Genomic DNA, 57,671 nt, shown 5'->3' with positions numbered 1-57,671 from the left:
TGGTCGAGGCGATCGAGTCGGCCCTCCTCATCGCCTACCACCGCACCGAGGGAAGCCGCCGCCACGCGCGCGTCAAGCTCGACCGGGAGACCGGCCATGTGACCGTGTGGGCGAAGGAGGACCCCGAGGACCTGGAGGAGGGGCAGGAGGCACGCGAGTTCGACGACACCCCGTCGGGGTTCGGCCGGATTGCCGCGACCACCGCCAAGCAGGTCATCCTGCAGCGCCTGCGGGACGCCGAGGACGACGCGACGCTCGGTGAGTACGCCGGGCGTGAGGGCGACATCGTCACGGGTGTCGTGCAGCAGGGGCGCGACCCCAAGAACGTGCTCGTCGACATCGGCAAGCTGGAGGCCATCCTGCCGGTGCAGGAGCAGGTCCCAGGAGAGACGTATCAGCACGGGCTGCGACTGCGCTCGTACGTCGTTCGGGTGGCGAAGGGCGTACGCGGTCCGTCCGTCACCCTGTCGCGCACGCACCCCAATCTGGTGAAGAAGCTCTTCGCGCTGGAGGTTCCGGAGATCGCCGACGGGTCCGTCGAGATCTCCGCGATCGCACGCGAGGCCGGTCACCGTACGAAGATCGCAGTCCGGTCCACCCGTTCGGGTCTGAACGCCAAGGGCGCCTGCATCGGCCCCATGGGCGGCCGGGTGCGCAACGTGATGGCCGAGCTGAACGGCGAGAAGATCGACATCGTCGACTGGTCGGACGACCCGGCCGAGATGGTGGCGAACGCGCTTTCCCCCGCCCGCGTCTCCAAGGTCGAGGTCGTGGACCTCGCGGCCCGCTCAGCGCGCGTGACCGTCCCGGACTACCAGCTGTCGCTGGCGATCGGCAAGGAGGGCCAGAACGCCCGCCTCGCGGCCCGCCTCACCGGCTGGCGCATCGACATCCGTCCGGACACCGAGCAGCCGTCCGACGAGACCGTTCGGCGCGGCGCGGACCAGCACCGGGAATAGTTCTGAGCCGTAGGTGGCTTAGATCACGACAACAACCGTTCGATTCTTGCCCCAAAGGGGTGAGGTCGGTGCGGGGAGGTAGACTTAAGAGTGTCTGGCCGGACGCGAGCCCGCGCATGCCCTGAACGCACCTGTGTGGGGTGCCGGGAGCGAGCGGCCAAGACTGATCTGCTGCGGATCGTGGCGATCGAGGGTGAATGCGTCCCCGATCATCGCGGTACGCTGCCCGGCCGGGGCGCTTATGTGCACCCCGCCCTGGTCTGTTTCGACCTGGCGGTACGCCGCCGGGCGTTCCCAAGGGCGCTGCGTGCCCCTGGATCGCTCGACACAGCGGCGTTGCGCCTCTACGTCGAGCAGGCAACACCGTAAGGAGCGTCGTACGGAACCCCCGTGCGGCCCTGGTACCCCGCGAGTTGGAAGTAGGTCGAGATTGCGATGAGCACTCGATGAGCACGCGATGAGTACGCCCATGAAGTAGCGACGGTCCGGACGCAACCCGGACCTAAAAGGAGCGAAGTGGCTAAGGTCCGGGTATACGAACTCGCCAAGGAGTTCGGGGTTGAGAGCAAGGTCGTCATGGCCAAGCTCCAAGAGCTCGGTGAATTCGTCCGTTCGGCGTCCTCGACGATCGAGGCGCCCGTTGTACGCAAACTGACTGACGCCCTGCAGCAGGGCAGCGGTGGCGGCAAGCCCGCCTCCGCACGTAAGGCTGCCCCGGCGAAGCCGGGTGCCCCCTCTCCGGCGCAGGCTGCCCGTCCGGCCGCCCCGCGCCCGCCGGCCCCGAAGCCGGCCGTGGCCGAGCGCCCCGCCGCTGCGCCGGTCACTCCGGCTGCGCCGGTCACCCCGGCTGCTGCGGGTCCGCGCCCGACCCCGGGTCCCAAGCCCGCCCCGAAGCCCGCTCCGGCGGCTCCGGCTCCGGTCGCGGCCGAGTTCACCGCGCCCCCGTCGGCTCCCGCGGCTCCCGCCGCAGGTCCCCGTCCGGGCGCTCCGCGTCCCAGTGGCCAGGCTCCGCGTCCCGGCGGTGCCCGTCCGGCCGGTGGTCCCGGCCAGGGTGGTCAGGGTCGCGGCGACCGTCCCGAGCGCGGCGACCGTCAGGGCGCCCCGCGTCCCGGCGGCCAGGCCCCGCGTCCTGGCGCTCGTCCGGCCGGCCCGCGTCCGGGCAACAACCCGTTCACCTCTGGTGGCTCCACCGGCATGGCGCGCCCGCAGGCGCCCCGTCCGGGCGGTGCCCCGCGTCCCGGTGGCGACCGTCCCGGCGGCGCTCCGCGTCCGCAGGGCGCGGGTCAGGACCGTGGTCCCCGTCCCCAGGGCGGTCCCGGCGGCGCTCCGCGTCCGCAGGGCGGTCCGGGCGGTGCCCGTCCGACTCCGGGCGGTATGCCTCGTCCGCAGGGCGGCGCTCCGCGTCCCGGCGGTGGCCCCGCCGGTAACCGTCCCAACCCCGGCATGATGCCGCAGCGTCCCGCTGCGGGCAGTCCGCGTCCCGGTGGTGGCCCCGGTGGCCGCGGTCCCGGTGGCGGCGGCGGTCGTCCCGGCGGTCCCGGTGGCGGCGGCGGTCGTCCCGGTGGCGGCGGCTTCGCCGGTCGTCCCGGTGGCGGCGGTGGCGGTTTCGCCGGTCGTCCGGCCGGTCCCGGCGGTGGCGGCGGCGGTTTCGCCGGTCGTCCCGGTGGTCCCGGCGGTGGCGGCGGTGGCCGTCCCGGCTTCGGCGGTCGTCCGGGTGGTCCCGGTGGCCGTGGTGGCACGCAGGGTGCGTTCGGCCGTCCCGGCGGTCCGGCGCGTCGTGGTCGCAAGTCGAAGCGGCAGAGGCGCCAGGAGTACGAGGCCATGCAGGCCCCGTCGGTCGGCGGCGTGATGCTGCCTCGCGGCAACGGACAGTCCGTCCGCCTGTCGCGCGGTGCGTCCCTCACCGACTTCGCGGAGAAGATCGGCGCCAACCCGGCGTCGCTCGTCGGCGTGATGATGAACCTCGGCGAGATGGTCACTGCCACGCAGTCCGTCTCCGACGAGACGCTGAAGCTCCTCGCGGACGAGATGAACTTCGTCCTCGAGATCGTCAGCCCCGAGGAGGAGGACCGCGAGCTGCTCGAGTCCTTCGACATCGAGTTCGGCGAGGACGAGGGTGGCGAGGAGTTCCTCGTCGCGCGTCCGCCGGTCGTGACCGTCATGGGTCACGTCGACCACGGTAAGACCCGCCTTCTCGACACCATCCGCAAGACGAACGTCGTCGCGGGCGAGGCCGGCGGTATCACCCAGCACATCGGTGCGTACCAGGTGACGACCGAGGTCAACGAAGAAGAGCGCAGGATCACCTTCATCGACACCCCGGGTCACGAGGCGTTCACCGCCATGCGTGCCCGTGGTGCGAAGTCGACCGACATCGCGATCCTCGTGGTGGCGGCCAACGACGGTGTGATGCCCCAGACGATCGAGGCGCTGAACCACGCCAAGGCGGCCGACGTGCCGATCGTGGTCGCGGTCAACAAGATCGACGTCGAGGGCGCGGACCCGGTCAAGGTGCGCGGTCAGCTCACCGAGTTCGGTCTGGTGGCCGAGGAGTACGGCGGCGACACGATGTTCGTCGACATCTCCGCCAAGCAGGGTCTGAACATCGACCAGCTGCTGGAGGCCGTGGTCCTGACCGCGGACGCCTCGCTCGACCTGCGGGCCAACCCGGAGCAGGACGCGCAGGGCATCGCGATCGAGTCCCACCTCGACCGCGGCCGTGGTGCCGTCTCGACGGTCCTGGTCCAGCGCGGCACGCTGCGCATCGGCGACACGATGGTGGTCGGCGACGCGTACGGCCGTGTCCGGGCGATGCTCGACGACAACGGCAACAACGTCGAGGAAGCGGGTCCGTCGACCCCCGTCCTGGTCCTGGGTCTCACCAACGTCCCGGGCGCCGGCGACAACTTCCTGGTTGTCGACGAGGACCGCACGGCGCGTCAGATCGCCGAGAAGCGCGCGGCGCGTGAGCGCAACGCCAACTTCGCCCGCCGGGGTGTCCGGTTCTCCCTGGAGAACCTGGACGAGGCCCTCAAGGCCGGTCTGGTGCAGGAACTCAACCTCATCATCAAGGGCGACGCGTCCGGTTCGGTGGAGGCTCTCGAGTCCTCGCTGCTCCAGCTCGACGTCGGCGACGAGGTCGACATCCGTGTCCTGCACCGCGGTGTGGGTGCGGTCACCGAGTCGGACATCAACCTGGCGACCGGCTCCGACGCGATCGTCATCGGCTTCAACGTCCGCGCTGCGGGCCGCGCGGCGCAGATGGCGGAGCGCGAGGGCGTCGACGTCCGGTACTACTCGGTGATCTACCAGGCCATCGAGGAGATCGAGGCGGCCCTCAAGGGCATGCTCAAGCCGGAGTACGAGGAGGTCGAGCTCGGCACGGCGGAGATCCGCGAGGTCTTCAAGTCGTCCAAGCTGGGCAACATCGCCGGTGTCCTGGTCCGCTCGGGCGAGGTCAAGCGCAACACCAAGGCGCGCCTCGTCCGCGACGGCAAGGTCATCGCGGAGAACCTCAACATCTCCGGGCTGCGTCGCTTCAAGGACGACGTCACCGAGATCCGCGAAGGCTTCGAGGGTGGTATCAACCTCGGAAACTTCAACGACATCAAGGTCGACGACGTCATCGCGACGTACGAGATGCGCGAGAAGCCGCGGGCGTAACGCGGTTGATTGAGCTGGCCGGCGGTGAGAAATCACCGTCGGCCAGCTTGCCGTTTAAGAGATTGCGCAGTTCCCCGCGCCCCCTTTTGGGGGCGCGGGGAACTGCGCGACAAGCCCCCACCCGGTCCGCAGCCAAAAAGACAACCCGCGGGGTCTGGGGCGGAGCCCCAGAGGGATGGGACGGGTAGGGGCGGCGGGGGCGAAAAACTCCGTCGAGCACCCCACCCGTTCGTTGTACGGTTCTGATGTCCCTGCCAAGCGCATTGGCAGGCCATCTATCCCGTACCGGCGGGACATCCGGTTACACATGTATGTGGGGACGCTGTCCTTCGATCTGCTCCTCGGCGATGTGCACTCGCTCAAGGAGAAACGCTCTCTCGTCCGGCCGATCGTCGCTGAACTCCAGCGGAAGTACGCGGTGAGCGTGGCGGAGACGGGCAACCAGGACCTTCATCGCAGGGCCGAGATCGGCCTGGCGATGGTCTCCGGAGACACCGAGCACCTCACCGACGTACTGGACCGGTGCGAGCGGCTCGTCGCGGCGCGACCGGAGGTGGAGCTGCTGTCGGTACGGCGCAGACTTCATACAGACGAAGACTGACGGAACAAGCAAGGCGAAGAAGGAGACGGACCAGTGGCCGACAACGCGCGTGCCAAGAGGCTGGCGGACCTCATCCGAGAGGTGGTGGCCCAGAAGCTGCAGCGTGGGATCAAGGACCCGCGGCTCGGCACCCAAGTCACCATCACGGACACCCGGGTCACCGGGGACCTCCGGGAGGCGACCGTCTTCTACACGGTCTACGGGGACGACGAGGAGCGCGCGGCCGCGGCCGCGGGCCTGGAGAGCGCCAAGGGCGTGCTCCGCTCGGCGGTCGGCGCGGCGGCGGGCGTGAAGTTCACACCGACGCTGACCTTCGTCGCGGACGCCCTGCCGGACACCGCCAAGACGATCGAGGACCTGCTCGACAAGGCGCGGGCCTCGGACGCGAAGGTGCGCGAGGTCTCGGCCGGCGCCACCTTCGCCGGTGACGCGGACCCGTACAAGAAGCCGGGCGAGGACGACGAGACGGACGGCGACGCCGCGGAATGACGCAGAAGACCAAGACGCCCGACGGGCTTGTCATCGTCGACAAGCCGTCGGGCTTCACTTCGCACGACGTGGTCGCCAAGATGCGCGGGATCGCCAGGACCCGCCGCGTCGGACACGCCGGCACCCTCGACCCCATGGCGACGGGCGTGCTCGTCCTCGGCGTCGAGAAGGCGACCAAGCTCCTCGGACACCTCGCGCTCACCGAGAAGGAGTACCTGGGCACCATCCGGCTCGGCCAGGACACGCTGACGGACGATGCCGAGGGCGACATCACCTCGTCCACCGACGCCTCTCGGGTGACCCGGGAGGCCATCGACGCCGGGGTCGCCAAGCTCACCGGCCGGATCATGCAGGTGCCGTCCAAGGTCAGCGCCATCAAGATCGACGGCGTGCGCTCGTACAAGCGGGCGCGCGAGGGCGAGGACTTCGAGATCCCGGCCCGCCCGGTGACGGTCTCCTCGTTCGCGGTGTACGACATCCGCGACGCCGTGGCCGAGGACGGCACGCCGGTGCTCGACCTGGTCGTCTCCGTGGTCTGCTCGTCCGGGACGTACATCCGGGCGCTCGCCCGGGACCTGGGCGCGGACCTGGGCGTCGGCGGTCACCTCACCGCCCTGCGCCGCACCCGCGTCGGCCCGTACAAGCTCGACTCCGCGCGCACCCTCGACCAGCTACAGGAGGAGCTGACCGTGATGCCGATCGCCGAGGCCGCCGCGGCCGCGTTCCCGCGCTGGGACGTGGACGCCAAGCGGGCCCGGCTGCTGCTCAACGGCGTACGCCTGGAGATCCCCGAGGAGTACGCGGGGGTCGGCGCGGTGGCCGTGTTCGACGCCGAGGGCCGGTTCCTCGCGCTGGTGGAGGAAGAGAAGGGCAAGGCGAAGAGCCTCGCCGTGTTCGGCTGAGGCCGAGGTTGAGGGTGAGGGTGAGGCCGAAGCCCGTTCATGCTCGGGCACCTGTCCGTGGAGCGGCGGTCACGGGGTTTCGTGCCCGCCGCTCCACGGTCCCCCCTCGGTTCCCCCACCCAACTGTGTATCCATCCGCCCTGCCCTATTCACCCCTTCGGGCAGGCGCTCGGAGTGAACCGAGGGAGCGGAAGGGGGCGCGTTTCGTACGTGATCTGTTCCGCTGATCATTTGGCGCCTACCGTCGGGAGAAGGAGCACGGCGCGGGGAGGTTCGATCATGGCGGAACGGGGCCCGCGGACCGGGAACGAGCAGACATCGGACGACGCCCGCCGCGCGCGGGTCGAGACCCTGGTGCGCGTATGCGACCTGGCCGGACGTCCGCGCGGCACGGGTTTCGTCGCCGACCACCACGGCACGGTGATCACCAGCCACGAGGCCGTCGACGGTCTGGCCCGCCTCGTGCTGCACGCGCCCGGCGACCGCAGCTGTGTGGTGACCGCCGACGCCGTGACCCCGCTCCCCGAAACCGATCTGGCGCTCGTACGCACCGAGGGCCTCGGCCTCGACCCGCTCCCCGTCACCGTGCGCGAGCGGGTCGAGACCGGCACATACGTCCGGATCCCCGCGGGCGGCTGGCGCGAGGCCCGGGTGCTGGGCAGCACCACCGTGACGTACACGGCGACCGATCGCTTCCATCTCCTCGACGAGGCACTGGAGTTGGCGATCGGCACGGCCGGCGCGGACGCGCTCCGGCTGGGCGGCGGAGCGGCCGGGGGACCGGTCCTCGACGCCTCGACCGGAGCGGTGATCGGGGTGCTCGGCACCGCGCTGCAGACCGAGCGCCGGGCCGCGGGTTTCGCGGTCCTCCTGCGCACTCCCGGCGTCACGGGTCCCCTCGCCGAACTCCTCGACCGCAACGCCACCACCGTCCCCGCGTACGGGGCCGATCTCAACCCGGCAGGCGTACTCGAACTCACGGCGACCTCGATGCGCTCGGAAGGCCCCGGAGCCGCTACCTCCCCCGGCATCGACGGCGCGGCGCCCGCCGCCGTCGAACGGGCCGCCGTCGTAAGGGAGTTCGCGGCCTTCGAGGGCGGTGCGGCCGCCGTCCTCGGACTCGTCGGCCCACCCGGCAGCGGCCGTACGACGGAGCTCGCGGCGCTCGCCGCGCGCCGCACCCGCAGCGCTGAGCCGGCCCCCACGCTCTGGCTGCGCGGCGCCGACCTCCTCGCCACGGACACCTCCGTGGCCGACGCGGCCACCCGGGCGCTGGAGCGGGCGGGGCGGATCGTGGCGGCCCCGGAGGAGGGGGCGCACCAGGAGCCGGGGGTGCTGCCGCCCGGCGGGTACGACGGAGAGCTCGGCGACATCGGTCCCGACCGGCTGGCCCGGCTGGCACGGGCCGCCGGACGGAAACTGCTGCTCCTGCTCGACGGACTGGAGGAGATGCCGCCCGACCTCGCCCACCGGCTGCCCGAGTGGACCGCGGGCACGGCCGAGTGGCTGCGGGCGAGCGGGGCGCGGCTCGTCGTCGCCTGCCGCGCCGAGTACTGGGAGCAGGCGGGGACCCGGTTCCCGGCGGACACGCTGCACCGGGCCGACGCCGCCCCGGAGCCGTCGCTTCCGCCCTGCGTCCGGCTGGGCGAGCTGACCGAGGAGGAGGCGCGGCGGGTCCGGTCGCGGGCCGGGATCCCTGAGGACGCGCTGGTGGCCGCCCACGCGCGGCATCCGCTGACGCTGCGGCTGCTGGCGGAGGTGCGCGCCGCGCTGCCGGACCCGCCGCCCCGGCCACTCGACCGGGACCAGGTCTTCGCCGCCCATCTGGACCTGATGTGCCTGCGCGTCGCCATCCGTCTCGCGGCGGCGAACGGGCTGCGCGGCACGGCCGTACGAAGGCTCGCAGCCCAGGTCTCCGGCCAGGTGCACGAGGCCGCGCGGCGCTGTCTGGGGCCCGGCGGGGGCCGGCTGGACCGCGTGTCCTTCGAGGCCGTCTTCCCCTGGGGCCCCGCATCGGGAGGCTGCCCGGGGCGGGTCTCCGGCTGGGCCTCCGCCGTCCTCGCCGAGGGACTCCTGGTCCCCGCCGGGAGCGGCTACCGATTCGCCCACGAGGAGCTCGCCGACTGGATCCAGGGCACCCACCTGGACCTGGACCCGGCCCTGCACGCCCTGGTCCACCGGCGCCGCGAAGCCTGGCCCACCGAGCGGGTACCGGCCCAGCGGACGCCCGTAGGCCCTTCCGCCCAGAGCCGATCCGCGCCCGTCCCGCGACACCGTATCGGCCCTGTCGTACAGGCCCTCCTCCTGCTGGCCCGGCACCAGGGCGCCGGTGCGCTGGCCCGCCGCCTCGAAGACCTCGTCGAGGCCGTCGACGAGCTGCCGGCGGAGGAGTCCGCCCCGACCGGGGACGGTGGCCCGGCCGGGGAGGGTGCCCCGACCGGAGACGGCACCTGGTGGGCCACTCACCTCCTCGCCGACGTCCTGGTGCGCGTCCCCGACGCGACCCCGTACACCCCGGTGCTGAGGCTGCTCGCCGAGCGGATCGTGGCGTGGCGGACCGAAGGCCGGGGTGTGCCGGCGGAGTTCGGGCCCTCCTTCTGGGAGGCGCTGCCGTTGCCGGAGGCCGAGCGGTTCGATCTGCTCAGGCGCCTGGTCGTTGTGGACGGGGCGCCGCGACAGGCGAGCCCGGCCGAGGGGTCCCGCACCGCCTCCGGCGCCCACCGCCGCCGTTCCCCGGAGGCCCCGCGCTACCTGGACGCCGTCGCCCGACTCCTCGCCGCCGACCCCACGGCCGTACAACCCCACCTCATCCCCTGGTTCGACGACGACCGGCCGCTGCCCGCGACGCCCCACGCGACCGTGGCGACCGCCGCGCAGGCCCTGCTGTACGCGCACCGGCGGCGCGCCCTGGACGACCTCGCGGAGGCCCTGGTCGACCACGCCCACCGGCGCGGGGACGAGCTGCTGGCCGTGCTCGCCGAGGAGGAGCCGTCGGCCGTGTGCCGGGCGGTGGACCGGTGGGCGCACGACGAGCGCCCGGCCCGGCGGGTGGCGGCGATGGCCTACGGGCTGCGCGCCGCACCGCATGTCCGCGCCGAGGCCGACCGCGAGCTGCTGCGCTTCGCGGCGCTGACCCTGCTCGCCCGCCCCGCCGACCGCACGCTGCACGGCGCCGCGCTCGGCCTGCTCGTACGGGACCCGTGGACGCGGGCCCGGTATCTGCCGCAGGCGCTGGAGCGCTTCGCCACCGGCGATCCGCAGCTGCCCGCCAGCGCGCTGGTCACGGCCCTGAACACGCATCCCGACCCGGTGCTCGAAGCCTTTCGGGTCCGGCTGCGACAGCCAGGTCCAGAAGGCGTCGACACCTCGGAGGCGCTGCGCACGCTTGCGGACGTCACCACGCCCGCGCTCGCCCGCCGCGTCGGCGTGCTGGTCAGGGAAGTGGTCGAGCTGTGCCCCGGGGCCGCCGCGCATGTGGCCGCGTATGTCGACCGGCGCCTCGAACACGGTTCCGCGGCACGATCCGTCCTCTTCCCGCTGGTCACCGGTCTGCTGGTCGGTTGCCCGGCTCCGGTGCGGGCGGCCCTCGCGGCCGTCCTGGCGGCGCCGGACAGCCGGGACTGCGGCCCGTTGCGGCGCGAGCTGCTGGACCTGCTGCTCGCGCACGAGCAGGACCCGGCCGTTCTCGACACCCTGCTGCGGGCCGCCGCGCACGGCGCGGCCCGCCGGGGCGAGGAACCCACCCGGGAGCTGGTGTACCGCGCGGGCCTGCTCCTCGTCCGCACCCCGGCCGGAGCCACCGGCTTCGACCGCGGTCTGGTCGAGCTGGCCCGTCAGGTTCCCGGCTTCGCGACCCTGGTGGCGCGCTGGCTGACCGACTCCCCCGACGAGTGGGCCGGGGTGGTCGGCCCGAGCACCCGCCGCATGATCGAGAGCCTCGCCGGGCCACGGGTTCCGGCCTGAACCGTGCGCGATGCGTCACACCCCGATGCCGATGCGAACCGAGCGCACTCGGCATGGCACCCTTAGAGCTGCGAATGAGGCAATCACGGACACGGGTTCGACAAGGAGCGGTCACAGTGCAGCGCTGGCGTGGCTTGGAGGACATCCCCGAGGACTGGGGGCGCAGCGTCGTCACCATCGGTTCCTACGACGGGGTGCACCGCGGACACCAGCTGATCATCAAGCATGCCGTGGACCGCGCCCGTGAGCTGGGCGTTCCCTCCGTCGTGGTGACCTTCGACCCGCACCCGAGCGAGGTCGTGCGCCCCGGCAGCCACCCCCCGCTGCTCGCCCCGCACCACCGGCGCGCCGAGCTGTGCGCCGATCTGGGTGTGGACGCGCTGCTCATCCTCCCCTTCACCACCGAGTTCTCGAAGCTGTCGCCCGCCGACTTCGTGGCCAAGGTCCTCGTCGACAAGCTGCACGCCAAGGCCGTCGTCGAGGGCCCGAACTTCCGTTTCGGCCACAAGGCCGCCGGCAATGTCGACTTCCTGCGCGAGCAGGGCAAGACGTACGACTTCGACGTCGAGGTGGTGGAGCTGTACGTGAGCGGTTCCGCAGGGGGCGGCCAGCCGTTCTCCTCGACCCTTACCCGGCGGCTGGTCGCCGAGGGCGATGTCGAGGGCGCGCGCGAGATCCTGGGCCGCCCGCACCGCGTCGAGGGGATCGTCGTCCGCGGCGCCCAGCGCGGCCGTGAGCTCGGCTTCCCCACCGCCAACGTCGAGACCCTTCCGCACACCGCGATCCCCGCCGACGGCGTCTACGCCGGCTGGCTGCACGTCGCGGGCGAGGCGATGCCCGCCGCGATCTCCGTCGGCACGAACCCGCAGTTCGACGGCACCGAGCGCACGGTGGAGGCGTACGCCATCGACCGCGTCGGCCTCGACCTGTACGGCCTGCACGTCGCCGTCGACTTCCTCGCCTACGTCCGCGGCATGGCCAAGTTCGACTCCATCGAGGCGCTGCTCGAAGCCATCGCCGACGATGTGAAGCGCTCGCGCGAGCTGATCGAGGCGTACGACGGGGAGTGACCCGTCGTACGGGGCAGGGGCGCCGGCGCTCTCCAAGGCACCGGGCGCCCCTTTTCACGTACTGAGCGTCCAGCGGCACGCCGCCCGCTTCACGTACCGAGCCGTGCCCAGTGGCACGCCACCTGTGCCTCGCCGCTGCCGTTCAGTACCTCCAGGTCCTCGCCCCGGCACGCGTCCGCGACGCCCGCCCGTTCGGCCTCCCCGCTCGCCAGGATCTGGCAGCGCGCGTGGAAGCGGCAGCCGGCGGGGATGCGGGAGGGGTCCGGGGGTTCGCCGGTGAGGACCACCGGGGCGCCCGGGGCCTCCGGGAGGACGGACAACAGGGCCTGGGTGTACGGATGCCGGGGCGCGGTCAGGACCTTCTCCACCTCGCCGGTCTCCACGATCCGGCCCAGGTACATCACCGCGACCCGGTCGGCGATGTTCCACGCCAGCCCCAGGTCGTGGGTCACCACCAGGGCGGACAGACCGAGTTCGGTGCGCAGCCGCAGGAGCAGGGCGAGGATCTCGCCGCGTACCGACGCGTCGAGGGAGGCCACCGGCTCGTCGGCGACGATGAGTTCGGGCTCCAGGACCAGCGCGCCCGCGATGACGACGCGCTGACGCTGGCCGCCGGACAGCTCGTGCGGGTAGCGCAGGAAGAAGCGCTCCGGCGGGCGCAGACCGGCCCGGGAGAGGGCTTCGGCGACCGCCGCCCGTTCGTCGCCGCCGTACCTGTGGATGCGCAGCCCCTCGGCCACCGCGTCGTACACCGTGTGCCGGGGGTTGAGCGAGCCGCTGGGATCCTGCAGGACCAGCTGGACGCGCTTGCGGTAGGCCTTGAGGGCGCGTGCGGAGTAGTCGAGCGGCGCCCCGTCGAAGGTGACGCGGCCGTCGGTCGGCGGGACCAGACCGAGCAGGGAGCGGGCCAGCGTCGTCTTGCCGCAGCCCGACTCGCCGACCAGGGCGACGATCTCGCCGGGACGGATGTCGAGGTCGACCCCGTCGACGGCACGCGCGCGGGCGGCGCCGTGACGTCCGGGGAAGGCGATGTGCAGGCCCTCGGCCCGGAGCAGGGGAGCCGTGGTCACGGGGGGCGAGGTCGCAGGGGTGGTGGTCATGGGGCGCTGCTCCTGGCTTCTTCCGCCGGGGTGCCCGGCTCGTGGACGGTCGCGCCGGTGTGCACACAGGCGGCCCACCGCCCCGCACCCGCCTCCCGCAGTGCCTGATCCTCGGTGGCACAGCTGTCCAGCGCCACCGCACAGCGGGGATGGAACGTACAGCCGGACGGCAGCGCCGACGGGTCCGGTGGATCGCCCGGCAGTCCGCGCGGCGCGAACCGCGAGGCGGCGTCGCCGATGCGCGGGAACGCCGCCGACAGCGCCTTGCCGTACGGGTGCCGGGCCGCCTCGTACACCTCCCGGGCCGGGCCCTCCTCGACGACACGGCCCGCGTACATCACCGCGAGCCGGTCGCAGGTGTCGGCGAGCACGGCGAGGTCGTGGCTGATCATGATCAGGCCCAACTCCTGCTCGGCGACGAGCTGTTCGATCAGGCGCAAGATCTGGGCCTGGATCATCACGTCGAGGGCCGTGGTCGGTTCGTCGGCGATGACGAGCCGGGGGTCGCAGGCCAGGGCCATGGCGATCATGACGCGTTGGCGCTGCCCGCCGGACAGCTCGTGCGGGTAGGCGTTCGCGCGGGCGGCGGGCAGACCCACGTGCTCCAGCAGCTCGCCGGTCTTCATCTTCGCGCCCGCCGGGGTCGCCTTCTTGTGGAGCAGGATCGGCTCGGCGATCTGGTCGCCGATGCGGTGCACGGCGTTGAGGGAGTGCATCGCGCCCTGGAAGACGATCGAGGCGCCCGCCCAGCGCACCGCCCGCACCCGCCCCCACTTCATCGTCAGCACATCCTCGCCGTCGAGCAGGATCTCCCCGCTCGTACGGGTACCCGTGGGCAGCAGCCGCAGCAGCGCGAGCGCCAGCGTGGACTTGCCACAGCCGGACTCGCCCGCGATACCGAGCTTCTGGCCCGCGTCGAGGGAGAGGCCCACGCCGCGCACGGCGGCCGCTCCGCCCGCGTACGTCACCTCGAGGTTCCTGACCTCCAGCAGACGCCGCTTCGCCGGAGTGCTCATCGGGTCACCCCCAGCTTGGGGTTGAGGACGGACTCGACCGCGCGTCCGCACAGCGTGAACGCCAGCGCCACCACCGCGATCGCGACACCCGGCGGCACCAGGTACCACCACTTGCCCGCGCTGACCGCGCCCGCCTCCCGCGCGTCCTGGAGCAGCCCGCCCCAGGACACGACCGTCGGATCGCCGAGGCCGAGGAAGGCGAGGGTCGCCTCGGCGAGGATCGCGGAGGAGATGATCAGGGTGGTCTGCGCCAGCACCAGCGGCATCACATTGGGCAGCACGTGCCGGGACATGATGTGCCAGTGCCCGCCCCCGAGCGCCTTCGCCCGCTCGATGTAGGGCCGTGACTCCACGGCGAGGGTCTGTGCCCGCACCAGCCGTGCCGTCGTCGGCCACGTGGTGACGCCGATCGCCAGGATGATCGTGCCGATCGATCGCGACATCACGGTCATCAGCGCGATCGCGAGCACCAGCGTCGGCATCACCAGGAACCAGTCCGTGATCCGCATGATCACGGTCGCGTACCAGCCGCGGAAGTGGCCCGCGGTGATCCCGATGAGCGCGCCGATCGCGACGGAGAGGACGGCCGCGAGCAGCCCGACCAGCAGTGAGACCCGGGCACCCCACACCACGAGCCCGAGCAGATTGCGCCCGAACTGGTCGGTGCCGAGCGGGAATCGGGCGCTGGGGCTCTCCATCGGGCCGCCCGGCGCGTCGGTCACGCTCTGCACGTCGGAGCCGACGGTCAGCGGCGCGGTGAGGGCGATCAGCGCGAAGAGGGAGAGGGCGGCCAGTCCGAAGACGCCCGCCCGGTGGGTGCGGTACTGCCGCCAGAAGCGGACGATGGAGTGGCGGCGGCGCTGCCAGGCGAGGGCGCGCGTGCCGACTGTGCCCACCTGCGGGGTCGCTTCGGTTGTCATCGGCCCGTCCGACTCGGTCGTGGTCATCGGCCCACCCGTGGGTCCAGCAGTGGATAGATCAGATCGGCCAGGGTGTTCATCACGATCACCGCCGAGGCGAAGACGAAGAACAGCCCCTGGACCAGTGGCAGATCGGGCACGCTCAGCGCCTGGTAGAAGAGCCCGCCCAGCCCCGGCCAGGAGAAGACGGTCTCGACGAGGATCACTCCCGCGACCGTCCGGCCGAGGTTGATGAAGATGAGGGTGACGGTCGGCAGCAGCGCGTTCGGCACGGCATGCCGACGGCGGACGAGATCGTCCCGAAGGCCCTTCGCGCGCGCCGTCGTCAGATAGTCGCTGCCCATCTCGTCGAGCAGCGCCGAGCGCGTGACCAGCAGGGTCTGCCCGTACTCGACGGCGACCAGCGTCACCACCGGCAGGATCAGATGGTGGGCGACATCGAGGACGTACGCGAAGCCCTCCTTGCCACCCGACTCCATGCCGCCGGTCGGGAACAGGCCCGGGATCGGCCCCATGCCCACCGAGAAGACGATGATGAGCAGCAGACCGAGCCAGAAGGACGGGATCGAGTACAGCGTCAGGGCCAGACCGGTGTTGAGGCGGTCGCTCGTGCCGCCGCTGCGCCAGGCGGAGCGGGTGCCGAGGAAGATGCCGAGCGCGGTGTACAGGACGAACGCCGTGCCGGTGAGCAGGAGGGTGTTCGGCAGCGCTTCGGAGATCTTGTCGATGACAGGGGCCCGGAACTGGTACGAGGTGCCCAGATCGCCGGTGAGGGCCTTGCCGCAGTAGTCGGTGAACTGCTGCCACAGCGGCAGGTCGAGCCCGAACTCCTCGCGGTAGTGCGCGAGTTGCCCGGCGGAGACCTGACGGCCGCCCGTCATGTACTTCACCGGATCGCCGGGGATGAGCCGGAAGAGGAAGAAGCTGGTGACGAGGACGGCCAGCAGCGAGACGGCGGCGCCGCCCAACTTGCCCGCCACATACCACAGATACGCGGTGGTGGTGCGCGCCCGTGGCCCGCGGACCGACGGCCCGGCCTGGGCCGGACCGTCGGTCGCCTCGACCAGCGAGGGTGTTGCCTCAGCGGTCATGAACTACTCATTCGCTCGTACGTTCATGGGGTGCCCGTGGGTGTCGGACGACGGGGACGGCGGACGGGGAACAGGGAGGTCTACTCGCGGTCCTCGGCCGTGGCGCGGCGCCGCATCGCGAAGAACGCCCCGACGCCCATGAGAACGACGACGCCCGCGACGATGCCGATGATGACGCCCGTCGAGCTCGAACCGTCGGAGGACGCACCGGAGGCGTCGGCCGGAACCGCCGACCACCAGCTCCAGTAACCGTCCTGGCCGTAGATGTTGCCCGCGGCCTTGGGCATCGTCTCGATCGACTTGATCTGGTCGGTGCGGTAGGCCTCGACCGCGTTCGGGTACGCCATGACGTTCATGTACCCGGTGTCGTAGAGCCGCGACTCCATCTGCTTGACGAGGTCCGCCCGCTTGGCGGTGTCGTACTCGGCGAGCTGCTGGTCGTACAGCTCGTCGTACTTCTTGTCGCAGATGAAGTTGTCCGTCGCGCCCGTGTCCTTGGGAGTGGCGGGCAGCGCCCCGCAGGTGTGGATGGACAGCACGAAGTCCGGGTCCGGGTTGACGGACCAGCCGTCGAAGGCCAGGTCGTACTTGCCGGCCAGCCAGGGGTCGGTCACGTTGTCGAGGCAGTTGAGAGTGACACCGATGCCGAGCTTGCCGAACCACTCCTTCACGTACTGCCCGACCGCCTTGTCGTTCGGGTCGGTGGCGTGGCAGAGGATCCGGTAGTCGATCGGCTTGCCGTTCTTCTCGAGGCGCTTGCCGTCGGCGTTCTTCTTGTAGCCCGTCGCGTCGAGGAGCTGGGCCGCCTTGGCCGGGTCGTACGCGAGCTCCTGGTTCGCCGACGGCTTCCAGTGATACGTGGAGAAGCGCGGCGGGACGTATCCCTCGCCCTCGACGGCGTGGCCCTGGAAGACCTTGTCGATGAGGGTCTTCCGGTCGATGGCCATGAAGAGCGCCTGGCGCACCTTCTGGTTCAGCAGCGACTCGGCGCCGTCACCGAAGTGCTTGCCGTCCTTGGACTGGGCGCCGGGGTTGGTGGCGAGGGCGTAGAAGCGACGGCCCGGAGCGTCGTTGACCTTGATGTTCGACTCGCCCTTGAGGGACGCGGCCTGGGCGGGGGTCAGCGCGGGGGAGCCCGCGACGAAGGAGACCTCGCCCTTGCGCAGGGCGGCCACCGCGGCGTCCTGGTCCTTGAAGTACTTGAAGACCAGCTCGTCGAACTTGGGGGCGCCGCGCCAGAAGGTCTTGTTCGGCTTCAGCCGCACATAGCTGTCTGCCTTGTAGTCGGTCAGGACGAACGGCCCGTTGCCGACGATCGGGAAGCTCTGGTCGTTGTTGAACTTCGAGAAGTCCGTGACCTTCTCCCAGATGTGCTGGGGGACGATCGGCACATCGAGCGCGCCCATCGTGGCCTGCGGCTTCTTCAGCTCGATGACGAGCTGGGTGGGGCTCGGGGCGGTGACCTTCCGGAAGTTGGTGACGAAGCTGCCGTTGGCGGTGGCCGCGCCCTGGTCCGTCATCATCTTGTTGAACGTCCACGCCGCGTCCTGGGCGGTCGCCTGCTGTCCGTCCGACCACTTGGAGTTCGAGCGGATCGTGTAGGTCCAGGTGAGCTTGTCGGCGGACGGCTCCCACTTGGTGGCAAGGCCCGGGACGGTGTGGTTGTCCGCGGGGTCGTAGTTGGTCAGGTACTCGTACATGAGCCGGTGGATGCTCGTACTGAGCAGGCGCGAGGCCAGGAAGGGGCTCAGCGAGTCGACGCTCTGCGCGACCGCGACGGTGAGGACCTTCTTGCTCTCCTGCTTGCTCTCCTTGGCCTGCTGGCTCCCCTTGGCCTGAGCCTGTTGCGGGGCCGGGTTGAGCGGGGTCGCGAGACCGGCGGTGAGGGTGAGCGCGGCGGCGGCTGCGGCGGCGAGGAGCCGGGGGCGCAGGCGTCCTCTGGTGGGATGATCGTGTGTGTTCATGGGTCGGTGACCTCGCGTCATCGCTCGCACAGGGATGGCTGGTTGACCTACTGGATCAGGGTGATCGGGGGACGCCGGCGGGATTGATGTGTGTGTCTATCAGCGGCGGTCTCGGCGCGTCAACGGCGCGTGAACCCCGTGTGGCCTGCGGAAATAACGAGTTGGCGCGGATTTTTCGCTCATTGGTTCAGACCGGTGAAGCCCTCCTGGCCAGGGGGTGACGCCCTGTTTCGTGCCCGGACACGCGAAGGCCCGCACCCTGGGGGAAGGGCGCGGGCCTCGGCGAGAAACGGTGCCCGTGAAGGGCCCGATCGGGTTACTGGTGTCCGGTTGTCGACGTCCAGCTTAGATGTCCGGTTACTGCTGTGGGGGTGCGGGCGGGGGAGGGGTCTGAGGGGGCTGGCCCTGGTACGGGGGATAGGGCTGACCCATCTGACCCGGCTGGCCGGGGTGGAACTGTTGGCCCGGCTGCGGAGGCTGGGGAGACCCCGGATAGGGCTGGCCGGGCTGCGGGGGTCCCGCGTACGGCTGGCCCGGCTGCTGGGGATGGGGCTGCTGCCCCGGCATCGGTGCTCCTGGCACGCCCGGCGCGCCCTGGCCCTGCGGGTAGGGGTACTGACCGGGCATCGGCGGGGCGGCCACCGGCGGCGGGTTGCCGTCGTTCGTCCACAGCCCGTGCGACTGCTGGTGCCGCACGATGTCCTCGGCGACCATCGCGGACAGGTTGAAGTACGCCTCCCGCACCTTGGGCCGCATCATGTCGAGGTCGACCTCGGCGCCCGCGGCCAGGTGCTCGTCGAACGGCACGACCACGACACCGCGGCAGCGCGTCTCGAAGTGGCTGACGATGTCCTCCACCTTGATCGTCTTGCCGGTCTCACGCACCCCGGAGATGACGGTGAGGGACCGCGAGACCAGATCCGCGTACCCGTGCGCCGACAGCCAGTCCAGCGTCGTACTGGCACTGCTGGCACCGTCGACGGACGGCGTGGAGATGATGATGAGCTGGTCGGCGAGGTCGAGCACCCCGCGCATGGCGCTGTACAGCAGACCGGTGCCCGAGTCGGTCAGGATGATCGGGTACTGCTTGCCCAGCACGTCGATCGCGCGACGGTAGTCCTCGTCGTTGAAGGTCGTGGAGACGGCCGGGTCGACGTCGTTGGCGATGATCTCCAGACCGGAGGCGGCCTGCGAGGTGAACCGCCGGATGTCCATGTAGGAGTTCAGGTACGGGATCGCCTGCACGAGGTCGCGGATGGTGGCCCCGGTCTCGCGGCGCACCCGGCGCCCGAGCGTGCCCGCGTCCGGGTTGGCGTCGATCGCCAGGATCTTGTCCTGTCGCTCGGTGGCCAGCGTGGAGCCGAGCGCGGTGGTGGTCGTCGTCTTGCCGACGCCGCCCTTGAGGCTGATGACGGCGATCCGGTAGCACGACAGCACCGGCGTCCGGATCAGCTCCAACTTCCGCTGCCGCTCGGCCTCTTCCTTCTTCCCACCGAGCTTGAAGCGCGAGGAGCCGCCGGTGGGGCGACCGCTCTTGGCCTTCTGCTTCTTGTTGTTGAGCAGCCGGTCGGAGGACAACTCCACCGCGGCCGTGTACCCGAGCGGGGCGGCGGCCGGGTTGGTGGGCTGACGCTGGTCGTGCTGGATGGGCTGCGGCCAGGCGGCTCCGGTACGGGGGTCCACCGGCGGCTGGGGCTGCGCCTGCTGCGCTGCCGGCTGCGGTCCCGGGTGGGGCTGCTGCGGGAAGCCGTAGCCGCCCTCCTGGGGCGCGTTCGGAGCCGGGGGCTGGGGGAAGCCGTAGCCCGGCTGCGGGCCGGGGGCCTGCGGTGCGGGGGGCTGGGGCTGGTTGGCCTGGGGTGCGCCGGTCTGTGGCGCGTTGGCCTGCGGTGGGGTCGGCTGGGGAGCGGGCGCGCCCGTCTGCGGGAATCCGTAGCCGCTCTGCTGCGGTCCCGGCTGGAGCGGGACGGCGGCGCTCGGCTGCGGGAACCCGTAACCGGTCGGCGGGGCCGGGGGGTTGGGCGCGGCGGGAGCCGGAATCCCGGGGTGCGGGAAGCCGTAACCGTCCTGCGGCGCGGGTGGCACGGGCGGCGCGGGTACGGGAGCGTCGGCGACCGGAGGGGCCACGGGGCCCGGCGCGGGCGGCGTGCCCTGCGGATGCCAGGCGGCGGGCGCGGGCTGCGGAGCCTGCGGCTGGAACGGCGGTTGCGGCTGGGCGAGCGGCTGTTGTGGCGGGACCGTCGGCTGGGCGGGCGGCTGGGCGGGCGGCGGCCCCGGGTAGGGCTGCTGCTGGGGCTGCTGATGGGGGAAGCCGTAGCCACCCTGCTGGGGCGGCAGCGGCGGCTGTCCCTGTGCGGCGGTCGGCTGCGGCGGGACGGGTGCCTGGCCCTGCGCGGCCGTCGGTTGCGGCTGCTGAGGGGGCCCGGGCTGAGGTGGCACGACCGGCTGGGGGGAGGGCCACTGGGCCGCCGGGGCCGGGGCGGCGGGCTGGTAGGCGGGCGGCAGCGGCGGCAGTCCGCTCTGCGGCATCGGCGGGGGAGCCCAGGCGGGAGCGGCTGTCTGCGCGTCCTGCGGTACGTCGGTACCGGCGTCCGGGGAGGTGTCCGGCGCGATGTCCTGGGGCCAGTCGTCGAAGTCATCGGCTTCGTGCGCCGACGCGTCCTGGGACGCCGGGGCCTCGGGAGCGGAGTCCTGAGCCGCGGTCTCCGCCGTCGCGGCGGCAACGGGGCTCTCGCCCCCCGCGTCGGCGGCACCCTCGGCGCCCTCGACGTCGCCGTCAGAGGCACCCGCGGGCTCCTTGAAGCCACCATCGGCTGCGGCTGCGGCTGCGGCTGCGGCGTCCTCGTCGCCCGCGTGGGCCGCGTGGGCCGGAACCTGCGCTGCCTCGACCTCACCGTGCGGGCCGTCTTCACCGCCGGTCGGGTCCGTCACGTCGGCCCCGACGTCCGCGGGCTCCTGCCCGTGTCCCGCGGCGGAGTAGGTGGCGTCGGAGCCGTCGCCCGCGGGGCTGTTGTCGGATCCGTCGCCCGCAGCGGCGGCGCCGGTGCCGTCGCACTCGCTCGTGCCCGCGTTCGCGCCTTCCGCCGACGAGGGCGCTTCCCCGCCGGCCACGACCTCACCGGAGGCCTCGGCGGACTGCTGCTCCCCGGCGGGCGCGGCGGGCGCGCTCAACTCGAAGTCACCGCCGGTCGTGTCCTCGCCGTCCGAACCCTCACCGACCGGCGCGCCCTCGGCGACAGCGGCGTCCCCGGTGGGGCCTGCGGACGCTTCCTCGGCGGCTCGGGCCGAGGCCTCCCGCTCCGCGAACTCACGCTTGAGCGCGGCGGCGGAGAACCGCATGGTCGAGCCGCTCTCGATGTCACCGTTCCCGAGACCCGCCTCGTCGGCCGGTGCGACCAGCGGCGTCCAGGCGGGCTGAGGTCCGGACGCGGGCACGGCCGGAGGCATGGGCGCTGCCGACGGAACGGGCGCGGCCGGAGGAACCGGTGTGGCCGGGTCGAACGACACCGGCGGAGCGGACGGCGCGGGAGGAGCCGGCGGAGGTGGGGTCGGCGAGGCCTGGGCCGAATGGCCCGACGCGTTCTGCGTGTACCAGGCGGGCGGCGCGTAGTCGATGGTGAACTCGCCCGTCGCCTCGACGGCGGACTCCGCGTCGGACTGGTCATCGCCGGGTGTGGCCCAGCCCCCGCGGATCCCGTCCCGATCGCTGTTCACAATTCCTCCTGGTGTGGTCAAGCACCCTCAATGCCGTGCTGACGCGACCGTTCGCTTCGCGTTTGTCTTCGCGTCTCTTCATGCGAAGCGCGGGCGGGTCCGTCGACGGGTGGGTCGAGGGAAACGGGTCGCGCCCGGTCCCAGCCTAATCACCACGAGCGCCATGACGGCAGGCCCGTCCGCCCCTCCGCGCGGGTCCGCTCCGTCACACCTTGCCCAGAAGCGGCGTACGCACGCATCAAGGGAGTTAACAAACCGGGCAATCGTGGTGAACAAGCCGGTCACGACAAGGGGTAAATCGTTCTCAAGGGTCCAATTAAGGACCGCTGTTGAGTCGGCGGTGCTCGGGGACGCCGGGTCAGTCCATCCTGCGCGGCGTACCGAACAATCCGGTCTCGGCGTCCGTGGGCTGAGTCATCACGTACTGCCGGTCGCGGTCGGCGCACCAGAGCGTGACCCCGTCGGCGAGCGTGGGCAGTGAGTCCACATCGCCTCGGGGCAGCGCCAACGCCCGCCCTATTTCGGCGGCTTCGTCCGGTGAGACCCGCTGCACGCCGACGAGCCGCGCCTGCCGCAGCAACCGGGGGGCCACCGGGCTGAGATACGGCAACAGCGTCAGCACCGACTGCCAGGGGCCGGAGACCACACGCCCGCGCGGCGGCCGCATCCCGCAGTCGCGCACCACCAGCACCGGGTTGCCGGCCGAGGAGCCCTGCGGCGGAACCCGCCCCACGTCGTGCACGCTCATGCCGTTCTGCCCGCCGCCCATGGCGTGCACCATCTGCATCCAGGCCGGCGCGCGCCCCGTCTCCACGGCCACACGCGCCCCCGTGGCCGCCGCTCTCAGCGCGAGCACCTGCGCGGTCCAGAGGCCGCCGATCAGGACGACGTCGTACGGCGTCGGCCTGTTGAGCCCCAGCACGGCGGGCTGCCCCTCGGCGTCCACCCCGATGACGACCCCGTCGTCCCCGATGGGCAGCGCGAGCGAGTCGACCTGCTCCACGGACAGCGAGTGCCGCCCGTGCCGAGGCCCGAGCAGCCCGAACCCGCTGCGCAGACGCCCACGCCCCGGCTCCGGCACCGAGCCGGGGGAGCCGGCCGATCCATCCCCCGAAGCTCGACGAGCTCCCGGATCCCCCGAAGCCCCGTACGGTCCCGGAGCCACGAAGCCGCCCGAATTCCCGTTCCCGTACGCACCCGAGGCGGTGGCTCCACCCATGGTCATGGCCATCAGCGAACACCCCCGAGAGGCAGCGTGGCGAGCACACCGGGCAGCTGCTCGCGATCGAGCCGGGCCAGCCCCGTGCCGGCCTGGCGGGCGGCGTGCTCCAACGAGCGGCGCGCCGCGACCAGTTCGTCGTCGCTGCGACCGGTCACCCGCATGTGCCCGCACAGCGACACCTCTTGGCGCTCTCCGCGCCGCAGCGTGAGGCTGAAGGTGGTGGCCAGCGCGGGCACGGCCGTGAGCAGCGCGACGAGTTGCGGCAGGGAAGGCCCGCCGCCACCGCCCAGTTGGGGCCAGCGCCGCACCCAGTACGTCGTGTGTCTGCGGTTGTCGCAGCGCCAGCTGCGGCCGGACTCCTCGGTCCGCCGCGCCGGCAGGTCGGTGCGTCCCGCCTCGGCCGTCACCAGAGGGTTGGCGCACGCCGAGGTCGCCACCGCGGCGGTCAACTCCTCCTCATTGAGCACCGTGGTACGAAAACCCGCCCCCATGAGGCGACTCGCGAGGTGGTCAGCGGCGCGCACGACGCACTTCTGCGCACCGACGAGCCCACCCCCGCGCGCGGCCACCGCCTCCGGGCACAGCTCCGGATCGAGCTTCAACGCGATCCAGGTGATACGCACGGCGGGTGCCCCGGTCTGCTCCTGGAGCGGCGCGTAGTTGCTGACGGCCACGGACTGCTGTGGCAGGTGCAGCGCGGGCGCGGGCTGCGTGTGCAGCACGATCTGCGCCGACTCCAGATGGATGTCGTCCACGTCCAGCGTGTCCCGCACCAGCCCCAGGGGGAGCGGCTGGCGGCTCCGCTCGGCGCGCAGCGCGGTCGCGTCGGCCTCCACCTGAAGGACGGCGGTCACGAACGTACCGTCCCCGATCACGCCGACGGGCCGTCGGTCCCGCGCGCTGTACGCGGAGGTCCGCAGGCCCGGATCGCACTCCACGGCCGGGGCGAGACCGGGCTCCGTCCCGGGGGGTATCGGCGTACTCGCCGCGCGCCGCTGCCGCGCCCGCAACGCCCGTGCCGTGGCGAGCCATTCGGGCAACGAGCGGCCCCGGCGCCGTACGAAGGCGAGGAGGACGAGTGCGACCGCGACGACCGCGGCCGGCATCAGCGCGAACGGACCGACGATCCACCCGACGAGCAGCGCGGCGGCGGCGATTTCCAACAGAACGATCCGTTGCAACCGGAACGACCCCGACTGCCCGGGACGCACCTTGAGATGCAGCGCCCCCGTCTGTCCCTGCGCCCGCGCGGGCGGCGTGGACCGCTGTGACCGGGGTGCCGAGGAGCCCTGCTCCCGCGACCGGTCACGCGACCGGAACCGCGTTCCGGAAGCCATCACTGCATCCCCCCGTTTTCCTCACAACTCATTGGAACAACGCCACCACACAGGGCCCTTGAAGGCCCCGATACCCTACCCGCTCCACAAGGCCGATCCCTTACCAGGCATAGTAGGGGGCCGGTCTGACAACGGAGGGCGGGGGACGGTGTACCCCCCAGCGCCGCCAGGCGATACACGGGGAGAAACAGGCACACATGGCATCTCGGCGGGACCAGCTCAACGCCTACACCTTCGCGAAGCGACGCATGCTCGCGTCCTTCGTCCAGTCGTCTCCCGACGGTTCGGAGGAAGGGGCGCCGCGCCCGTTGCGTGCGGTGCTGCCGGGGACCCTCGTCGGCGTGATCATCATGGCCGCGTTCGGGGCGTGGGGGATGTTCAAACCGACCGCGCCGCAGGGCTGGAACGCCGTCGGCGAGAAGGTGATCATCGCCAGCAAGTCCACCACCCGTTACGTGGTCCTGAAGACCGACGGCAAGGTCCAACTGCACCCGGTCCTCAACATGGCGTCCGCGAAGCTCCTGCTCAAGACGGGCAAGGGTGACGTCGTCACCGTCGACGAGTCCATCCTCGACAGGGGCACCATCCCGCGCGGGGTCACCATCGGCATCCCCTACGCCCCCGACCGGCTTCCCGCCGCGTCCGAGGCGGGCTCCGCGAAGCGCTGGGCCGTCTGCGAACGCCCGAGCGCGGGCGGCAGGTCCATCCAGAAGGCCGCGTTCGTCCTGGCCTCACGCGACATGGGCAAGACCGAGGGAAGCAAGCAGAAGCTGGGGGGCGGCGAACTGCTGTACGTCGTAGGCCCGGACAAGACCCGCTACATCGTCGACGCGAGCGGAACGTCGTACGAGGTCGACGAGAACAATGAGTTGCTGCTGCGCACGCTCGTCGGCTCCGGCCGCGAACCACAGCGGGTGTCCAAGGAGTGGCTGGAGACCCTGCACCCGGGCGACCCCATCACCTTCCCGAAGGTCGAGGGCCAGATCGGCACCGCCGCCGGTGTCCAGGGCAGCCTGTCGGCCGAGGCGAACAAGGTCGGCATGGTACTCAAGGCGCCCAACGGCGCGACCGAGCAGTACTACCTCGTCGAGCAGGGGAAGGTGGCTCCTGTCTCGGACTTCACCGCCAAGCTGCTACTGAACAGCAGTGACCTGGTCGGCCTCGGCCAGGCCGGCACGGCTCTCGACGTCAGCGCCGGAGCCTTCGTGCCCAGTACGGCAGGGTTCGCCGCGGACCACACCTGGCCGAGCCGCATGCCCGTTCCCGTCAACGAGGCGGACGCGTCGGACGGGCACCGCAACACCGTCTGCAACGTCCTGCGCGACGTCGACAAGGACAAGGGCGGGACGACGCTCAGCACTTGGGCGGGCACGGATTTCCCGGCCCCCCTCCCGACCGGGTCCTCCAGCGCGTACGTCACGCCCGGCTCCGGGCAGCTCTACCGCCAGTTCCAGGGCGAGGAGACCACGGCGGGCGGTGTCTTCCTGGTCACCGACACCGGACTGCGCTACGCGATGCAGTCCAACGACGACAGCGCCACGAACGACGCGGGCATCGGCACCACGGCCAAGGAGCGCAAGCAACTCGAGCAGGAGGCCCGCCTGGCCCAGATCAGCCTGGGCTACTCCGACGTGGACCCGGCGCCCATCCCTGCCGCCTGGTCCCAGTTCCTGCCCACCGGCCCTCGTCTGTCGACTTCGGCGGCACGCCAGCCGCAGGGCTCGTAAGGGGGGCCATGTCGTACGCACCGGCCGCAAGGCCTCTTCGTACCGTGGCCGTCATGGCCGCGACGCTGCTCGCTTCCACCGCCACCGTCGCCCTCGCACCGCTAGCGGCCGCGGACACGTCCACGGACCAGTGCACCTTCCCGAACAAGAAGTACGCGGGCCGCCCTTGGGCGCTGCAGCGCGTCCTGCTGGACGAACTGTGGAGCCAGTCAAAGGGCAAGGGCGTACGGGTGGCTGTGATCGACACGGGCGTGGACGTGAAGAACCCCCAGCTCACCCACGCCGTGGACACGGCGGCCGGTCTCAACCTCCTTCCGAAGAAACTGAAGGACGACAACGGAGACCCGATCGAACGCGGCAAGGAGAACGGCACGACGGACACCGTCGGCCATGGCACCCGCGTGGCGGGCATCATCGCGGCCCGGCCCCTCTCCGGCACCGGATTCGTGGGCCTGGCTCCCGAGTCGACGATCATCCCCATCCAGCAGAACGACGCCGAGGGCCACGGCACGGCGGAAACACTCGCCAGGGCCATCCGCGAGGCGATCCGGGCCAAGGCCGACGTCATCAACATCTCCCAGGACACCTCGAACGCGGTGAAGCCGGCCGCGGACCTGGAACGGGCGGTGGACGAGGCGCTCGCCGCCGGCATCGTGGTGGTGGCCTCGGCGGGCAATGACGGCCTGGGTGGCAACGACAAGGACACCTATCCGGCCTCGTACCCCGGCGTCCTGGCGGTCGCCGCCTCGGACCGCAACAACGAACGCGCCTCCTTCTCGCAGTCGGGCGACTTCGTGGACGTGGCGGCCCCCGGAGTGGACATGATCTCCACCGTCCCCAAGGGCGGCCACTGCTCCGACAACGGCACCAGCTTCTCGGCCCCGTACGTCGCCGGAGTCGCCGCTCTGATCAAGGCGAAGCACCACGACTGGACCCAACAGCAGATCGTGGCCCAGATCGAACAGACCGCGGAACGCTCGGTGGCGGGCCATGACCGCCTGGTCGGCTGGGGAGTGGTCGACCCGGTCCGCGCCCTGACGGAGGACGACCATCCCATCGAGTCCCCCGACCCTCACGAGGGCCTCTCGAAGGCCGAGGCGCCGACCCCGGCGAAACTGCAACTGGGCGAAACCCCGGACGAACGGAACGCACGGCTGGCTACGTATGTGGCCGTGGGCGCAGCGGTCTTGCTGGCGGGGCTCAGCGGGGTGGCGGTGGCGGTGCGGGACGCGCGGCGGAGGAAGCGGCGGGTGGCGGGGGCGGAGTGACGGCCTGGGTACATGGCTGTTCTCCACATCTCCGCTGCCTGGTCACTGACTTGTCAGACATTCATCGCGGTCATCGAAAGGACCTCTCCGCGTGAGCTTCGGCCCACCTCCTTCCATGTACACACAGTCCGCTGTGACAGCGGACGGCATACAAAAGAAGCGCCGCCGGAAACTGTTCGGTGGCGTGGCAGCCCTCCTGATCGGGACGCTGTGCGTGGGCAGTTGGCTCCTCTGGCACGGCGACGACGAGGCAGGGGCAGCCGCCAAACAGACAGCCCTCTCGGAGCAAGGCCCCCTGGACATCAGGGAGACGGTCGAGAAGCAACCCGCGAACGTATCCGGGCGCATGGCCTTCAGGTTCTCCGCCGACGACATGCAGGCCGGCGAGTCGCACGCGATGCCGGGCATGTGGGCGACGGACAAGATCCTTGCCAAAGGCATCAACAGAACCCTCGTGGGTTTCAAGATCGGCACGGATGCCCGCGCGGGCGACGAAGTCTGGAGCATCAGGTTCGCCGGACCGATCTGCGGCACGACGCGTCATGTGACTGCGGGGGACCGCACGGCAGTCCTCTTCCGGTCCGGTACCGGCAACCGCGCGGTGTGCGACCGTGTGGCCTTCGTCGACCTCGACACGGGCAAGAAGCTCTGGGAGGCCCAGTTCTCCACGCAGAAGGCCGCCTACGCGGATGCCACACCGAGTGTGACCATGGCGCGGGCGACGGTGGCCGTGGCGTGGGGCGGAGGCACGCGGGCGTACGACATGGACCAGGGGAAGAGCCTCTGGACGAACACCCCCGCTGATGGGTGCAGGGACAGGGGACTGGCCGGCGGGCGCGCCCTGCTCGTCCGGACCGACTGCTTCGACGCGAAGACCATCGCCACGACCTATCGGATCCGGAAGGTCGACTCCCGCACGGGCAAGGTGAATTGGACGTACCAGGTCGCCAAGGGCGTCAAGGGCGTCAACCTGGTGTCCGCCGCACCCGCCGTCCTCGCCGTGGCGGCAGGCGACGTCGAGATCACCGACCTGATCTCCCTCGACGAACATGGCAAGTACCGCGCCACGATTCGCGTCGAAGGTGGCCACTACGTCGCCAAGTGTGTCGATGAGGTGGACTACGGGGCGGTGGACGACTGCCCGTCGATGGTGGTCGGAGACGGCCAGGTCTTCCTGATGAGCAGGGAGGACCCCGACGGAACCATTGTGAACAACTCCAACTGGGTCATCGGATTCGATCTGGCGACGGGGAAGACGGTCAAGAAGTTCGAGTCGGGCAAGGACCAACTGCTGTATCCCCTGCGGATGAGCGGCGATCAACTCCTCGCCCTCCGCGAGAGCAGCGATCACATCACGCCCATGGCACTCGTCAGCCTGAACCCGCGGACCGGCAAGGAGACCCCGTACTTCTACTTCGATCTGCCCTCCGAAGCCTGGACGCTCACAGACCAGGAACTGAACGACATCATCGTGCAGAACGGACGGATCTTCTTCGGCACGAAGCAGGCGAACGGGCCGACCAATGCCAAGGAGAAGGTCTGGGAGTGGCTGGTTCTTGGGGTGGGGAGCGCGGGGTAGACCGTCGGACGGGTGCCCGTCTCTTGTGAGTTCGCAATGGCTACACAGCAACGCCGAATGAGTAGGAGTACTCAGGTCCGTCGCGTTGTGGGCCACGTAGTGTCGAGTGGCGGCACGGGCTCAGGCGAGCGCGAGGGTGCGGTGAAGAAGCAGTGAAGCTTCGCTGGGCGGTAGCACAGCTGTTGCGTATAGCAGTTGGGGCTGTCATAGGAAGCGACTAGAGTGATGTCGTTGCGGATATGAACGCTTGAGGGGTGCAGTCGCCCGGAGCGAGCGACAAAACGGGGAGGGAAGGCGTCATGCTTCCTGCGGACATGACAGGTGGGGCGTCGCCAAGCACAGCTGCGGACCTGAAGGTCGGCGCCGGCGTGCTGATGACGTTCAAGCAGCGCATCGACAAACTTTTGTCCGAGTTCGAGGACTCGGCGGGCAGCGCTTCCAAGGTGGGTGCGCACCGCGTCTCACGGACTTCTCTCAGCGGGCACTGCAGTCCCTTCCATGAGGCGGACGCCCTGTTCACTCAGTACGAGCAGGTTCACGAGCACATCACGCAGCTCTCCAAGACGCTGGGTCTCCAGATCGAGGCCATGGGCATCGCGACGCAGGGCGCGCAGAACGGCTTCGACAGCCTCGATGACGACCAGCGTCGCCGTTTCTGGGAGATCCAGGTCGAGACCGACCGCCTGTACAGCGAAGCCCAGCAGGAGAAGTCCGGCGAGGGTGAGCGGAAGTTGAGCGACGCGAAGAAGTCCACGAAGGGACTCCAGTAGTGAGCGGGGACGACAAGGCGCCGAAGGAGCTGACTGACCAGCAGCGCGTCGACGTTCAGGTCGGCCAGGTCGACGCGGTGTCCGGGGTGTCGAACGTGATGCACGACGCGTTCGGATTCAAGCGCGTCCGCCTCCTGACGTACGGGAAGGTCACGGACTTCGAGGACCACAAACTCAATGCCATGATCGACCTGGTCCATCAGGCGAACCCCGCCGACCTGGAGCACGCCGGCGAGACGTTGGCGAAGGCGAGCAAGGCGATCAACGAAGCCGCCGTGGAGCTCCGACGTCACCTCAAGCACGCGGGTGAGGACTGGCAGGGCGTGGCCGGCGAGGCGTTCCAGAAGTGGGGAGAGAAGCTCGCCACGCACACCGAGAGCCTGGCCACGTACGCCGACGGCGCCGGGGTGCAGGTCACGGCTGCCGCGACGGGGCTCGCATCCGTGCGCAGTTCGTTGCCGCCCCGGGACCCCCGCCCTGCCCTCGATCAGAAGAAGCCGGGGCAGCTCCCGGTACTCCAGCAGTTCGAGGGCAACAAGCAGTACGCCCAGGCGGTCCAGGTCGAGAAGGACCGGCAAGAGGCGATCAACCAGATGAACCGCCTCGCCTCCTTCTACTCGGTGTCAGGGTCCGAACTGGCGAAGCTGGACCCGCCGGCTTTTCAGTCGATGCCGGATGTGGGGATGCCGCCTGGGTCCGAGGCACCGAGTGGAGGTACCAATGGTCACACGCGCCACTCCAACCTGAGCTCAGTCCACCAGGCGGTTGCGGGTGCGAGCGAAGGCAGCCATGTGTCCCACAGCGAGACCGACTCCGGGAACGGCCGTCTTCCCTCTGCGCATCCCGCTGTGGACACAAGTGTCGATTTGCATCGCCCCACTGTCGGTACGGAGATCAACAGCGTTGGCACGCTGCCGCCAGAAACCGCGAAGCCGGCGCCAGTGCTCCCCCCTTCCACGGCAACGGGACCCAGTGCGCCTCCTGGGGGAACGCTCCCGCCCATAGGGACAGGCGTGGTACCTCCCGCCTTCGGAGGCCCGGTCGCGCGCGCTGTCGGACTTGGAGGAGGAGCGGGCGGCAAGACTCCCGGATCGGCTCAAGGGCGGGTTACCACCTCTGAGGGAACCACTGCCGGAGGTCGCACAGGACGCGGCCCCGTGGGACCGATCGGACGCGCATCCGCGGTTGGCCAGCAGGGTGCCCGTGGGCCCGCTTCTGCGACGGGCAGGTCGCCTATGGGGCGGGGTGTCACCGGCGGCATGCCTAGAAGCGCGGGTACGACCGGTTCACGCACCGGCGGCACGCCAGGCGGGCGTGTGGGCGGCGTGCCCGGTCAGCCTGCCGCACGGACCGGACCCGGAGCCACGGGCGCTGCGCGTACGGGCGGCGTGGTCGGTGGCAGGCCCGCTGCTGAAGCTGGCCCGCGTGCGACGGGTGCCAGGGTTCCGCGTGGCACGGTCATCGGTGGCGAGGGCACACCAGGGGCTCGTACGGGCGAAAGGCCGGGGCAGCGCGGAGTGATCGGTGCGAAGAACAACCCGGCACCGGGCACTGGCCAGGGTCAGTCTCAGCGCCGGACTCCAGGTAATGCGGACAGTGTGGTCGGCGCGCCCGCGAGTCGGGCAGGTGTCAGGGGCAACGGAGCCGTGTCCGGTGGTTCTGGCCTGGTGTCCGGTTCCGCGGAGGGCCGCAGCCCTGATCGTGCCGCCGGCGGGAGGCCGCAGCGTGAACAGCACCGTGCCGAGGACAAGAAGCGCTCGCGTGATGATGCGCGGCGTGACGATGCGCCGCCGGCGACCGACTGACCGAAACGACCTAGGACGTACAGAAGCATGAAGTCAGGGACTGGCGTACGCCGAATGCGGGCCGCGCTGTGGGCGATGCGTGCCCGGAGACATGTGACCACCGTGGGCGCGACGCTGGGTGCTTTGGCCGTCATGTCTGTTGGGCTGGCCCCTGCCGCGGCTGCCGACGACATCCAGTCGCAGCAGTGGTACTTGGACGCGATGAACGCCCAGGGACTGTGGAAAGTCAGCACGGGCAAGGGCATTTCGGTCGCTGTCGTCGACACCGGAGTGAACCCGGACACGAATTCGTTGAAGGGCCAGGTGCTGCCCGGAGTCGACGCCACGGGAACCACAGGTGACGAAACGGACGACTACGCCGGCCACGGCACGTCGATGGCCGAGTTGATCGCAGGGACCGGCCGTGGTGGTGGGCTCAAGGGAGTGGCACCCGGAGCCAAGATCATCCCAATCCGCACGGTGCTCCTCGGAATCGGCAAGAAGGGTGAGGAGCAGGGCGATACCTCAGCGAAGGCAATCCGAGCCGCTGCCGACTCCGATGCAAAGATCATCAATATGTCGTTCGGTACGTATTCCGAGGACGATGGTGAACTTGAAGCCGTGCAGTACGCACAGAGCAAGGGGAAACTGCTCATTGCCGCTGTGGGTAACGCAGCCGATATCGCCAAGAACTACATCGGCTATCCCGCCAAATACCCTGGCGTGGTCGGAGTCTCGGCGATCAACGAAAACGGCGAGGTAGCCAAGTTCTCGCAGGATGGCGCGTACGTGGATCTGGCCTCGCCGGGCGTCGACGTACCGACCTGGTGCGACAAGGCCTTGAAGTCCTACTGCGCGCAGAGCAATGGAACCAGTCAAGCCACCGCCATCACCTCCGGCGCCGCCGCCCTCATCTGGTCCGCCCACCCCAAGTGGACTGCCAACCAGGTCCTCCGCGTGATGATCGACACAGCCGGCCGGGACTGGCCGAAGAGCACCCCGAGCCGGTACCTCGGCTACGGCACGATCCGGCCGGCGCAGGTTCTCCTGAAAGGCAAGGGAGACCCCGGACCCGCCGACGTCGATCCCGTCACCAACAAGAAGACGCCCGGCCTCTCCGCCGGCACCGGCGCCTCGTCCTCCGCATCCGCATCAACCTCGTCACAGCCCCCGAAATCCACTTCAGGTGGCCTGACTTCAGCGGCAGGATCAAGCTCGACGTCGTCCGGCGACAACACGCTGTGGGTGGTTCTCGGAGCAGTTGCGGCGGTGGTGGTGATCGGAGGCGGCGGCTTCGCTGCCTTCCGCGCACGCCGCGGCAATTGAGGGCTGCCTGTGTGGTTCGACCCATTTTCAGGCCAGGTTCCGCTACCCACATTGTGGCGATGCGTAACTCGGCAAGTTGCAATGACAGTCCAGGAAGGGAAGCCCAGTCATGGCAGACGGCCAGCGGCTATCAGACGCCCAAGTAGTCAAGCTTGAAAAGGACATCCTTATCAAGTTCGAGTCGATCAAGGGGCAGGTTCACCGGCTTCAGGGCACCATCGACAGCCTTGAATCCGGGCAGTGGAAGGGCATCGGTGCCGGTGCCTTCAACACCAAGCAGTACGAGATCAACACGTCCCTGGTGCGGATCGGCAACGTCCTCACCAAGTTCCTGGAGGCGATGACCGCCACCCGGAAGATCAAGGACGGCACGGAGGACGAGGTCCGGTCGGCCGTGCAGAGCATCAACGTGTTCGACGGTGCCCCGAAGTCGAGCCTCAGCGGGTTCTGAGTCCGACTTGTCCGAGCTCGCAGGTCGGGCCCGGTGAGACGACATCACGAAGGAAATGGAGTAGGCATGGCCGGCAACAGCCACGATGAACTCGTAGTCAAGTACGGGGCCCTTGACGCCGCGGCCACCGAAATCGGTAACCAGGCCAAGCAGCTTGAGCAGGACCTGGAAGAGATCAAGAAGATGGTCGCCAGTGTGGCGTCGGGCTGGGAAGGCGAGGCCCACAACATGTACAAGCAGCAGCAGGCCGTGTGGGACAAGGAAGCGCGCGACATCCACCAGGCTCTGGTGGCCATCGCGCAGGTGGTCGGTCGCGCCGGCGGCGACTACCACGGCGGCGACAAGAAGGCCGCCAGCTACTACCTGTAGGACAGGTCGATACGGGTCGACAGGGTGGGCACGCACGGGAGGTGCCCACCCTGTTGTGCGTCCTCGCTCACATCAGACGCACTTGTTCTTCTCCTGGATCTGCTTGGTGTAGTCGACGATCAGACGCTTCATCGCGGTGGTGTCATCGAGGTCGGGTGCAAACACCTGCATGACAGTGAACAAATGCTGATCCGGATGGGACGAATCACTGCAGCCTTCGGCTTTCCCGACTGCACCGGTTCCTGAGTAAAGATATCTTTTGTCGTCCGTCACGGTCCCGGGGGCGACCTGTGCATGCACGGCAGCAACGTCCATGACGGTGCCCTCTTTCTCCCACCACAACTGACCTGCAATCATGGCGACTTTGCCATCGATGCTGATCTTGCATCGTTCGGTTCCGCCGTTGGGTGACTCTTGTTGTGTGGAAATTTTCTTTCCAGCCGGCAAGAAGGGGGATACCAGGTCGGATTTCACGGTGACGCCGCACAGGGATTTTGGCAGCGCGTACTCCCGTACCTCTTCCTTCGAGCAGCCGGACAGCGCGATTCCCATGGCGACGGCCGTCGCCAGGAAAGCGACTCTCCTGGGTGCCGGTGAGGATCGGAGACGAGAGTACTTCAAGGTCGCATGCCTCTCTGGACAGTGTGAATGTTGTTCGAGGTCCGGGACCGATGCCCGACGTCTCGACGTCCCGACGTCAGACATCCGTCTTGAGGTCGGGCGCCATGGCGATGACATTCGTTCCGGACGCGTTGAATCCGCGTTGTGCGCCATCGCGCGCCCATTCCCCGACGTCCGGGAGATCGGTCCGGCTGTGGTTCTTCGCCGCGGCCTCGGCTGCCTTCTCGGTGTACTTGCTGTTGCTGTCCAGGCCGGACTCCCAGTGCTCGCCCATGACGGGGCCGGCATCGTCCTTGGCCTTCCCCTCGGCGTCCTTGAAGAGTTCCTCCAGGACCATGCTCGTCGCGGTGCCCGCGATTCCACCGGCCGCCGCCCCTCCGGCAGGGCTGGTGATGAAGGTCGTACCGACGCCGGTGACGGTGCCGACGGTTCCGGAGATCGCGTTCTTCCACTGAGCCACCGAGTGCTCGTAGGCCTTGTCCTTCTCCTCGGCCTCACCTGCGACGACTTCCGCGCGGCCTTGTGCAAGGGTTCCCGAGACTTCACCGGACCCCTTCGCGATCTGCTCGACCACGAATTGCGGATCTTTGGCGTAGCGCTGGTCCTCGGGGAGATCGGGATTCAAGTGGTATTCCATCAGGTTGGCCATGTAGGCCTTCTGGCCTACTTCGACCGCTGCGTACCCCTCGGGATTTTGGCCGACGGTGAACAGGAAACGTGTCACGTCCCGATGGTTGAACTCGGCCTCGGAGCCGGCGATCGGGAAGAGCCGGTTGGTGTCGTCGTCTCCGTCATCGGTCATGGCTCGGTTGAGGTCCGGAAGGTACTCCGACGCGATCTGCCCGATGCTGTCGCCCATGTATCCATGTTTGGTGACGCGCTCGTTGTCGTCCGAAATGGAGGCGACGAGGCTCTCCATCAGCTTCGTCTGCTCCGGGTTGTGCGAAGGCGTGTCGAGCGTCGGCAGCTCGCCCGCCGGATGCCCCGTGGTCGCGGCCTCCAGAGCCAGCGCCAGGTTGTTGCGACCCGCGGTGCTGGCATCGCCTTTGTCGTTCTGGTCCTGCGGCCAGTCACGCTCCTCGAAGAGGTAGTCGAAGTTCGACAGGGCCTTCTTGTGGTCCTCGTCCTTGCCGATGAACTGGTCGTTGAAGAACTCGGTGGCCGCGTCGGGGCTGTTCGACAATGCCTTCAGGTAGCCGGTCATCGGGTCGTAGCCGCCGTCGGTCCCCGTACGGTTGAGGTCCGGGTCGAAGCCCATCTGCTGCCAGGCGACGTGCTGACCGTTGTGCGTCAGCTTCCGCTCCGTGTCCATCAGTTTCTTGCCGTAGTCGCCAAGGAACTGGTCGTCGTAGTCGCCCCAGCGCATGAAATTGCTCATGACCTGGACGCCGAACGGGAACCCACCACCCCTGCCGACGGGCTTGTCGCCGAGGTCCACCATCTGGCGCTTCCACTCCGTCATGGCCCCGGTGTCGCTCTGGGTGGCGGTGGCGAGGGTGAGGCCGATGTGCTGCTGCAGATCGTCGAGTTGCTCGCGCCTCGCGCGGAACAGCTCAGGGTTCGTGGTCGGCTCGGTGAGCTTCGTCCAGAACTCAAGCGTCCCCTTGGCGCCGAGTCTGGTGGCGAAGCGCTCGGCGAACAGGTCGTCGTTCGCGTACTTCTTCAGGCCGGCATTGAGTCTGTCGAACTCCTCAACCGTGAGGTCCTTCGGATCCTTCTGCGCCAGCTTGGCGAGTTCATCGGCTTCCTTGACGGCAGCAGCCGCCGAGTCCCGGTCCGCATAGCCGGCGCCGGAGAAGCCGAGCCGACTCTGGTCGACGAGGGCCTGCAGCACCGTATTGGCTGTGTTGTCGCTCTCCGTCGCGGCATTGAGGATCTTCTGGACCTCGTCCCGCAGGGCGGTGACATCACTCGCGTCGTGTTCGGGAACTGTCGTCCCCTTCGCGGCCCGGTCCGGGTGGATGTTCATCGTGACCGTGAATTCGCCACCCGCGGTGGACACCACCGTCAAGTTCTTCTTCAGACCTCGTTCAATGGCCGCGTTGAGCTTCTTCTGGTAGTCCTTCAGCTCGCCGAGCGTGTCACTCAGGATGTTGCGGATGGACGTCGCCTGGACGTGGGCATCCGCGAACTCGCCGGACGTCTTGCCGATGAACTCCTTGGAGACGGTGGCGTTCACGCCCGCCCAGTTGGCCTTGTTGGCCGCGCTCCTGAGGCCCTTGTCGGCGGACTCCTTCAGGTCGTCGAGGTCACGGATCATCGTCGTCCAGTCCTCCACGGCGTCGTCGAGGAGCGTGAAGTTGGCGAATCGAAGGGCATCGAGGTCCATCAGTTCTTGTCCTTCTTCTCACCCGAGTCGCCGTACACAGGGTTTTTCTTGCCGTGGCCCCCCACACGCTCGTCGAAGCCTGCGTCCAGCACGTCGATGCTGCTCATCTGCCGTCGGATGTAGTGGTCGTCGCCCGCATGCAGCTTCTTGGTGACCTGCATGTGGTTCGAGATGTGCGCGCACGCGTCCCTGAGGGACGACAGCTGTTCGTCCCAGCGGGTCGACACGTGCTGGAGTCCGCCACCCAGCGCGAAGCCTTGTGTGGAGAGGTTTCCCGCGGCCTTGTCGCTGCTGGGGACCGCCCTGCGTCCCTTGTTCCACAGGTCGTTGTACAGCGTGAACGCGTGGTCGCCGATCTTCGCCAGATCACCCTCGCGCACGGTGAGGTCGCCGTACTGACTGGGATCCGCGGTGTTGCCCCCGCCGCCCGCGCCCGGCTCCACCTGGTTCAGCTGCATCTGTGCCGACTGGCGCTCCGCCGCCTGTGACTTCAGCTGTTCCCACTCGTCCCACGCCATGCGTTCGGATCACTTCCCCGTGTCCCCGTGAAGCCCGTCCTCCGGACGGGACCGCTACGTCGAATCCGTCGAACTACAAACTGGCCGGATCCGTGAGCTTGAGTCAAGGAAGTCTAAATAGCTCACCATGATCTCCACAACATGACGCATGTCTCTGGAGGGCTGCGATGACCGGGCCCACGACTTTCGCTTGTGCGATGCGGACTTCTGTCGGGTCGGCCAGGACGAAGTCGACGCGGGCAGTCGAGGGCGTCGCTCGACCCCGCTCCGGACTGGTTGACGACGTCCAGAGGCCAAGGCGTACCGCCCCGTGTTACTGGCAGCCCTGCTTCTCCATGGCCTTCGGGAAATAAGAACGGAGGAAGGAGCGCAGGGCGTCGCGCCGTTCCGAAACCTTCTCAGGAACGTTCCGCTGCAGCTGAACCAGCACGGCGAACTTCTGCTGCTTTCCCTTGTAGGTGCAGCCGGCGACCGCCATCGCTCCACGGTCGGCGATCACGGCGCCGTCGCCGATGTCAGCGGCGGCGGGACTCCCAAGGCGTACGAGTGCCCGATCCTGGACCTTGATGGGATCGGTGTCGGCGGCAACGACATCTCCCGAAAGATAGACGACCAACTTCTGGTCCACCAGCAGACGGCAACGTGGACTCTCGGGGCCGGCGTCGTATGACTTCTCTGTGAGTTTCTTTCCGTTCGGAAGGAGGGGAGACAGCGAGTCGGAATCGACGGTCACACCGCATGCCTTGTCCGGGACCGCGTAGTCGCGAGATCCCGAACAAGCTGTCGCCGACAGAAGGACTACGGTCACAGCAGCGGCGGCAACAGTTCGCATACAGCTCTGAGATCCTCCCGTACGTCCCGCGAGCCGACCCAGAAGCAGAGAAGTACCGTTGTTCACTGATCACCTGCCAGTCCCTGAGCACGGCCATTGCCGTCGAAGGCGGCGCCGTTGATCTCGGATGTAATCGTGTACCTGTTGCTGCCGTGGTTCGGGTTGGCGTCCATCCACAGGTCGGCCAGCTTCTGCAGTTGGTTCTCCCGCGCGGTGAAGACTTCGCCGTTCTGCCGGGCGGTCTCCTCGTTGATGCGTGCCTGCTCGTCCAATTGCCATTGGTAGGCAAGGGCGTCGACGCCTCGCTGCGCGGCATCACCGACAACCGGGATGAAGTTCACGGCACCACCGAAGCCGTGATAAAGCCACTTGGCATCCCACGAAGGGTCGTGCTTGTCCGTCTTCAGGGCCTGATAGCGGGCCTCTTCGAGGAAGCCGACGGTGTGCCCTGCCCGGAGCAGCGTTTCCTTCGGATCGCTCGGACGGTCCGTGTAGATGTCGCGCACCATCTCCCGGTTCAGGCCGTCGTTGAGTATTCCGTAGGCGTTCTGATCACGTGACACCTGCTTCGTCACTTCCAGCAGCTGATGTCGATCGAGCTGTCTCGGGTCGCCGTGATCGTCTGCGAGGGAACTTGCGGTGTGATTGACCTCGTCGCCGTAGTTCACCAGCACTTTGGCCATGTCATCGCGCATCTCGGGAGCGAAGTCGTCGCCCACACCCGAGACGATCTTCAGCGAGCGATCGAGGACGTGCCGGTTCTCGGCGGTGTGCTCCACGGGAACGGCGTGGGGGTCGTTGGGATTGACGCCCGTGGCTGCGGCGACGAGAGCATTCCCCGTCGCATCACGCGACTGGTTTCCGTCGTTGCTGTTCAGGGGGGTGTCGTCGAATGTGGGGCGATCCTTGAGGACCCACTCGGCATTGTCCTGGGGATCAGTCCTGTTGAAGAAGTCGGTGGCGGCGTCAGGGCTGTTCGAGAGAGCTGTCATGAATCCGGTCATCGGATCCCGGCCGAACTCGTCACCCATGAAGTTCATCTTGGGCATGGCAGGTCCGCCCACGCCACCGTTCCAGTAGTGGTCCGGTAGCTTCATCTTCTTCTCGGTCGACACCAGGGCGTCACCGTACTTGTTCAAGAACGCGTCATTGTAATCCCCGACTCGCATCAGGTTGCTCATCAGCTGGAAACCGTAGACCTGTGTTCCACGGGTCCGGATGGGGTCGTCGCCCAGCTGGACCATGTCGTTCTCCCAGTGCCGCATCGCGGGGGAATCCGACTGTGTCGCTCCTGCGAGAGTGAGGCTGAGATTCTTTTGGAATTCTCCGAGTTGATCGAGGCGTGCCCGCTGCAGATCGCCGCCGTCCGACGGATCGGAGAGGTCGGCCCAGAAATCCAACGTCCCCCTCGGGCTGAGGGTGGTGGCGAACTTCTCCTGAAAGAGCGGGTCGTTCTTGTAACCTGCGAGATTCCGGTTGAGTTCATCAAATTCCTGGGGAGACATCGAATCTCCCTTGTCCTTGATGAGATTCGCGTACTTCTCGGCGTCCTCCAGAGCCTTGGTCGCCGAATCCCTGTCGCCGTACGAGGCGCCGGAGAACCCGTACTCGGCTTGCTCGACGATCGCGCGAAGCGCCTCGGACGCGGTCTCGTCGCTGTGCGTGGCTCTGCCGAGAATGCGCTGGACGTCATCGCGCAGCTCGGTCACATCCTGCTCGCTGTGATCGGGGACCGTGGTCCCCTTGGCCGCGCGATCGGGATGGATGTTCATGGTGACGGTGAAGGAGCCGTTGCCGGTGTCCATCACTGTGAGGTTCTTCTTGAGCCCGCGTGATACCGCCTCGTTGAGCTGCTCGTGGTAGCTGACGAGCTCCTCGTGGGTGTCCTTGAGGATGTCACGGATGGTGCTGGCCTCGGTGTGGGCGTCAGTGAACTCGCCCGCCGTCTTGGTGATGAACTCGCGCGAGACAGTGGCGTTCACGCCGGTCCATTTGGCCTTGTCCGCCAGGCCTTTGAGTCCTTCACGGGCGTTCTTCTCAAGGGTCTCCAGGTTCCCCACGACCCGAGTCCAGTCGTCTATGGCAGTACCGAGCGACGCGAAGTTCCCCAAGCGGAGCGTATCCAGATCCATCAGTGCCCCTTTCCACCGTCGAAGCCCTTGTCGAGAGTGGAGATGCTGCTGATCTGGCCGCCGATGTAGTACTCGTCGCCCTGATGGGCCTTCTTCGTGAAGTCCATATGGTTGGAGATATGGGCACACGCGTCGAGGAGCGACGTCAGTTGTTCTTCCCAGCGGCTCTGCACGCGGTCGACTGCCCCACCCAGTGTGAAGCCCTGGGTCTTGAGATCCGACGCCGCTGTCTGGCTGCTGGACCAGGCGTCACGCCCATACCGGCCCAGGTCTTCCCACAGCTTGAATGCCCGGTCGCCGATCGCGGCGAGATCCTTTTGGCCAACGGTCAGATCACCCTGCGGGGTGCTGCCACCGCCACCGTCGGCCGGTAACTGATTGAGTTGCATGCGCGCGGATTGCTTGTGCGCCGCCTGGTTCTTCAGCTGCTCCCATTCGTCCCAAGCCACGTCGGAATCCTCCCCGTTGGTCCCGTGAACGCGGCCGTCGGACCGACGGCCGCCGGGCTACTTCAACGTACCAATGGAACAGATCTGCCGCCTCGGAGCTGTCGAGTGCGAAGACTTTCGCGTGTACTTCATCAGTACTCCACACTCATCAACCCGGTCTGAACCAAGGGCTTTCCCCGCCTGCGAGAGACAAAGACGCCCCGCCCCGCAGGCATGGCCCGAGGCCGCACTCCGCCCAGGATGTCTCCCTCGCCCGGATCGCCGGCGAGCACCACACCCTGCGCACCCAGCTCCCTCATCCGCTGCATGAAAGGCTCGTACGCAGCGCGCCCCGCGCCGGCAGTCGATCGGGCGATGATGAATCGCACGCCCACATCCCGCGCGAACGGAAGCAGTTCCGTCAGACCGCCCAGCGGGTTCCCGCTCGACGTGGACACGAGGTCGTAGTCGTCGACCACGACGTACACCGTCGGGCCGCGCCACCAGCTCCGCTCCCGTAGCTGCTGTGCGGTCACGTCCGCCGTGGGTGTCCGGCGTTGCATCAGCTCGGCCAGCGCGCTCATGTGGTGGTCCATGGCGTTGGACATGGGGATGTACTCGGCGAGGTGCGTGGACGGTGTGACGTCGAGCAGTGAGCGCCGGTTGTCGACCACGAACAGCTTGCAGTCGTCGCCCGAGTAGCGCTCGGTCAGCTGCTTGATCAGCAGGCGCAGCAGGTTCGACTTGCCCGACTCGCTCTCTCCGAAAACGAGGAAGAACGGGTCCTGCTCGAAGTCGACGAAGACGGGTTCGAGGTTGTCCTCGTCGAGCGCGAAGGCCACACCGCGGTGGGGGGAGTGGTCCCCCGGAGGCAGTTGCTGCGCCGGGAACTCGCGGGGGAGCAGCCGGACTTCGGGGGCGCCGGGCGCCTGCCAGTGGCGGGACACCTCCGTCGCCAGCGCCGCCGTCGCGTCGGCGAGGTCCGTGTCCGACGTCAGACCGTCGATGCGTGGAACGGCACCCATGAAGTGCAGCTTCCCCGGCGCCTGGCCGCGGCCGGGCACGCCCGTGGGGACGTTCACCGCCACCTTGCGGTCCAGCTCCGAGTCCATCGTGTCGCCGAGGCGCAGCTCCAGGCGGTTCATCAGGTGGTCCTTGAGGTTCGCCCGGACCTCCATCGACCTGGACGCGGTCAGGACGAGGTGGATGCCGTAGCCGAGGCCCCGTGCGGCGATGTCCAGGACAACGCCCTCCACGGCCTCGTAGTCCGCGCGGAAGTTGCCCCAGCCGTCGATGACCAGGAAGACATCACCCCACGGCTGGTCGGTCAGGGAGATCTGACCGCGCGCCCGCTTCGTGCGGAACTCGGCGATCGACGAGATGCCGGAGGAGCGGAAGTACTCCTCGCGGCGCGTCATGACGCCGTACACCTCGGCGACCGTACGCCGCACCTTTTCCGGGTCGAGGCGCGAGGCCACACCGCCGACGTGCGGCAGTCCGGCCACGGCCGCCATGCCGCCACCGCCGAAGTCGAGGCCGTAGAACTGCACCTCGTGCGGGGTGTGAGTGAGCGCGAAGGAGGCGATCAAGCTGCGCAGCAGCGTCGACTTGCCGGACTGCGGACCGCCGACGATCTGCATATGGCCGGCGGCGCCCGAGAAGTCGACCCACAGCGGGTCGCGGCGCTGCTCATACGGCTTGTCGACGAGACCGACGGGTACGACGAGCCGTCCTGCCCCCTCGTAGCCGGGCTGGGTGAGCCCGCGTCCCTGCACCGCGGCCAGTCCCGGGAGCAGCCCGTCCAGTGACGGCGGGCTGTCCAGCGGCGGCAGCCACACCTGGTGGGCCGCCGGGCCCTGCGCCTCCAGACGGCGCACGATCACATCGAGCACGGTGTCGGCCAGGGCGTCGTCCGTCTCCGGCGTCTCCTCGCGCTGCTGGGGCACGGCGACGTACCGCACCGGCACCTCCGCCGCGGTGAACAGCACCGGCTGCCGGTCCACCGGCAGCGCGCCGCCGAGCGCGGACCGGGTCGGACCCGTGCGGTACACCCCGGAGACGTACGCCGCCTTGAAACGCACCATCTCGTCGGTGCCGAACTTCAGGAAGCCGGAACCGGGCACGTTCGGCAGTTCGTACGCGTCGGGGACGCCCAGCGCCGCACGCGACTCGGCGGCGGAGAACGTCCGCAGGCCGATCCGGTACGAGAGGTACGTCTCCAGACCGCGCAGCCGGCCCTCCTCCAAGCGCTGCGAGGCCAGCAGCAGATGCACGCCCAGCGAACGGCCGATGCGGCCGATCTGCACGAACATCTCGATGAAGTCCGGCTTGGCGGTCAACAGCTCGCTGAACTCGTCGATCACCAGGACGAGGGACGGGATCGGCTGGAGCGGCGCCCCGGCCGCCCGCGCCTTCTCGTAGTCGTGGATGTTCGCGTAGTTGCCCGCGTCGCGCAGCATCTCCTGGCGGCGGTTGAGTTCACCGCGGATGGAGTCGCCCATGCGGTCGACCAGCGTCAGGTCGTCCGCCAGGTTGGTGATCACGGCTGCCACGTGCGGCATCTGCGCCATCCCGGCAAAGGTGGCACCACCCTTGAAGTCCGCGAGGACGAAGTTCAGCGTCTCGGACGAGTGCGTCACCGCCAGACCCAGCACCAGCGTGCGCAGCAGCTCCGACTTGCCCGAACCCGTCGCGCCCACGCACAGCCCGTGCGGGCCCATGCCCTCCTGCGCGGCCTCCTTGAGGTCCAGCATGACGGGCCGGCCGTCCTCGCCGACGCCGATCGGCACGCGCAGCCGCTCGGCGAGCGAACGCGCCCGCCAGGTGCGCTTGGTGTCCACCGAGGCCGCGTCCCCGAGGTTCAGCAGATCCGTGAACTCCAGGTTGGCGAGCAGCGGTTCGTCGTCGTCCCCGCCCGAGGCCACGCGCAGCGGCGCCAGCTGCCGCGCCAGCGCCTCCGCGGACTCGTACGAGAGGGCGTCCGGTGTGCCCTCGTAGACGATGCCGTGCCCGGACTCCAGATGCAGCGCGTGCGGCTGCACGACGATGGAGAGGTCACCGCGGGCTCCGGACAGGTCCTCGGGGACGACCTCGACGACCGTCACCCCCTGCAGTCCCTCGGGGGTGGCCAGGACGGAGTCCGGCGGTAGCGACAGGCCATCGAGTACGACGACGATGTGCGGTTCGTCCGGGAGCGGGGCGGCGTTCGGGTGGAAGCGTGGACGCCCCGTCAGCCGGGTGGCCAGCAGCTGTTCCAGCTCGCGCGAGTCACTGCCGATCAGTCGGCGGCTGCCCGCGCCGTCCACCGCGTCGGAGAGTTGCACGTGCGGCAGCCACTTGGCCCACTCCCAGTGCGAGAGCTCCTCACGCCCGGCCGCGACCACGATCATCAGGTCCTCGGGTGAGTGCAGCGAGGCCAGCGAACCGGCCAGAGCACGCGCCGAGGCACGTACGGACTGCGGATCGCCGCTGACCGTGACGTGGTAGAAGGCGCGCAGCGAGACGGCCATCGGCAGCGCGTCCAGGACGCCGTGGGTGGACACGAAACGCTGCATCGCGCCTGCGGTCAGCGGCTCCAGCTGGTCGACCGGACCTGTCTCGGGGGAGACCAGTGGGGTGGCCAGCGACTGCGGACCGAGGCCGATGCGCACCTGGGCGAAGTCCTCGTCCCCCGGCCGCCGTTCCCACACCCGGCTGCCCTCGGCGACCAGCGCCCACAACTGCTCGGGAGAAGGGTGCAGGTAGTACTGGGCGTCGCGCTGCGCTCTCCCCGTGTCCAGGGCCGTGCGTCGGGTCTGTGACAGATAGCTCAGATAGTCGCGGCGCATGTCCGCGAGCTGGCCCTGGGAGCCGCGCCGGAAGCGGACGATCATCGCGACGGACATGGCCACCGTCGACGCGATCATCACCATGCCCATGATCTTCATGAACGGCTGCCCGTTCGTGAAGAAGAAGACCACCGAGCCGCCCATGCCGAGCGTCGGCAGCAGCTGCATGAGGACGCTTTCCTGGTGCCCGCGCGGAAGCTCCGGCGGCGGCTGAAGGACGACCTCTTCCGTGGGCACTTCGGACGGCAGCGCCCGAGGTGGGCGCTTGACGATGATTTGGCTCACTGCTCACCAATTCCCTTGCCGGCCCCAGGGTCTTCCGCCCGCCGCCCCGTGTCAGGCGGACGCAGGCCGCCGCGTGATCCTACTGACTTACTACTGACTTCATGGGAGACGGGTGGGCGGTAGGGTGCCGGATGTTCGCGTGAGCACACGCGAACGAGGCCGGAAAATCAGGACATTCCGCGCGATGTGGTGGTGTGCGGAACCCAAGAACCGGCCGCACGGCCCTCTTTCGGCCGCCTTGCCGCACCGTCGGCCGGGTGGTCCCGGCAAAGAGACGCAGGACCTTCACACCGTGGCCGCAGAACCACCGCAGCCGCGGCGCCATCACGTCCGCGGAACCGACGCAGACGCAAGAGCATGACCGAGATCGCAGACGCAGGACCATCATTGAGGGGGAGCAGCAGGTGAGCATGACGGCCTCCGCGACAACCACCGGAGCCGGAGGGCCGGGACCCGGAGCCCCTCACGGGGCGGGCACGGGCCTCGGCTTCTGCCGGGTCACCATCGTCGCGCCCGACAGCCGGATCGACGTGGCGCTGCCCGACGACATCCCGGTCGCCGACATCTATCCGGAGATCCTCAGGCTCTCCCAGCAGAGTCCCGCCCAGGGCGCTCCGGTCGGTTACCACCTCGTACGCCGAGACGGCGCTGTCCTCGACAGCTCGCGTTCCTTCGCCGCGCAGCGGATTCTCGACGGCGAACTCCTCACCCTGCGCCCCTTCTCCGAGTCGCTGCCCCCCGCCGTCTTCGACGACGTGTCAGAGGCGGTCGCATCCGCGGTCACCCGTGAACGCACCCTGTGGAGTGGCGACCTGACGCGCGCCGCGGGGCTCGTCGGCGGCGGCGTCCTGCCGACGCTGCTCGCGTTCGTCGCCTGGACCGCCGATCCGCGCCACGACATGCACAGCCTGCCCGGCATCCTCGCGGGCGTCACCGGTGTACTTCTTGTTGTCCTCGCCGCGATCCGCGCACGGATCTACGACGACCGGGCCTCCGCCGTCGCGCTGGGACTCGGCGCGCTCCCGAACGTAGGTGTGGCGGGCTCCGGGCTGCTGTCACTGGCGGGCGGCGAGGGCATCGGCAAGCTGCAGTTCCTGCTCGCCTGCGCCGCGGTGCTGGTGGCCTCGGTGGTTCTCACTCTGTGCTCGCCGCGCGGGGACGGCCCGTTCGTCGCCTTCGTGTTCGCCTCTGCCATCGCCCTGGTCGTGGTGTTCGTGGCACTGCTCGTGCACTGGTCGCCCACCGAGATCGCCGCGCTGTGTGCGCCCGTCGCCGTGGGAGCACTGGCCTTCCTGCCGGGCATGTCCATGCGCTTCGCCCGCCTGCCGATCGGCTTCGACCCGCCGAACGCCACTCCGCGCAGCGCGTACGCAGCCGATCCCGCCCCGCCGGAGCCGGTCGACGCCGAACGCATCCAGGCGCAGGCCCGCCGCGGCCACGAACTCCTCGTCGGGCTCGTCGGCGGCTGCGCGCTGCTCGCCGTCGGCGCCTCGGTGGTGCTCGGCTTCTCCGACAACGTCTGGGGACAGCTGCTCGCCTTCGTCACCGGCGTGGCCATGCTGATGCGCGCCCACCTCTTCCGCTACACGACCCAGGTCGCGCCCGTCCTGGCCGCGGGCCTCGGCGCTCTCGTCCTGCTCGGCCTCGGCCTGGCGCTCAACCCGCCGCACGCTCTGATGCGTGACGCCCTCACCGGCGACCGTTCGGACCTCGACATCCGCACGATCTGGCTCGTCGCGACGATCGGGGCGGCGGCAGCGCTGGTCACGGCACTCGGCCTGATCCTGCCGCGCGGCGGCCTCACCCCGTTCTGGGGCCGCTTCCTGGAAGTCGCCGAAGGCTTCGTGCTGCTCACCCTGATCCCGCTGGCTCTCGCCGTCTTCGACGTGTACGGCGCGGCCCGGTCCATGACCAGCTGATCACCGAGCCGAGAACGGGGAGGGCGGTCGGCTCACCAGCCGACCGCCCTCCCCGTCTCTGTCCCTCGGCACGTCGTCTACTGCGCCGCAAGCCCCCCATTGTGCGGCCCCGGCTCCAGATCGAACTCCCCGTCCCGCGCCCCCAGCACAAAGGCCCGCCACTCCGCCTCCGTGTACCGCAGGACCGTGTCCGGGTCGAGGGAGGAACGCATGGCCACCGCGCCCTCGGGCAGGTACGCGATCTCGACCCGCTCCTCGTGTTCCTCCGTGCCCGGTGCGCTCTGCCATTCGACGTCGGAGATGTCCAGGGCGTAGAGCTCGTCCTTCTCCCGCTCCTTGCGCGCCTTGACGTCGGCGTCCGTCTCCGCCGCGATGTCCTTGTCCGCTACGCCCGCTGCGTCCGCTGCCTCGGCCATGTTCAAGCGGCCCCTTCCCCACGTACGAATGACCTGTGCGGTCACCCTAGTGGCCGGGCCCGCGTCACCAGGAAGGTTCGGCGACCCGGACAGACGCATCCGGCCAGGCTGGTACGCTGTGTGACGGCCGTTTGTGTACGCACCCCCGGAGCCCATCGCTCTGGAGGCCGCGCCCAGCGGATCCCCGCCTCCCGAGTAACGGAAGCTCCCCTGAGATGTGGACCAGGGGCACTCGGTGGCACATCAAAGACTACGAGGAGTACGCGTGTCGCTCGACGCCGCTACGAAGAAGCAGCTCATCAGTGAGTTCGGCCAGAAGGAGGGCGACACCGGCTCCCCCGAGGTCCAGGTCGCCATGCTCTCGCGCCGCATCTCGGACCTGACCGAGCACCTCAAGACCCACAAGCACGACCACCACTCCCGTCGTGGTCTGCTGATCCTGGTCGGTCAGCGCCGCCGGCTGCTGCAGTACCTGGCCAAGAAGGACATCCAGCGCTTCCGTGCGCTGGTCGACCGTTTGGGCATCCGCCGCGGTGCGGCGGGCGCCAAGTAAGACGCCGTGAAGGGAGCGGTTCCCACCTCTTGGGAGCCGCTCCTTTTGCTGTACGTGCCGCTGCCGTGAGCATTGCCGTACGCACTGCCGTACGTCTCTGTACGTGCGGAGTGTCACCGACGCTTTGTAGTGTGGTAGCACAACGCAATACGCAGGACACAGCACGTACGACACAGCGTGATGACTCCGTACCCGCCGGGTAGGGACCGTCACGTCAACGAACGAGGAGACGCGCACCGCACCGCCGCCGGTCCTCGGTAGTGGCCCCCGGGGGATTGAGATCCCGGGTGCTTCGATCGAAGACCGGCCCGCACCAGACGGAGCGCCTCTCCGCCACCGTCCCCCTGCCACACGGGCAGGTCGGGACGAAGACGAGGAGAAAACGCTAGTGGAGAACGAGACCCACTACGCCGAGGCCGTTATTGACAACGGTTCCTTCGGCACCCGCACCATCCGCTTCGAGACGGGCCGCCTGGCCAAGCAGGCCGCCGGCTCCGCCGTGGCGTACCTGGACGACGACACCATGGTGCTGTCGGCCACCAGTGCTTCCAAGAAGCCCAAGGACAACCTCGACTTCTTCCCCCTCACGGTGGACGTCGAGGAGCGGATGTACGCCGCAGGCAAGATCCCCGGCAGCTTCTTCCGCCGCGAGGGTCGTCCCTCCGAGGACGCCGTCCTCACCTGTCGTCTGATCGACCGCCCGCTGCGCCCGTCCTTCAAGAAGGGCCTGCGCAACGAGATCCAGGTCGTCGCCACGATCATGGCCCTCAACCCCGACCACCTGTACGACGTCGTGGCGATCAACGCCGCCTCCGCGTCCACGCAGCTGGCCGGTCTGCCCTTCTCCGGCCCGGTCGGCGGCGTCCGCGTCGCGCTGATCAACGGCCAGTGGGTCGCGTTCCCGACGCACACCGAGCTCGAGGACGCCGTCTTCGACATGGTCGTCGCCGGTCGCGTCCTGGAGGACGGCGACGTCGCGATCATGATGGTCGAGGCCGAGGCCACCGAGAAGACCATCCAGCTGGTCAAGGGTGGCGCCGAGGCGCCGACCGAGGAGGTCGTCGCCTCCGGCCTCGACGCCGCGAAGCCCTTCATCAAGGTCCTGTGCAAGGCGCAGTCGGACCTCGCCGCGAAGGCCGCCAAGCCGACCGCCGAGTTCCCGATCTTCCTCGACTACGAGGACGACGTCCTCGAGGCCCTGACCGCCGCGGTCAAGAGCGAGCTCGCCCAGGCGCTCACCATCGCCGGCAAGCAGGACCGCGAGGCCGAGCTCGACCGCGTCAAGGAGATCGCCGCCGAGAAGCTGCTCCCGCAGTTCGAGGGTCGCGAGAAGGAGATCTCCGCCGCGTACCGCGCGCTGACCAAGAAGCTGGTCCGCGAGCGCGTCATCAAGGACAAGGTCCGCATCGACGGCCGCGGCGTCACGGACATCCGTACGCTCGCCGCCGAGGTCGAGGCCATCCCGCGCGTGCACGGCTCGGCGCTGTTCGAGCGTGGCGAGACCCAGATCCTGGGCGTCACCACCCTCAACATGCTCCGCATGGAGCAGCAGCTGGACACCCTCTCCCCGGTGACCCGCAAGCGCTACATGCACAACTACAACTTCCCGCCGTACTCCGTCGGTGAGACGGGCCGCGTGGGCTCCCCGAAGCGCCGCGAGATCGGCCACGGCGCCCTCGCCGAGCGCGCGCTCGTGCCGGTCCTGCCGACCCGCGAGGAGTTCCCCTACGCGATCCGTCAGGTGTCCGAGGCCCTCGGCTCCAACGGCTCGACCTCCATGGGCTCGGTCTGCGCCTCCACCATGTCGCTGCTCAACGCCGGTGTGCCGCTGAAGGCCCCCGTCGCCGGCATCGCCATGGGCCTGATCTCCCAGGAGATCGACGGCCAGACGCACTACGTCGCCCTCACCGACATCCTCGGTGCGGAGGACGCCTTCGGCGACATGGACTTCAAGGTCGCCGGCACCAAGGAGTTCGTGACCGCCCTCCAGCTCGACACCAAGCTGGACGGCATCCCGGCCTCCGTCCTGGCCGCGGCCCTCAAGCAGGCCCGCGACGCCCGCCTCCACATCCTCGACGTGATGATGGAAGCGATCGACACGCCGGACGAGATGTCCCCGAACGCCCCGCGGATCATCACCGTCAAGATCCCCGTGGACAAGATCGGTGAGGTCATCGGCCCCAAGGGCAAGATGATCAACCAGATCCAGGAGGACACCGGCGCCGAGATCACGATCGAGGACGACGGCACCATCTACATCGGTGCCGCCGACGGCCCGGCCGCCGAGGCCGCCCGCGCCACGATCAACGGCATCGCCAACCCGACCATGCCGGAGGTCGGCGAGCGCTACCTGGGCACCGTCGTGAAGACGACGACCTTCGGTGCGTTCGTGTCGCTGCTCCCGGGCAAGGACGGTCTGCTGCACATCTCGCAGATCCGCAAGCTCGCCGGCGGCAAGCGCGTGGAGAACGTCGAGGACGTCCTCGGTGTGGGCCAGAAGGTCCAGGTCGAGATCGCCGAGATCGACTCCCGTGGCAAGCTCTCCCTGATCCCCGTGGTCGAGGGCGAAGGCGACGACGACAAGAAGGACGACACCGACCAGTGACGTCTCGTAGCTCCACGACGACGGCCCGCACCTCTTCGGAGGCGCGGGCCGTCGCCCGTACCCAAACCCTCATCAAGGGCGAGAACGGCATCGGTACGGTCCGTAAGACCACCCTCCCCGGCGGCCTGCGCATCGTCACCGAGACCCTCCCCTCCGTACGCTCGGCCACGTTCGGGATCTGGGCGCACGTCGGCTCCCGCGACGAGACGCCGACGCTGAACGGCGCCACGCACTACCTGGAGCACCTGCTCTTCAAGGGCACCTCCCGGCGCAGCGCCCTGGACATCTCCTCCGCCATCGACGCGGTCGGCGGCGAGATGAACGCGTTCACGGCCAAGGAGTACACGTGCTACTACGCGCGTGTGCTCGACACCGACCTCCCGCTCGCCATCGACGTCGTGTGCGACATGCTCACCGGCTCGCTGATCGAGCAGGGCGACGTGGACGCCGAGCGCGGCGTGATCCTCGAAGAGATCGCGATGACCGAGGACGACCCGGGCGACTGCGTGCACGACCTGTTCGCGCACACCATGCTCGGCGACACCCCCCTCGGCCGCCCGGTCCTCGGCACGGTCGACACGGTCAACGCCCTCAGCGCCGACCGCATCCGCCGCTTCTACAAGAAGCACTACGACCCGACGCACCTCGTGGTCGCCTGCGCGGGCAACGTCGACCACAACAAGGTCGTACGCCAGGTCCGCGCCGCCTTCGAGAAGGCCGGCGCCCTCAAGGAGAGCGCCGTCGAGCCGATCGCCCCGCGCGACGGCCGCCGTGCCATCCGCACCGCGGGCCGCGTCGAACTCCTCGGCCGCAGGACCGAGCAGGCCCATGTCGTCCTCGGCATGCCGGGCCTCGCCCGCACCGACGAGCGCCGCTGGGCCCTGGGCGTCCTGAACACCGCCTTGGGCGGTGGCATGTCCTCCCGCCTCTTCCAGGAGGTCCGCGAGAAGCGCGGTCTGGCCTACAGCGTGTACTCGTACACCTCGGGCTTCGCCGACTGCGGCCTCTTCGGCGTGTACGCGGGCTGCAGGCCGAGCCAGGTCCACGACGTGCTCAAGATCTGCCGCGACGAGCTCGACCAGGTCGCCGAGCACGGTCTCTCGGACGACGAGATCGGCCGCGCCGTCGGTCAGCTCCAGGGCTCCACCGTCCTCGGCCTGGAGGACACCGGCGCGCTGATGAACCGTATCGGCAAGAGCGAGCTGTGCTGGGGTGAGCAGATGTCCGTCGACGACATGCTGGTCCGGATAGCGTCGGTCACCCCGGACGAGGTCCGTTCGGTCGCCCGCGACATCCTGGGACAGCGGCCCTCGCTGTCGGTCATCGGCCCGCTCAAGGACAAGCAGGCCTCCCGTCTGCACGACGCGGTCGCGTAATTCCCGTCTCGGTAAGGAACGAAGCAATGAGCAAGCTGCGCGTGGCGGTCCTCGGTGCCAAGGGCCGGATCGGGGCCGAGGCGGTACGAGCCGTCGAGGCCGCCGAGGACCTGGAGCTGGTGGCCGCGCTGAGCCGCGGCGACGAGCTGGAAGCGCTGGTCGCCACCGGCACCCAGGTCGTGGTCGAACTGACGACCCCGGCCTCGGTGATGGGCAACCTCGACTTCTGCGTCCGGCACGGCATCCACGCCGTGGTCGGCACGACCGGCTGGACCGACGAGCGCCTCGCTCAGCTCAACACCTCGCTGACCGCGTCCCCGAAGACGGGCGTGCTCATCGCGCCCAACTTCTCCATCGGAGCCGTACTGACCATGAAGTTCGCCGAGGTCGCCGCGCCGTACTTCGAATCCGTCGAGGTCGTCGAGCTGCACCACCCGAACAAGGTGGACGCCCCCAGCGGCACCGCCACGCGCACCGCCCAGCTCATCGCCGCGGCCCGGGAGCGCGCGGGCAGCGCCCCGCAGCCCGACGCCACGGCGACCGCCCTGGACGGCGCCCGCGGCGCGAACGTCGACGGCGTCCCGGTGCACGCGGTCCGCCTGCGCGGGCTCCTCGCCCACCAGGAGGTCCTGCTCGGCGGCGAGGGCGAGACCCTCACCATCCGCCACGACTCCCTCCACCACAGCAGCTTCATGCCGGGCATCCTGCTCGGCGTACGCCGCGTGGTGACCGCCCCGGGCCTCACCTTCGGCCTGGAACACTTCCTGGACCTCGGCTGAGCCGAGGGACGCACAACAGATAGCCGGCAGACATGCGTGCGAAGATCACCTACGCCGTCACGGCAGCCGTCCTGGTCGTCTATTTCGTCCTGGTCGGCAGCCGAGGCGTGCTGCTCATCGAGAACGGCACCCTGATCACCGTCACCTTCGGTGTCGCGGTGCTGATCCTGCCGGTCATCGGCATCTGGTTCCTGTGGAAGAACACCCAGTTCGTCCGCAAGGCCAACCGGCTCGCCGCCGAGCTCGACGCCGAGGGCGGCCTGCCCGTCGACGAGTTGAAGCGCACCCCGGGCGGCCGTATCGACCGTGACTCGGCCGACGAGGTCTTCGCCAGGCGCAAGGCCGAGACCGAGGACGCCCCGGACGACTGGCGCAGCTGGTTCCGCCTCGCGATCGCCTACCACGACGCCCGCGACACCCCGCGCGCCCGCAAGGCGATGCAGCGGGCGATCGCTCTGCGCGAGGGCAGGCGCCCCGCCGAGGCCTGAGAACCCCGGCGCACACCAGAAGTGCGACGAGCGGCACGGCGGAGGAGGACGTCGAAGGGGCCGGCCCGCGGAGTGCGGACCGGCCCCTTCGCCCTGCTACGGCGCCCTACTACGTCGCCTGGCTACGACCGCTGGGGCTCAGTCCCGCCGGTACTCGTCGGCCCACACCTCGACGGCGTCCGCCGCCCGGTCGAAGGCCTCCGTGCGCGCCAGGAAGTCGGAGTTGTGCGAGGTGAGCAGCGGCGGCACGCTGTCCGCCGCACGCCCCTTGCGTACGAGGATCAGCGCCTGTCCCTGCACGGTGCGCGGCAGCCCGAGCCAGCGCACCGGCTGCTGGACGGTGCGTACGGCGACGACCTGGTCCCAGGACGCCGTACTCGTGTTCAGGAAGCCCACGCGGCGCAGCCCCCGCGCGCTCACCCAGACGCCCATCCGCAGCAGCCGCAACGCGCACAGGATCACGAGCACGGAGCCACCGAAGCAGAGCAGGGCGGAGGAGCGGCTCCCCGTGAGCGCGACGAGCACGGCCGCGACAAGCACGTAGGAGGCGAGCAGCAGCACGAGCGCGGCGAGGGCCACCCGCCACGGCCCGGGCCGGTAGGGGCGCCGCCAGCGGCCGCGGTCGTCGAAGGGCAGGGCGAGTTCGTCCGCCACCTCGTCAAAGTCACGGTCCGCCGTCAGGAAGGGCAGGGGCACGACTGATCCTCACTCAATCCACGCATGGGCTGTGCCCGGTGAGGCTATCGAGCGGGGTCCCCGCTCACCACCCTTGGGGGGCCATGGGGGTGCCGCCACGCCCTTTGAGCAGTGGGGGAGGGTCAGCGGCCGTTGGAGGCTTCGGAATGCTGGGTCGTCGCGGACGACTGGTCGAGCGACAGGGCCGGCATCCCGACGATCAGCGCGCCCACCAGCCCGGCGACCACGGTGACGCCCAGGAGCCAGCGGCCGAATATCTCGCCGGCCGACGAGCGTCGGCGGGGTGGGGGAGCGACATTGCCGCGGAACTGGTCGGCTTCTGCGATGAAGGCGAACGGTACGGGCTCGCGCCGACGGAACATGGGGGTTGCTTCTCCTCTGGAGGCTCGAACGGATCACTGTCACCAATACAGACGAGCGAACGGCCCAAGAGGTGCCCGGAATCACCGAATTCGCTGAAGTTCGCCGCTGAATGTCGCGGCACGGCACCGAACGCCCCGTTGTCAGTGGCGGGCCGTAGAGTGGGCGCCGCCCGAGAGATGTGATGGGAAGGACCCTCCGCACCGTGACCGACACCCCCGCCGACGACCTCAAGCCCAGTTTCCGCAGCGATGTCACCGTCGAGCTGGTCAAGCACACCGCGTCGGACTCGGACGTGCTGTTCGCCGCCCGTGTCTCGACCCTCGGTGAGCAGTCCCTCGACGAGCTCCAGAAGGACCCGGAGCGCTCCAAGGGCCTGCTGAACTACCTGATGCGGGACCGGCACGGCAGCCCCTTCGAGCACAACTCGATGACCTTCTTCATCAGCGCCCCGATCTTCGTCTTCCGCGAGTTCATGCGGCACCGTGTGGGCTGGTCGTACAACGAGGAGTCGGGCAGGTACAGGGAGCTCGAGCCGGTCTTCTACGTCCCGGACGAGTCCCGCAAGCTGGTCCAGGAGGGCCGCCCCGGCAAGTACGTCTTCGTCGAGGGCACCCAGGCGCAGCAGGAGCTCACGGGCCGCGTGATGGAGGACTCCTACCGACAGGCGTACGAGGCGTACCAGGAGATGCTGGCCGCCGGTGTGGCCCGCGAGGTGGCCCGCGCCGTCCTCCCCGTCGGCCTCTTCTCCTCGATGTACGCCACCTGCAACGCACGCTCCCTGATGCACTTCCTCGGTCTGCGCACCCAGCACGAGCTCGCCAAGGTCCCGTCCTTCCCGCAGCGGGAGATCGAGATGGTCGGCGAGAAGATGGAGGCGGAGTGGGCCAAGCTCATGCCGCTCACCTACGCGGCCTTCAACGCCAACGGGCGCGTGGCGCCGTAACGCGCTCCCGCGCGCCGTTCGGCACAGATGTACGGATCAACCGAGCGAGGTGTCCGTATTGCGGCATTTCGAGAAGTTCATCTAGCCTGATCAAACGGACCCGGCACTGCTTGAACCCCCGAGCAGGCAGTGCCGGGCTCCGCATTTGTCGCGCTTTGTCGTGTCCCCCGAGGGCAGACCACGCCTTGAGCAGCGAGTAGCGTGTTACCCATGGCTCCGACCTCCACTCCGCAGACCCCCTTCGGGCGGGTCCTCACCGCCATGGTCACGCCCTTCACGGCGGACGGCGCACTCGACCTCGACGGCGCACAGCGGCTCGCCACCCACCTGGTGGACGCAGGCAACGACGGCCTGATCATCAACGGCACCACCGGTGAGTCACCGACCACCAGTGACGTGGAGAAATCGGATCTCGTACGAGCCGTACTCGAGGCGGTCGGCGACCGCGCCCACATCGTCGCGGGCGTCGGCACGAACGACACCCACCACAGCATCGAGCTCGCCCGCGCCGCCGAGAAGGTCGGCGCGCACGGCCTGCTGACCGTGACGCCGTACTACAACAAGCCCCCGCAAGAGGGCCTGTACCGTCACTTCTCGGCCATCGCCGACGCCACCGAGCTGCCGGTGATGCTGTACGACATCCCCGGCCGCAGCGGCGTACCGATCAGCACTGAAACCCTCGTGCGGCTGGCCGAGCACTCGCGTATCGTCGCGAACAAGGACGCCAAGGGAGACCTCGGCCGAGCCAGCTGGGCCATCGCCCGCTCCGGACTCGCCTGGTACTCCGGCGACGACATGCTGAACCTGCCGCTGCTCTCCGTGGGCGCGGTCGGCTTCGTCTCCGTCGTCGGCCACGTCGTCACCCCGGAGCTGCGCGCCATGCTGGACGCGTACGTCTCGGGCGACGTACAGAAGGCCACCGAGATCCACCAGAAGCTGCTCCCCGTCTTCACCGGCATGTTCCGCACCCAGGGCGTCATGACGACCAAGGCCGCGCTCGCCCTCCAGGGCCTGCCCGCCGGACCGCTGCGCGCCCCGATGGTCGAGCTGTCGCCCGAGGAGACCGCCCAGCTCAAGATCGATCTTGCTGCCGGCGGGGTAGAACTCTAAATACAGACTTCACAACTGAATATGCACGACAACGCAGGCCAGGGGCCTGCACCCCACACAGACAACTGCTACTGCACGAACGTCATGCGCGCCACGTGCCTTGCCAGGTACGTGGCGCGTGTGGTGAGGAGAGTCTTTTGAGTCATCCGCATCCTGAACTTGGCCCGCCGCCGAAGCTCCCCAAGGGAGGCCTGCGGGTCACCCCGCTCGGTGGCCTTGGCGAAATCGGCCGGAACATGACGGTCTTCGAGTACGACGGCCGACTGCTGATCGTCGACTGCGGAGTGCTCTTCCCCGAGGAGGAGCAGCCCGGAATCGACCTGATCCTGCCGGACTTCACGTCCATCAGGGACCGCCTCGACGACATCGAGGGCATCGTCCTCACCCATGGCCACGAGGACCACATCGGCGCTGTCCCGTTCCTCCTGCGCGAGAAGCCGGACATCCCGCTGATCGGCTCCAAGCTGACCCTCGCCCTCATCGAGGCGAAGCTCCAGGAGCACCGCATCCGCCCGTACACCCTCGAAGTCGCGGAGGGCCACCGCGAGCGCATCGGCCCCTTCGACTGCGAGTTCGTGGCGGTCAACCACTCCATCCCGGACGCCCTCGCGGTCGCCATCCGCACCCCCGCGGGCATGGTCGTCCACACCGGCGACTTCAAGATGGACCAGCTCCCGCTGGACAACCGCCTCACCGACCTGCACGCGTTCGCACGTCTGAGCGAGGAAGGCATCGACCTTCTTCTCTCCGACTCCACGAACGCCGAGGTTCCGGGCTTCGTCCCGCCCGAGCGCGACATCTCGAACGCACTGCGCACGGTCTTCGCCAGCGCCCGCAAGCGGATCATCGTGGCGAGCTTCGCCAGCCACGTTCACCGCATCCAGCAGATCCTGGACGCGGCCCACGAGTACGGCCGCCGGGTCGCCTTCGTCGGCCGCTCGATGGTCCGCAACATGGGCATCGCACGCGACCTGGGCTACCTGAAGGTCCCGCCGGGCCTCGTGGTGGACGTCAAGACACTCGACGACCTCCCGGACCACGAGATCGTCCTCGTCTGCACGGGCTCGCAGGGCGAGCCGATGGCGGCCCTGTCGAGGATGGCCAACCGGGACCACCAGATCCGGATCGTCCAGGGCGACACGGTGATCCTGGCCTCGTCGCTCATCCCGGGCAACGAGAACGCGGTCTACCGTGTCATCAACGGCCTCACCCGCTGGGGCGCCAACGTCGTCCACAAGGGCAACGCCAAGGTGCACGTCTCCGGCCACGCCTCCGCGGGCGAGCTGCTGTACTTCTACAACATCTGCAAGCCGCGAAACCTGATGCCGGTCCACGGCGAATGGCGCCACCTGCGCGCCAACGCCGAGCTGGGCGCCCTCACCGGCGTCCCGCACGACCGCATCGTGATCGCCGAGGACGGAATCGTCGTCGACCTCATCGAGGGCAAGGCGAAGATCTCCGGCAAGGTCCAGGCGGGTTACGTGTACGTCGACGGCCTCTCGGTCGGTGACGTGGGCGAGCCGGCGCTCAAGGACCGCAAGATCCTCGGCGACGAGGGCATCATCTCGGTCTTCGTGGTGATCGACTCGAGTACGGGCAAGATCACCGCCGGCCCACACGTCCACGCGCGTGGTTCGGGCATCGACGACTCCGCCTTCGCGGACGTCATCCCGAAGGTCACGGAGGTCCTGGAGCGCTCGGCCCAGGACGGCGTGGTCGAGCCCCATCAGATGCAGCAACTCATCCGCCGCACGCTGGGCAAGTGGGTCTCGGACAACTACCGCCGTCGCCCGATGATCCTGCCGGTCGTCGTCGAGGTCTGACCCCTCGCACGCGCCAACTCCGGAGCGGGGCCCCTCGATTTGCATCGGGGCGCCCCGCTCCAGTACGTTTACGGCTCCGCCTGAACGGGAACCCGGCACGACCGTGTGCCAGGAACCACCCGAGCGGGATGGAAATTCCGACTCAGAATCTCTGATAAAGTCGGAACCGCCGGAAAGGGAAACGCGAAAGCGGAAACCTGGAAAGCACCGAGGAAATCGGATCGGGAAACGGTCTGATAGAGTCGGAAACACAAGAACAAAGCAAGACAGCAAGACCGAAGGGAAGCGCCCGGAGGAAAGCCCGAGAGGGTGAGTACAAAGGAAGCGTCCGTTCCTTGAGAACTCA

General features: G+C 69.2%; 43 protein-coding genes (1 of these 43 running past the window's edge). 25 read left to right on the top strand and 18 right to left on the bottom strand.

Annotated features, from left to right (window positions below):
* From nusA to ACZ7M3_RS29425, 8 genes are all read left to right on the top strand, one after another.
* Positions 1–959, top strand: partial view of a transcription termination factor NusA gene (nusA, locus tag ACZ7M3_RS29460; RefSeq protein WP_472066974.1) — the 3' portion only. It extends 64 nt beyond the left edge of the window; only the last 959 of its 1,023 coding nucleotides appear in the window; the start codon falls outside the window, past its left edge; its stop codon occupies positions 957–959.
* Positions 960–1,049: 90 nt separating this feature from the next.
* Positions 1,050–1,328, top strand: a complete 279-nt coding sequence (locus ACZ7M3_RS29455) for a YlxR family protein (RefSeq protein ID WP_472066972.1) — start codon at positions 1,050–1,052, stop codon at positions 1,326–1,328.
* 147 nt (positions 1,329–1,475) lie between these two features.
* Positions 1,476–4,622, top strand: a complete 3,147-nt coding sequence (gene infB, locus ACZ7M3_RS29450; protein ID WP_351311453.1) for a translation initiation factor IF-2 — start codon at positions 1,476–1,478, stop codon at positions 4,620–4,622.
* Between the two features lie 307 nt (positions 4,623–4,929).
* Entirely contained in the window at positions 4,930–5,223 is a 294-nt protein-coding gene (locus ACZ7M3_RS29445; protein WP_067371255.1) for a DUF503 domain-containing protein, read from the top strand.
* A gap of 33 nt (positions 5,224–5,256) precedes the next feature.
* Positions 5,257–5,712 carry a 30S ribosome-binding factor RbfA gene (rbfA, locus tag ACZ7M3_RS29440; protein WP_452972027.1) on the top strand — a complete coding sequence of 152 codons (456 nt, stop codon included), beginning with the start codon at positions 5,257–5,259 and terminating at the stop codon, positions 5,710–5,712.
* On the top strand, positions 5,709–6,614 hold the full coding sequence (truB, locus tag ACZ7M3_RS29435) for a tRNA pseudouridine(55) synthase TruB (RefSeq protein WP_054232826.1): 906 nt from the start codon (positions 5,709–5,711) through the stop codon (positions 6,612–6,614). Before rbfA ends, truB begins: the two co-directional genes overlap by 4 nt.
* A gap of 279 nt (positions 6,615–6,893) precedes the next feature.
* Positions 6,894–10,577: a trypsin-like peptidase domain-containing protein gene (locus tag ACZ7M3_RS29430; protein WP_472066969.1), complete on the top strand. Its 3,684-nt coding sequence runs from the start codon at positions 6,894–6,896 to the stop codon at positions 10,575–10,577.
* A gap of 116 nt (positions 10,578–10,693) precedes the next feature.
* On the top strand, positions 10,694–11,647 hold the full coding sequence (locus tag ACZ7M3_RS29425; protein WP_095852294.1) for a bifunctional riboflavin kinase/FAD synthetase: 954 nt from the start codon (positions 10,694–10,696) through the stop codon (positions 11,645–11,647).
* Between the two features lie 89 nt (positions 11,648–11,736).
* Here the strand turns inward: ACZ7M3_RS29425 and ACZ7M3_RS29420 are convergent, their stop codons facing one another.
* From ACZ7M3_RS29420 to eccE, 8 genes are all read right to left on the bottom strand, one after another.
* On the bottom strand, positions 11,737–12,747 hold the full coding sequence (locus ACZ7M3_RS29420) for an ABC transporter ATP-binding protein (protein WP_472066967.1): 1,011 nt from the start codon (positions 12,745–12,747) through the stop codon (positions 11,737–11,739).
* Positions 12,744–13,763: an ABC transporter ATP-binding protein gene (locus ACZ7M3_RS29415; RefSeq protein ID WP_472066965.1), complete on the bottom strand. Its 1,020-nt coding sequence runs from the start codon at positions 13,761–13,763 to the stop codon at positions 12,744–12,746. The genes ACZ7M3_RS29420 and ACZ7M3_RS29415 overlap by 4 nt, the downstream gene beginning before the upstream one ends.
* The gene (locus tag ACZ7M3_RS29410) at positions 13,760–14,683 is read right to left on the bottom strand and encodes an ABC transporter permease (protein WP_472067289.1); all 924 of its coding nucleotides are present in this window, start codon (positions 14,681–14,683) and stop codon (positions 13,760–13,762) included. The genes ACZ7M3_RS29415 and ACZ7M3_RS29410 overlap by 4 nt, the downstream gene beginning before the upstream one ends.
* Before the next feature lie 23 nt (positions 14,684–14,706).
* The gene (locus ACZ7M3_RS29405; protein WP_472066963.1) at positions 14,707–15,774 is read right to left on the bottom strand and encodes an ABC transporter permease; all 1,068 of its coding nucleotides are present in this window, start codon (positions 15,772–15,774) and stop codon (positions 14,707–14,709) included.
* 80 nt (positions 15,775–15,854) lie between these two features.
* Positions 15,855–17,738 carry an ABC transporter substrate-binding protein gene (locus ACZ7M3_RS29400; protein ID WP_472066961.1) on the bottom strand — a complete coding sequence of 628 codons (1,884 nt, stop codon included), beginning with the start codon at positions 17,736–17,738 and terminating at the stop codon, positions 15,855–15,857.
* A 357-nt stretch (positions 17,739–18,095) separates the two neighbouring features.
* Positions 18,096–21,449, bottom strand: a complete 3,354-nt coding sequence (locus tag ACZ7M3_RS29395) for an SCO5717 family growth-regulating ATPase (RefSeq protein WP_472066959.1) — start codon at positions 21,447–21,449, stop codon at positions 18,096–18,098.
* Positions 21,450–21,807: 358 nt separating this feature from the next.
* The gene (locus tag ACZ7M3_RS29390; RefSeq protein WP_472067287.1) at positions 21,808–22,668 is read right to left on the bottom strand and encodes a hypothetical protein; all 861 of its coding nucleotides are present in this window, start codon (positions 22,666–22,668) and stop codon (positions 21,808–21,810) included.
* Between the two features lie 11 nt (positions 22,669–22,679).
* On the bottom strand, positions 22,680–24,008 hold the full coding sequence (eccE, locus tag ACZ7M3_RS29385; RefSeq protein ID WP_472066957.1) for a type VII secretion protein EccE: 1,329 nt from the start codon (positions 24,006–24,008) through the stop codon (positions 22,680–22,682).
* A 197-nt stretch (positions 24,009–24,205) separates the two neighbouring features.
* Between eccE and eccB the strand changes: the two genes are divergently transcribed.
* The 8 genes from eccB to ACZ7M3_RS29345 all read left to right on the top strand — a co-directional run bounded on the left by eccB (position 24,206) and on the right by ACZ7M3_RS29345 (position 33,282).
* Positions 24,206–25,735 (top strand): type VII secretion protein EccB, encoded by a 1,530-nt coding sequence (gene eccB, locus ACZ7M3_RS29380; protein WP_472066955.1) that lies wholly within the window; start codon positions 24,206–24,208, stop codon positions 25,733–25,735.
* Between the two features lie 53 nt (positions 25,736–25,788).
* Positions 25,789–27,003: a type VII secretion-associated serine protease mycosin gene (gene mycP, locus ACZ7M3_RS29375; protein WP_472066953.1), complete on the top strand. Its 1,215-nt coding sequence runs from the start codon at positions 25,789–25,791 to the stop codon at positions 27,001–27,003.
* Between the two features lie 184 nt (positions 27,004–27,187).
* On the top strand, positions 27,188–28,582 hold the full coding sequence (locus ACZ7M3_RS29370) for an outer membrane protein assembly factor BamB family protein (RefSeq protein ID WP_472066951.1): 1,395 nt from the start codon (positions 27,188–27,190) through the stop codon (positions 28,580–28,582).
* 299 nt (positions 28,583–28,881) lie between these two features.
* A complete protein-coding gene (locus ACZ7M3_RS29365) occupies positions 28,882–29,352 on the top strand; it encodes a hypothetical protein (RefSeq protein ID WP_472066949.1) in 471 nt (156 codons plus the stop codon).
* A complete protein-coding gene (locus tag ACZ7M3_RS29360) occupies positions 29,352–31,157 on the top strand; it encodes a WXG100 family type VII secretion target (protein WP_472066947.1) in 1,806 nt (601 codons plus the stop codon). Before ACZ7M3_RS29365 ends, ACZ7M3_RS29360 begins: the two co-directional genes overlap by 1 nt.
* A gap of 93 nt (positions 31,158–31,250) precedes the next feature.
* Positions 31,251–32,462: a S8 family serine peptidase gene (locus ACZ7M3_RS29355; RefSeq protein ID WP_472066945.1), complete on the top strand. Its 1,212-nt coding sequence runs from the start codon at positions 31,251–31,253 to the stop codon at positions 32,460–32,462.
* Between the two features lie 109 nt (positions 32,463–32,571).
* Positions 32,572–32,913, top strand: coding sequence for a WXG100 family type VII secretion target (locus ACZ7M3_RS29350; protein WP_075031308.1), 342 nt, complete (start codon positions 32,572–32,574; stop codon positions 32,911–32,913).
* A gap of 66 nt (positions 32,914–32,979) precedes the next feature.
* A complete protein-coding gene (locus ACZ7M3_RS29345) occupies positions 32,980–33,282 on the top strand; it encodes a WXG100 family type VII secretion target (protein WP_075031309.1) in 303 nt (100 codons plus the stop codon).
* Between the two features lie 72 nt (positions 33,283–33,354).
* Here ACZ7M3_RS29345 and ACZ7M3_RS29340 read toward each other — a convergent pair whose 3' ends face one another.
* The 7 genes from ACZ7M3_RS29340 to eccCa all read right to left on the bottom strand — a co-directional run bounded on the left by ACZ7M3_RS29340 (position 33,355) and on the right by eccCa (position 44,254).
* A complete protein-coding gene (locus ACZ7M3_RS29340) occupies positions 33,355–33,834 on the bottom strand; it encodes a hypothetical protein (protein ID WP_472066943.1) in 480 nt (159 codons plus the stop codon).
* A gap of 145 nt (positions 33,835–33,979) precedes the next feature.
* Positions 33,980–36,232 carry a hypothetical protein gene (locus ACZ7M3_RS29335; RefSeq protein WP_472066941.1) on the bottom strand — a complete coding sequence of 751 codons (2,253 nt, stop codon included), beginning with the start codon at positions 36,230–36,232 and terminating at the stop codon, positions 33,980–33,982.
* Complete coding sequence (locus ACZ7M3_RS29330) at positions 36,232–36,750, bottom strand: hypothetical protein (protein WP_472066939.1); 519 nt, start codon at positions 36,748–36,750, stop codon at positions 36,232–36,234. The genes ACZ7M3_RS29335 and ACZ7M3_RS29330 overlap by 1 nt, the downstream gene beginning before the upstream one ends.
* Before the next feature lie 313 nt (positions 36,751–37,063).
* Positions 37,064–37,483, bottom strand: a complete 420-nt coding sequence (locus ACZ7M3_RS29325; protein WP_393016774.1) for a hypothetical protein — start codon at positions 37,481–37,483, stop codon at positions 37,064–37,066.
* Positions 37,484–37,644: 161 nt separating this feature from the next.
* Positions 37,645–39,714 (bottom strand): hypothetical protein, encoded by a 2,070-nt coding sequence (locus ACZ7M3_RS29320; protein WP_472066937.1) that lies wholly within the window; start codon positions 39,712–39,714, stop codon positions 37,645–37,647.
* Entirely contained in the window at positions 39,714–40,163 is a 450-nt protein-coding gene (locus tag ACZ7M3_RS29315) for a hypothetical protein (RefSeq protein WP_450433148.1), read from the bottom strand. Before ACZ7M3_RS29315 ends, ACZ7M3_RS29320 begins: the two co-directional genes overlap by 1 nt.
* Positions 40,164–40,294: 131 nt before the next feature.
* Entirely contained in the window at positions 40,295–44,254 is a 3,960-nt protein-coding gene (gene eccCa, locus ACZ7M3_RS29310; protein ID WP_472066935.1) for a type VII secretion protein EccCa, read from the bottom strand.
* Positions 44,255–44,664: 410 nt separating this feature from the next.
* Between eccCa and eccD the strand changes: the two genes are divergently transcribed.
* On the top strand, positions 44,665–46,173 hold the full coding sequence (gene eccD, locus ACZ7M3_RS29305) for a type VII secretion integral membrane protein EccD (RefSeq protein WP_472067285.1): 1,509 nt from the start codon (positions 44,665–44,667) through the stop codon (positions 46,171–46,173).
* A 77-nt stretch (positions 46,174–46,250) separates the two neighbouring features.
* On the opposite strand, the gene ACZ7M3_RS29300 is transcribed toward eccD, so the two are convergent.
* On the bottom strand, positions 46,251–46,589 hold the full coding sequence (locus ACZ7M3_RS29300) for a DUF397 domain-containing protein (protein WP_472066933.1): 339 nt from the start codon (positions 46,587–46,589) through the stop codon (positions 46,251–46,253).
* A gap of 265 nt (positions 46,590–46,854) precedes the next feature.
* Between ACZ7M3_RS29300 and rpsO the strand changes: the two genes are divergently transcribed.
* The 5 genes from rpsO to ACZ7M3_RS29275 all read left to right on the top strand — a co-directional run bounded on the left by rpsO (position 46,855) and on the right by ACZ7M3_RS29275 (position 52,390).
* Positions 46,855–47,142: a 30S ribosomal protein S15 gene (gene rpsO / locus ACZ7M3_RS29295; RefSeq protein ID WP_019064787.1), complete on the top strand. Its 288-nt coding sequence runs from the start codon at positions 46,855–46,857 to the stop codon at positions 47,140–47,142.
* 388 nt (positions 47,143–47,530) lie between these two features.
* The gene (locus tag ACZ7M3_RS29290; protein ID WP_452972086.1) at positions 47,531–49,747 is read left to right on the top strand and encodes a polyribonucleotide nucleotidyltransferase; all 2,217 of its coding nucleotides are present in this window, start codon (positions 47,531–47,533) and stop codon (positions 49,745–49,747) included.
* Positions 49,744–51,123: a M16 family metallopeptidase gene (locus ACZ7M3_RS29285; protein ID WP_452972089.1), complete on the top strand. Its 1,380-nt coding sequence runs from the start codon at positions 49,744–49,746 to the stop codon at positions 51,121–51,123. The genes ACZ7M3_RS29290 and ACZ7M3_RS29285 overlap by 4 nt, the downstream gene beginning before the upstream one ends.
* A gap of 26 nt (positions 51,124–51,149) precedes the next feature.
* The gene (gene dapB / locus ACZ7M3_RS29280; protein ID WP_472066931.1) at positions 51,150–51,902 is read left to right on the top strand and encodes a 4-hydroxy-tetrahydrodipicolinate reductase; all 753 of its coding nucleotides are present in this window, start codon (positions 51,150–51,152) and stop codon (positions 51,900–51,902) included.
* 32 nt (positions 51,903–51,934) lie between these two features.
* Positions 51,935–52,390 carry a tetratricopeptide repeat protein gene (locus ACZ7M3_RS29275; protein ID WP_054232802.1) on the top strand — a complete coding sequence of 152 codons (456 nt, stop codon included), beginning with the start codon at positions 51,935–51,937 and terminating at the stop codon, positions 52,388–52,390.
* A gap of 138 nt (positions 52,391–52,528) precedes the next feature.
* Here ACZ7M3_RS29275 and ACZ7M3_RS29270 read toward each other — a convergent pair whose 3' ends face one another.
* Together ACZ7M3_RS29270 and ACZ7M3_RS29265 are read right to left on the bottom strand one after the other, a co-directional pair.
* Positions 52,529–53,086 (bottom strand): hypothetical protein, encoded by a 558-nt coding sequence (locus ACZ7M3_RS29270; protein WP_095852277.1) that lies wholly within the window; start codon positions 53,084–53,086, stop codon positions 52,529–52,531.
* A gap of 122 nt (positions 53,087–53,208) precedes the next feature.
* Positions 53,209–53,448 (bottom strand): hypothetical protein, encoded by a 240-nt coding sequence (locus tag ACZ7M3_RS29265; RefSeq protein WP_472066929.1) that lies wholly within the window; start codon positions 53,446–53,448, stop codon positions 53,209–53,211.
* A gap of 203 nt (positions 53,449–53,651) precedes the next feature.
* Here ACZ7M3_RS29265 and thyX point away from each other — a divergent pair, with 203 nt between their 5' ends.
* The 3 genes from thyX (at position 53,652) to ACZ7M3_RS29250 (ending at position 57,325) form a co-directional block, all read left to right on the top strand.
* Entirely contained in the window at positions 53,652–54,392 is a 741-nt protein-coding gene (gene thyX / locus ACZ7M3_RS29260) for an FAD-dependent thymidylate synthase (protein ID WP_067371413.1), read from the top strand.
* A gap of 210 nt (positions 54,393–54,602) precedes the next feature.
* Complete coding sequence (gene dapA / locus ACZ7M3_RS29255) at positions 54,603–55,502, top strand: 4-hydroxy-tetrahydrodipicolinate synthase (protein WP_472066927.1); 900 nt, start codon at positions 54,603–54,605, stop codon at positions 55,500–55,502.
* A gap of 137 nt (positions 55,503–55,639) precedes the next feature.
* A complete protein-coding gene (locus ACZ7M3_RS29250; RefSeq protein WP_075031322.1) occupies positions 55,640–57,325 on the top strand; it encodes a ribonuclease J in 1,686 nt (561 codons plus the stop codon).
* Positions 57,326–57,671 lie beyond the last annotated feature (346 nt).

Source organism: Streptomyces sp. NPDC111656 (assembly GCF_055656965.1).
This window is presented reverse-complemented; position numbering and strand designations above follow the sequence as displayed.

Coding starts and splice junctions, on each gene's coding strand:
- ACZ7M3_RS29350 (WP_075031308.1), top strand. CDS start 32,572: ATGGCAGACGGCCAGCGGCTATCAGACGCCCAAGTAGTCAAGCTTGAA.
- ACZ7M3_RS29365 (WP_472066949.1), top strand. CDS start 28,882: ATGCTTCCTGCGGACATGACAGGTGGGGCGTCGCCAAGCACAGCTGCG.
- ACZ7M3_RS29420 (WP_472066967.1), bottom strand. CDS start 12,747: ATGACCACCACCCCTGCGACCTCGCCCCCCGTGACCACGGCTCCCCTG.
- ACZ7M3_RS29390 (WP_472067287.1), bottom strand. CDS start 22,668: ATGGGTGGAGCCACCGCCTCGGGTGCGTACGGGAACGGGAATTCGGGC.
- ACZ7M3_RS29410 (WP_472067289.1), bottom strand. CDS start 14,683: ATGACAACCGAAGCGACCCCGCAGGTGGGCACAGTCGGCACGCGCGCC.
- ACZ7M3_RS29265 (WP_472066929.1), bottom strand. CDS start 53,448: ATGTTCCGTCGGCGCGAGCCCGTACCGTTCGCCTTCATCGCAGAAGCC.
- eccB (WP_472066955.1), top strand. CDS start 24,206: ATGGCATCTCGGCGGGACCAGCTCAACGCCTACACCTTCGCGAAGCGA.
- ACZ7M3_RS29345 (WP_075031309.1), top strand. CDS start 32,980: ATGGCCGGCAACAGCCACGATGAACTCGTAGTCAAGTACGGGGCCCTT.
- ACZ7M3_RS29340 (WP_472066943.1), bottom strand. CDS start 33,834: ATGGGAATCGCGCTGTCCGGCTGCTCGAAGGAAGAGGTACGGGAGTAC.
- ACZ7M3_RS29275 (WP_054232802.1), top strand. CDS start 51,935: ATGCGTGCGAAGATCACCTACGCCGTCACGGCAGCCGTCCTGGTCGTC.
- ACZ7M3_RS29445 (WP_067371255.1), top strand. CDS start 4,930: ATGTATGTGGGGACGCTGTCCTTCGATCTGCTCCTCGGCGATGTGCAC.
- mycP (WP_472066953.1), top strand. CDS start 25,789: ATGGCCGCGACGCTGCTCGCTTCCACCGCCACCGTCGCCCTCGCACCG.
- ACZ7M3_RS29330 (WP_472066939.1), bottom strand. CDS start 36,750: ATGGCGTGGGACGAGTGGGAACAGCTGAAGTCACAGGCGGCGGAGCGC.
- eccD (WP_472067285.1), top strand. CDS start 44,665: ATGACGGCCTCCGCGACAACCACCGGAGCCGGAGGGCCGGGACCCGGA.
- ACZ7M3_RS29320 (WP_472066937.1), bottom strand. CDS start 39,714: ATGGATCTGGATACGCTCCGCTTGGGGAACTTCGCGTCGCTCGGTACT.
- ACZ7M3_RS29400 (WP_472066961.1), bottom strand. CDS start 17,738: ATGAACACACACGATCATCCCACCAGAGGACGCCTGCGCCCCCGGCTC.
- dapB (WP_472066931.1), top strand. CDS start 51,150: ATGAGCAAGCTGCGCGTGGCGGTCCTCGGTGCCAAGGGCCGGATCGGG.
- eccE (WP_472066957.1), bottom strand. CDS start 24,008: ATGGCTTCCGGAACGCGGTTCCGGTCGCGTGACCGGTCGCGGGAGCAG.
- dapA (WP_472066927.1), top strand. CDS start 54,603: ATGGCTCCGACCTCCACTCCGCAGACCCCCTTCGGGCGGGTCCTCACC.
- ACZ7M3_RS29405 (WP_472066963.1), bottom strand. CDS start 15,774: ATGACCGCTGAGGCAACACCCTCGCTGGTCGAGGCGACCGACGGTCCG.
- ACZ7M3_RS29335 (WP_472066941.1), bottom strand. CDS start 36,232: ATGGACCTCGATGCCCTTCGATTCGCCAACTTCACGCTCCTCGACGAC.
- ACZ7M3_RS29300 (WP_472066933.1), bottom strand. CDS start 46,589: ATGGCCGAGGCAGCGGACGCAGCGGGCGTAGCGGACAAGGACATCGCG.
- truB (WP_054232826.1), top strand. CDS start 5,709: ATGACGCAGAAGACCAAGACGCCCGACGGGCTTGTCATCGTCGACAAG.
- ACZ7M3_RS29430 (WP_472066969.1), top strand. CDS start 6,894: ATGGCGGAACGGGGCCCGCGGACCGGGAACGAGCAGACATCGGACGAC.
- ACZ7M3_RS29415 (WP_472066965.1), bottom strand. CDS start 13,763: ATGAGCACTCCGGCGAAGCGGCGTCTGCTGGAGGTCAGGAACCTCGAG.